This is a genomic window from Micrococcus sp. KRD128, assembly GCF_017168395.1.
GTDB classification, from domain to species: Bacteria; Actinomycetota; Actinomycetes; order Actinomycetales; family Micrococcaceae; genus Micrococcus; species Micrococcus luteus.
On record NZ_JABFAX010000008.1, the window covers coordinates 7314 to 64984 of the forward strand.

Sequence of the window (57671 nt, forward strand, 5' to 3'; positions counted from 1 at the left end):
GTCGGGGATGGGGGTGTCGGGCGTTTCTCGGGGGCCTGGAAGCTTGCGCACAGCCCCGGTTCCGCGCCGGTGATTAGGGTACCGTGGGGCGCGTGGCTCAGTACTGTGGTGTGATCGGAGAGGCGCTCGTCGACGTCGTGGTCTCGGACACCGCGACCCCTCGCGTGCACGTCGGTGGCAGCCCCCTGAACGTGGCCGTGGGCCTGAGCCGGCTGGAGCGGCCCGTCCTGTTCGCCGGCCGCCTCGGCCGCGATGCGCACGGGGACATGATCGCCTCGCACCTGCGGGAGAACGGCGTGCGCTGCCTGCTCGGGCCGGATGCCGCCGCCACCTCCGTGGCCACCGCCCGCCTGGACCCCACGGGCGCCGCCAGCTATGAGTTCGAGCTGGACTGGACGCTGCCGCCCGCCGCCGCGCTCGCCCGGGACTTCGACGACGCCGCCGGCGGCCCCCTGCACCACATGCATGCCGGCTCCATCGCCACCATGCTCGCCCCCGGCGACGCCGAGGTGATGGCCCTGCTCGAGCGGATCTCCGCGGTCACGACCATCAGCTACGACCCCAACGTGCGGCCCACGATCGTGCCGGACCGGGCGTTCGCCCGCGCCCGCGCGGAGGAGTCCGTGCGGCTGGCGGACGTGGTGCACGCCTCGGACGAGGACATCGCGTGGCTGTACCCGGACCGCCCGCTGCGCGAGTCGCTGCAGGCGTGGCAGCAGATGGGCCCGGCGTTCGTGGTGATGACCCGCGGCGCCGAGGACATCGTGGCCGTCAGCGCGCACGGCGTGGTGGAGCGGCCGATCGTGCCCGTGGACGTCGCGGACACCGTGGGCGCCGGTGACTCGTTCACCGCCGCCCTGCTCGCCGCCCTCGACGACCGCTCCCTGCTGGGCGCCGCGAACCGCGGCCGCCTGCACGCGATGGACCCGGCCGACGTCGAGTCGGTGCTGATCTACGCCTCCCGCGCGTCGGCGATCACGGCCTCCCGCCCGGGCGCGGACCCGCCCACGCGGGCCGAGTTGGCGGACTGATCCCACGCTCGCCCGTCCCCGCACGAATCTGTTGCGCATCTGACCCTTCCGGCGGGTGGGGACGCCCCCAGAAGGGTCGGAAACGCAGAAGATCCCGGCCGCCTCAGAGCAGGCCCAGCCCTCGCACGGCGTCGCGCTCGGCCTCCAGCTCGGCGACGGTCGCGGCCAGCCGCCCGCCCTCACCCGGCAGCACGGACTCGTCCGGCTCCAGCCCCGGCACGATCCGCCACGCGGTGCCGCCGTCGGAGGTCACGGGGAACGAGCTGATCAGCCCCTTCGGCACCCCGTAGGAGCCGTCCGAGACCACCGCCGCGGACGTCCAGCGGGACGCGCCGTCCGCGTCCACGCCGGTGCCCAGAGTCCAGTCGCGCATGTGGTCGATCGCCGCGGACGCCGCCGACGCCGCCGAGCTCGCCCCGCGCACCTCGATGATCTCCGCGCCCCGCTTCGCCACGCGCGGCACGAACTCCTCGCCCGCCCACACCGGGTCCACCACCTCGAGCGCCGGCCGCCACGTCCCCTCCACCCGCACGCGGGCGTGGGTGAGGTCCGGGAACTGGGTGGCGGAGTGGTTGCCCCAGATCGTCACACCGGCCACGTCCGTCACCGCGACGCCGGCCCGCGCCGCCAGCTGCGCCACGGCCCGGTTGTGGTCCAGCCGGGTCAGCGCCGTGAAGCGCTCGGCCGGCACGTCCGGGGCGTGCGCGGCGGCGATCAGCGCGTTGGTGTTGGCCGGGTTCCCGACGACGACGACCCGCACGTCCTGCGCCGCGTGGTCGTTGATCGCCCGGCCCTGCGGCCCGAAGATCCCGCCGTTCGCCTCGAGCAGGTCGCCGCGCTCCATGCCCTTCGTGCGCGGCCGCGCGCCGACGAGCAGCGCGTGCTGGACCCCGTCGAAGGCCCGGGCCGGGTCGTCCGTGACCTCCACGTCGGCCAGCAGCGGGAAGGCCGCGTCAGCGAGCTCCATGGCGGTGCCCTCCGCGGCGCCCCGGGCGGCCGGGATCTCGAGCAGGCGCAGCCGGACCGGGGTGTCCGGGCCGAGCATCCCGCCGGCGGCGATGCGGAAGAGCAGCGCGTAGCCGATGTTGCCTGCGGCGCCGGTGACAGTGACCGTGCGGGGCGTCGTGGACGCGGGGTCCGGGGCGGTGTCCTGTGCGGTGGTCTGCTGTGCGGTGTCCACGCCCCCATCGTGCCCCTGCTCGCCCGCGGAGGACACCCCGGCCCGCCGCACGGCCCCGGCCTAGACTGGGCGCATGCCCGCCCTGCCCCTGCCCTCGCGTCGTCCGCGGATGATCGCGACGGACCTGGACGGCACCATCATCGGGTACCGGCACACGCGGTCGGGGCGCCTGAGCCCGCGCACCATCACGGCGCTGCGGGACGCCCACGACGCCGGCGTCGAGGTGGTGTTCGTGACCGGCCGCCCCCTGCGCTGGCTCGGCCCGCTGAGCGCGCAGCTCGGTCCCGTCGGCCCGGTGATCTGCTCCAACGGCGCCGTCGTCGTGGACACCGCCACGGACGACGTCCTGATCGCCCACCCCATGCCCGTCGAGGCCGTGTGGACCGCCACGGACCGGCTGCGCGCCCTGGACCGCACCGTGTCCTTCGGCGCCGAGACCCTCGAGGGCTTCTTCTGGGAGCACGCGTTCTCCGAGCGCGCCGAGTTCCGGGCCGAGGTCCACGCGGCGGCCACGCTCGAGGCCGCGCTGCCGGGTCGGCTGGGCGTGGTGAAGCTGCTGGCCCGCTCGGACACCCTGGCCCCGGACGCCTTCCTCGCCGCGGCCCGCGCCGAGCTGGACGAGCTCGTGAGCGCCACGCACTCCGCGCCCGGCATCGCGCTCGTGGAGATGTCCGCGCCGGGCGTGCACAAGGCCGCGACCCTCGCCGAGTTCGCCGCGAGCAAGGGGGTCGCGCCGGCCGACGTCGTCGCGTTCGGGGACATGCCCAACGACCTGGAGATGCTCCAGTGGGCCGGTCTCGGCCTGGCCGTGGCCTCGGGCCACCCGTCGCTGCTGGCCGCGGCGGACGGCGTGGTCGGGGCGTGCGACGACGACGGGGTGGCCGCCACCGTCGAACGCCTGCTGGAGCTGCCCGCGGACTGAGCCGCGGGCCGCCCCCGGCGGTCAGAGGAACTCATCTCCTACGACGCGACTTCTTGGCGATGAGCCACCGGACGGTCGGGCCGCGTTCCGGGCCCGCAGGATCCTTCATGACGACACCGGCATCGCGCAGGTCCGCGAGCAGTTGGCGGGCCTGCTGGACGTCCAGATCGAACATGTTTCGGATGGTCTTGTTTGTGATCCAGCCGTATTCGTCCAAGTGCGCCTCGACCCGTCGCCGCGCCTGGTCTGCCTTGGTCCTGTGTGTCACCGCCGTCCCCAAGCCGGCTGCGGTGAGAGGGAGGAGCCGCCATGCGGCCTTCCGACTCGATGGTGAGGAAGAGCGTTCGAACAGCGCGTGCGGCGCCGTCGAGAGTGTATCAACGCGATGAGAGGCCTCGTCGACGGGAACCTGCAGAATGCGCGCCGCTTCGTCGGCGGAGAGAGAAGGCCGTCGGCACAAGTGATCGAGGAGGAGGATGGCATCGACATTCTCGCGTAGCTCAGGCGGCAGGGTGGCCAGAAAACGGGCGAATGCGCGGTTCGGCGCGCCGGTGCTGAACCGCACGGTCACGGAATAGTCATCCGGCTCGATGACCGGCTGCGTTTGCCCCACTCGGATTTGCTCCCGAAACATCCGATCGATGCCTCGTGAGGTGCGCTCTGCGAGTCCGAGCTGTTGGAGGAGGGACATCAACTGCGGGTTCCGCGGCGTCGACACGGTGCTGAGGAGACGGTCCGGATCCACGCCGTAGGGGAGCGAGCCTGGAGAGTGCACCGTCAAGGTGGTGGCACTGTGGTCGATGACAACGCGGTCCCGCACTCCGTAGTCACGGTGGACCAGCGCGTTCGTGACCGCTTCCTCGACGGCGAGGGGCGAGAAGTCGGGGAGCGCCAGTTCCTGACCCGTCGGCAAGGGGATCGAGGTCACTTCCGGATTGATGGCGGTGTTGATGAGCCCCATGACGGTGGTGAGTGCCTGGGCCACGGGGAGTCGCAGCCGGCGTGTCGAAGGCTCGGCTCCGGGTGCAGGGCGGGTCAAGAAGTCCACGGTGTCATGATCTGGTGGGCAGAAGACGAGCTCTCCCGCCACGAGTAGGTTTCCTTGGCCGTCGACCGCCCCCAGACTGCGGAGAAGGTCGTCATCGTGCAGATCCGCGAGCTGGCGTCGAAGGTCCGGGAGTCGGCGCAACAGATCTCGCACATGGTCAAGGGCATCGCTGCTGACGTCCTTGGGGCCCCGTTCGGAGCGGCGCGCAGTGAAGTCCGGATTCCGACGGGTGTAGCCGAGGTGGCGTCGAGCCGCTTCCGACATGGGATGGCAGTCGGTCCCCCGGCGTTGATGCGCGACGCCTTTGGAATTCGTCACGAGGTCGAGGCCTTCGACGACGCGGATCACGAGGATCCGATGCTCGTGACGGTGCTCCTCACGGATGTCCACCGTCACGGGCGGTGTGGTGTTGTGGTGCAATCTCGCGCGTAAATCGTTGCGGTCGGCCGAGGTGCCCGTGAAGGCTTCCGGGCCGCTCGACTTGTCGTCGACTCCCAGTACGATGTGACCACCGTCTGCGTTGGCGAAGCAGATGACGGCTGTCGTCAATTCGTCGATGAGCTGGGCGCGCGGGTTGCCGCGGAATTCCGCCACGGTGGCCGGGTCACGTTTGAAGTCGAGGGTCTGACTTTCCAGGTCGGCGGCGGTGGCCCCCCGCTCCAGGGCATCGAGGGCGCGGGCCACTTCGTCGAGTTTAGTCACGAGTTTATCGTAAGGGCAGAACTATCTCCGCGTCTATAAACTCGCGAGGAGCCGCGGGCCGCCCCCGGCGGGTCAGAGGAACTCGTACGGGTCGAACGCCTCGACGTCGATCACGCGCAGGCGCGGCAGGGACGAGTCGAACGCGCCCACCGCGTGCTCGAGGTCGAAGAACTCGACCCCGGGGATGCGGCGCAGCTCGTGGGAGAGGAACTCCTCGAAGCCCATGATCCCGGTGCGCCGGCCCGGCGTGGCCGCGAGGTCGGTGAGCTGGGGGGCGAAGTCGGCGTCGTGGCTGACGAGGACGACGTCGTCCTCCCGGCCCAGCAGCGCCTCCGCGGTGCGCTGGATGCCGATGTCCACGACCTTGCCCTCGCCGCGTAGCATGATCGGCTGGAAGCCGAGGGCGGTGAGCGCCTGGACGAACGGGATGGGGATCTCGCCGTCGATGGCGAGGAAGAACAGGCCCTTGACCGGCTGGTCCCAGCGGTCCTCGAGGTAGCCGAGCAGGCGCTTCCAGCGCGGCCGCTCGTCGGGCTGGGGGCGCCGCTGCAGGATGGACGTGCCGAGGGTGGCGTCGATGTTCTCGCCGTCGATCAGCAGGTAGGTGGTTCGCTCGCTCACGCTCTCGAGGCTACCCGCTGGGGTGGACGTCGGTCAGCGCGCGCGGTCGAACGGGGCCGTCAGCAGGCGGACGACGCCCTCCAGCGGCCCCGCGCGGAACGGGCCGATACGCACGACGGCCCGCCACAGCAGCGGCAGCAGCAGCGCGCCGGCCACCAGCACGGCCAGGTTGAACCACGTGTCGTCCGTGCCCGTGGCGCTGCGCCACGGCCCGGGTCCGAGCCCCCGCACCCAGCCGAGGTACCACAGGTGCGCCACGTACACGGACAGCGTCATCGCGCCGGGCACGGCCAGCAGCCCGGCCCACCGCGGCGCCAGGGCCGCGCACCCGCCGAGCACGGTCAGCACGAGGCCCGTGTCCAGCAGGGCCTCCGCCGGGGTCGCCGTGTAGGGCACGGGGGCGGCGCCGGTCTGCGTCCGGGACAGGGCCAGCACGACGCCGGCCAGCGCGATCCCCCCGGCCGCCCAGGCGAGCCCCGTGAGCCGTGCGCGCCGGGCCGGGGCCGCCGTCGTCGTGCCGTGGACGGTGGCGACCAGCACCGCCCCCAGCAGCGCCCACGCGAGGAACAGGGGGAGACGGTACGGGCCGTCCGTGAGGAACGCGGAGACCCACGGGGTCAGCGTCGCGCGGCTCAGCCCGAGGGCCTGAGCGAGGGGGACGAGCCGGTCGACGACGTCGGCCGTCGGCGTGGCGGCGAGCAGGAGGCCGCCCCCGCCGCTGAGGAGGGCCAGCACGAGGTGCGCGCCGAGCGGGAGGGCGGCCAGCAGCGCCATGAGCACCGTGAGCACGGCCAGGTGCGCCAGCACGTTCACGACGGCCGCCCCGAAGTGCCCGGTCAGCCACACCGCCCCGAACAGGGCGGCCGCCCGCACGAGCGCGCGGGACACGGCCCGGCCACGGCCCAGCCACTCCGCCTCGAGGCGCGCGCCCACGCCCACGAGCGCCGCGAACAGGGGCGCGGTGAGGTGCTCGGAGAGGTGGAGCACCCCGCCCGGGCCGCCGGTGGGCGCCGTGTGGGCGACCATCATCGAGACCAGGGCCAGACCGCGCGCGACGTCCACCCAGACCAGGCGGCCGCGGGCGGTGGGGGTGACGGCGGGGACGTGGGACGAGCGGGCGGACACGGCGACCTCCGGGGTGGGGGACTCAGTCCAGGACGCGGGTGAGGTCGGCGTCCTCGTAGCGGACCGGCTTCGAGCCGGTGACGAGCTTGTGGCCGAGCCACAGCGCGAGGAACAGGGGCAGGCCGATGTACGCGGTGGCCACGGCCACGAGGTCCACGTCGCCCATGAATGCCTGGTAGTTCTGCCCGAGGATCACGACAGCGCACATGACCAGCGCGACGATCGGGCCCAGGGGGAACAGGAACGCGCGGTAGGGCAGGTCCTTCGGGTCGTGGCCCTGCGCGACGTAGGCCCGCCGGAACCGGTAGTGGCTCCAGGCGATGCCCATCCACACGATGAACCCGGCCAGGCCCGAGGCGGAGACGAGCCACACGTAGGCGGCGCCGTCCCCGATGAACGTGGTCAGGAAGCACGCCGCGCCCACCGCGGTGGTGGCGTAGAGGGCGTTCATGGGCACGCCGCGCCGGTTCACCTTCGCCAGGAAGCGCGGGGCCTTGCCGGAGTCGGCCAGGGCCCAGAGCATGCGGGTGGAGGCGTACAGGCCCGAGTTGCCCGCGGAGAGGATGGCCGTGAGGATCACGGCGTTCATCACGGAGGCGGCGGCGAGCACGCCCGCGTTCTCGAAGACGAGCGTGAACGGGGAGATCGAGATGTCCTCGACGTCGCTGCCCAGCAGGTGGGGGCTGGTGTAGGGGATGAGGAAGCCGACGACGGTGATCGCGCCGACGTAGAAGAGCAGGATGCGCACGAACACGGTGCGGATCGCCTTGGGCACGTTCTTCTCCGGGTCCTCGGCCTCGCCCGCGGCGACGCCGACCAGCTCGGTGCCCTGGAAGGAGAAGCCGGCCACCATGAAGATCGCCAGGATGCCGGCGCCGCCGCCCACGAAGGGGGCCTCGCCGTCGGTCCAGTTGTGGAAGCCGGGGGAGGAGCCGCCGAGGATGCCGACGATCATCAGGACGCCGAGCACCAGGAAGATCACCACCGTGGCGACCTTGATGAGCGAGAACCAGAACTCGCTCTCGCCGTAGGCGCGCGTGGAGAGGGCGTTGAGGCCGAAGAGCAGCGCGAGGAAGATCGCGGACCAGATCCACGAGGGCACGTCCGGGAGCCAGTACCGCATGATCAGGGCCGCCGCGACGAGCTCGGCGGCCACCGTGATCGCCCAGTTGTACCAGTAGTTCCAGCCGATGGCGAAGCCGAACGAGGGGCTCACGAAGCGGGTCGAGTACTCCTCGAACGCGCCGGAGACCGGCAGGTACGTGGACATCTCACCGAGCGACTGCATCAGCAGGAACACCATGAAGCCGATGGCCACGTAGGCCACGAGGGCGCCACCGGGGCCGGCGGTCGCGATGGTGTTGCCCGAGGCCACGAAGAGACCCGTGCCGATGGCGCCGCCCATCGCGATCATCGTCAGATGCCGGGATTTGAGGGTGCGCCGCAGGGAGCCGCCCTCGGGGGTGGCGTGGGCGGCGGAGGCGGGCGGCGTCGACGGGGACGTCCGGGGTGCGCTGGTGTCCACGGTGGCCTTTCGGTGGGAGAGCGGTCGGACGCGCGTCGAACGCCGCGGCATCCCACCCTGCTGCAAGGTGGTAGAAGGGTATCCCGGCCGGGAGCGCCCGTCAGGCGGCGGGGGCGAGTTCGGCGCGCAGTGCGGCCGTGAACGCGTCCACGTCCTCTTCGGTCGTGTCGAAGCCGCACACCCAGCGCACCTCGCGCCGCGCCGCGTCCCAGTCGTAGAACCGGAAGCGGGCGCGCAGCCGGTCGGCCACGCCCTCGGGCAGGACGGCGAACACGGCGTTGGCGTCCGTGGCCTGCGTGAGCTCGACGCCGGCCAGCGAGCCGTCGGCGACCCCCGCCTCGATGCCGGCGCGCAGCCGGGCGGCCATGGCGTTGGCGTGGCGGGCGGAGCGCAGGTACAGGTCGCCGTCGAACAGCGCGAGCAGCTGCGCCGAGACGAAGCGCATCTTCGAGGCCAGCTGCATCTGGTTCTTGCGCAGGTACACGAGGCCGTCCGCGGCGTCCGGGTCGAGCACGACGACGGCCTCGGCCAGCAGCGCCCCGTTCTTGGTGCCGCCGAGGGAGAGCACGTCCACGCCGACGTCGGTGGTGAAGGCGCGCAGCGGCAGGCCCAGGGAGGCCGCGGCGTTGGCGATGCGGGCGCCGTCCATGTAGACGCGCATCCCGTGTTCGTGGGCGTAGTCCGTGATGGCCTTGACCTCGTCCGGGGTGTAGACCGTGCCGAGCTCGGTGGACTGGGTGAGGTAGACGACCAGAGGCTGGGCGCGGTGCTCGTCACCCCAGCCCCAGGCCTCGGCGGCGATCAGCTCGGGGGTGAGCTTGCCGTCGTCGGTGGCCACGGGCAGCAGCTTGATGCCGGCGGACTTCTCGGGCGCGCCGCCCTCGTCCACGTGGATGTGCGCGGTGTCCGCGCAGATCACCGCGCCCCAGCGGGGCAGCATGGCCTGGAGCCCGACGACGTTCGCCCCGGTCCCGTTGAACATCGGCCACGCGGTGGCGTCCTTGCCGAAGTGCTGGGCCACGACCTCCTGGAGACGCGCCGTGTACACGTCCTCGCCGTAGGCGACCTGGTGGCCCCCGTTGGCCTCGGCGAGCGCCGCGAGCACCTCCGGGTGGACGCCGGAATAGTTGTCCGAGGCGAAGCCCCGCTCCTGCGGATCGTGGATCCTCTGCATGTCAGTTACGTTCCCTTCTCCTGGAGCGTGAGGACGGCGTCGTTCAGCGCGCCCGCCTCAGCCTCCCACAGTCGCATGTACTCCTCGGCCAGCCGTTCCTCGAGCCCGGCGAGGGACTTCACGCGGAACACGACGGCCGCCGAGCGCAGCGGGGTCTCCGCGTCCCGGGCGGCCTGGGCCCAGCCCTGCGCCACCGCGCGGGTCCATGCTTCGCTCGCCGCCTTCACCGCGGCGTAGTTCGCGCCGCCGGCGAGCGGCCGGGTCACCGCCGTGGACGAGACGATCGCGAGGCGTCCGGCGGACGAGGCCCGCAGGTCGTCGTCGAGGGCCCGGCTCACGTGCCGCAGCGCCGTGAACGAGGCCTCGAGGGCGCGGTAGTCCTCCTCGGACTGGCCGGCGAGGCCCCCGCCGCCGCGCCAGCCGCCCACCAGGTGGAGCAGGCCGTCGATCCGGGTGCCGCGGGCGTGCAGGTCTTCGACGAGGCCGCGGACGGTGGCCTCGTCCGTGAGGTCCAGGGCCGCGGTCTCGGCGCCGAGACCGGCGAGCGGGGCGAGCTTCGCGGCGTCGCGCCCGGTCGCGACGACGTGCGCGCCGGCGTCGAGGAGCGCGCGGGCGGCGACCCGGCCCGAGACGCTCGTGGCGCCCGCGATCAGGACCACACGGTCGGTCAGGGCGGCCACGGGTCAGGCGTCCGTGCCGCGGATCCCGGCGGTGGACTCGATGACGCCGCTCATCTTCTTCTCGAGGGCCTCGAAGAACATGGACAGCGGGAACTCGTCGTCGAGCACGAGGTCGGTGTAGCCCTTGGGCGGGCCGGCGAGCACCTCGCGCGGCAGGCCCTGCGCCCACACGGAGGCCGGGTGCGGGGTGACCACGGAGGCCACGAGCTCGTAGGCCTGGAGCCAGTGCACGGTCTTGGGGCGGTCGATGGACTCCCAGTAGAGCGTGTCGATGGCGTCGCCCAGCTCGACGACGGCGTCGGCGAGCCGGTCCCAGTCCACGCTGAGGGCGACGTCCCGCCACTGGATCACGTCCTTGCGGTGCAGCCAGGCGAAGAGCAGCTGGCCGCCGAGGCCGTCGTAGTTGCGGACGCGGGAGCCGGTGAGGGCGAAGCGGAAGACGCGGTCGAACAGGACCGCGTGCTGCACGAGCCCGGCGTGGCGGCGGGTCTGCTCCTCGAGCGCGGTGAGCTGCTCGCCCGCGGCGGCGCGCGCCGTGAGGCGGCGCTCGATCGCCACGCACTCGCGGAAGGCGGTCATGTCGCAGCGCATCTCCTCGAGCGTGTAGAGGAAGAACGGCATGCGCTGCTTGATCATGAACGGGTCGAAGGGCAGGTCGCCGCGCATGTGCGTGCGGTCGTGGATGAGGTCCCACATCACGAAGGTGCCCTCGGCGAGCTCCTGGCTGGAGAGGAGCTCGGCGAGCTCGGCCGGGAGCTCGAGCTGGGTGATCTCGGCGGCGGCGGTGACGACCCGGCGGAAGCGGGCGGCCTCGCGGTCCTGGAAGATGGCGCCCCACGTGAAGGTGGGGATCTCGCGCATGGCCACGGTCTCGGGGAAGAGGACCGCCGAGTTCGTGTCGTAGCCGGGCGTGAAGTCGATCAGGCGCAGGGAGAGGAAGAGGCGGTTGCCGTAGTCGCCGGCCTCGAGCTCGGCGATGAACTCGGGCCAGATGGTCTCGACGACGAGGGCCTCCACGTGCCGGTCCGGGGAGCCGTTCTGCGTGTACATCGGGAAGACCACGAGGTGCCGGACGCCGTCGACGCGGTGCTCCTGCGGCTGGAAGGCGACGAGGGAGTCCAGGAAGTCGGGCTCGGCGAAGCCGCCGTCGGCCCAGCGGGCGAAGTCGCGGGGCAGGGCGGCGAGGTAGGCGGCGTCGTGCGGGAAGAGCGGGGCGAGCTCCTCGACGGCGGCGACGATGGTCTCCACGTGCTCGCGCGCGGCCGCGTGGTCCGCCGGGTCCGGGATGGAGCCGTCCTTCACCTGCAGGGGCTGCAGGGCGGTGGCGGCGGCCTTGAGGCGGAGCCAGGCCGGGTGGGTCTCGACGGTGCGCGCGTCGGCCGGGGTCTCCGGGACGACGACGTCGGCCCGGGTGGGCTGCAGAGTGGTGGACATGGAACCCTCCTGAGGTCGAAGCGCCGGAAAATATCCGGTGACGCGGATCACTTGCCGGAAGGTTTCCATGAGCGCACGGGGCTGTCAACCCGGCGGCCGGGGCCGGCTGATAGCGTGCGGCGCATGGACGACCCTGTCGACGTGCGGCTCGCGGCCGCCGTCTCCCATGACCCGCGCGCCACGCTCGCCCAGCTCTCCGAGCGGATCGGCCTCTCGACCTCCGCCGTGCAGGCGCGTCTGCGCCGGCTCGAGAGCACGGGCGTGATCACGGGCTATCGCGCGCTGCTCGACCCCGAGGCCGTGGGCAGGCCGCTCTCCGCGTTCATCGAGATCAGCCCGCTGGACCCGCGCCAGCCCGACGACGCCCCCGAGCTCCTCGAGTCCATCGCGGCGATCGAGGCGTGCCACTCCGTGGCCGGCGACGCCGCGTACATGCTCTTCGTGCGCGTGGGCTCGCCGCGCGAGCTCGAGGCCCTCGTGACCGAGATCCGCCAGACGGCGTCGGTGTCCACCCGGACCACCGTGGTGCTGCAGACCTTCTTCGAGCACCGGCCCATGCTGGAGCTGCCGGCGGAGGACTGAGGGCGGGCGCTTCGGCCCCTCCTCTGGCGTTCCCGGCTGCGGCGGCGGGCGCCCCGCCGCCCGTCCCCGCTACCGTGATCCCGTGCGTCCGACCTCGCCCCCCGCCTACCTCACCGACTCCGTCCCCGCCCGTCGCGGCCACCCGCTGGGGTTCGCGCACCGGGGCGCCGCCGTCGACCGGGAGAACTCCCTCGCCGCGTTCGTGGACGCCCACGCCGCCGGGTTCACCTATCTCGAGCTGGACGTGCGCACCACGGCGGACGGCGAGCTCGTCGTCTTCCACGACGACACCCTGGACCGCGTCAGCACCGGCCGCGGCCGGCTGCGCGACCACACGTGGGAGCGGCTGGCGGACGTCACGGTCGGCGGGGAGCCGCTGCTGCGCTTCACCGAGCTGCTCACGGCGCTCCCCGAGGCACGCCTCAATGTGGACCTCAAGGACCGCGCGGCGGCCCCGGCCCTGGCCCGCATCCTCGCCGAGCACGGAGCCTGGGACCGCGTGCTCGTCGCCTCGTTCCACGACTCGCGGCGCCGCCTCTTCCGACGCGCCCTCGCCCGCCTCGGACACCCCGAGCGGGCGTACGGGCCGGAGCGGGTGGCGACGTCGGGCGGGGCGGCCGCCATCGCGGCGCTCGTGACGCTGGGCCCGCTGGGACTGACCCGCTGGCTGCGCCGGTACGCCCTCGACGTCGACTGCGTGCAGGTGCCCGTCCGGCACGGCCGCGTGCCCGTGGCCACCCCCGACTTCGTGCGCCGCTGCCACGCGGCGGGCCTGCCGGTGCACGTGTGGGTCGTGGACGAGCCCGCGGAGATCGAGCGCCTGCTCGACCTCGGCGTCGACGGCGTCATGACCGACCGTGCCGACGTCCTCGCCGAGGTGTACTCCCGCCGCGGGTTCTGGCCGCAGCGCTGATCCCCGCCCCCTCAGAGCATCTTCGGCAGCAGCGCCCGCTTCATCCGCCCGTACGGCGGGTAGGCGGTCTTGAGCGTGTCCACCTGGTCCGACTTCGTGATGGACGGGCGCAGGTGGGAGAACGTCTCGAACCCGTGGATGCCGTGGTACGCGCCCATCCCGGACGCGCCGATCCCGCCGAACGGCAGCGTCGCGATGCCGGCGTGCAGCAGGCCGACGTCGTAGCCGAGGCCACCGGCCTGCACCTGGTCGTCGAACGCGCGGTGGTAGCTGGGCCGGTCCGTGAAGAGGTAAGCGGCCAGCGGGTGCGGGCGCTCCGCGATGAAGTCCAGGGCGTCCTGGAAGGTGTCCACGGTCAGCACGGGCAGGATCGGGCCGAACAGCTCCTCCTGCATGAGCGCACCGTCCGGCTTGACGCCCGTCACCACGGTCGGCGCCATGTACCGCCCCGCCACGTCCACGTCGCCGCCGACGAGCAGCTCGGCGCCGGCGTCGAGGTCCGCCTGGAGCATCTCCCGCAGCCGCTCCGCGTGCTCGGCGGAGATGAGCCGGCCGTAGTCCCTCGACGCGCGGGGGTCGTCGCCGTAGAACTCGCGCAGGGCTGCGGGGAGCTCGGCGGTCACCTGGCGCAGCGCGGCCTCGCCGACGGCCAGCACGTAGTCCGGGGCCACGCACGTCTGGCCCGCGTTGGTGAACTTCGCCCACGCGATGCGGCGGGCCATCGCGCCCGTGTTCCGCGACGGTGTCACCACCGCCGGCGACTTGCCGCCCAGCTCGAGCGTCACGGGGGAGAGGGTCTTCGCCGCCGCCTCGTAGACGATCCGGCCCACGCGCTCCCCGCCGGTGTAGAGGATGTGGTCCCACGGCTCCGCCAGCAGCGCGGTGTTGCACTCCTTGCCGCCCGCCACCACGGAGACCAGCGCGGAGTCCAGGTACTGCGGCACCAGCTCCCGCAGCGCCGCCGCCGTGGCCGGGGCCTTCTCCGACGGGCTGAGCACCACCGTGTTGCCGGCCGCCAGCGCGCCCACGACCGGGGCGAGCGCGAGCTGCACCGGGTAGTTCCACGCGCCGATGACCAGCACGAGACCCTTGGGCCGCGGCCGGACCTCCGCGCTCGCGGGTCGCAGGGCCAGCGGCAGCTTCACGGGCCGCGGCTCCATCCAGTCGGTCAGGTGCAGCAGCGAGTGGTCCACCTCGGAGCGCACCGAGACGATCTCCGTGATCAGCGCCTCGGTGGCCGGCTTGCCCAGGTCCGTGCCGAGCGCCGCGACGAACCGGTCCTCGTGCTCGGTCAGCATCCGCTTCAGGCCCTTGAGCTGGCGCACCCGCACCGCGCGCGGGTGGGCGGCGCGGGAGCGGGCGGCGGCGCGCAGACGCTCGACGGCGGCCCGCGGCTCCTCGGGTCGGGGCCCGGCCGGCGCGATCGGCAGGGCCTCGGTGGGCAACGGCTCGCGGACGGGATCGTCGTCGGGGGCGTCGGGGGAGTCGGTGGTCAGACCGGGGGGCTGCGTGCTCATGTCGGCCACGCTACCGAGCGGCCCTGTGCGACGGCAGGGCGTGGCGCCGTCGTCGTCCCCGCGCGACCCGCGCACTTTCGTGTGGAAGACGGCGCCCCCAGGGCCTTTTCGTTCGAGAAACGGCCCGCGCCCCGCCGTTTCCCGAACGAAAGCGGTGCGACACGCCGCCGTTTCCCGAACGAAAGCGGGCGGGGGTGGGGGTCAGCCGATGACCGCGTCCACCAGCTGCTGGGCCTCCGCCTGCACCTGCGTCAGGTGCTCGGGGCCGCGGAAGGACTCCGCGTAGATCTTGTAGACGTCCTCGGTGCCGGAGGGCCGCGCCGCGAACCACGCGTGCTGCGTGACCACCTTGAGCCCGCCGATCGGGGCGTCGTTGCCCGGGGCGTTGGTCAGCGTCGCGAGGATGGTCTCACCGGCCAGCTCGGTCACCGGGACGTCGTCGGGGGAGAGGGTCTTCAGCTTCGCCTTCTGCTCGGCGGTCGCGGGGGCGTCGATGCGCGCGTACGCCGGGTCGCCGTGCAGGGCCACGAGGTCGCGGTACCGCTCGGACGGGGACTGGCCCGTCACGGCGATGATCTCCGCGGCCAGCAGGCACAGCAGCAGCCCGTCCTTGTCCGTAGACCACGGGCTGCCGTCGAACTGCACGAAGGACGCGCCCGCGGACTCCTCGCCGCCGAACACGCCGGTGCCCGTCAGCAGGCCCGGCACGAACCACTTGAAGCCCACCGGCACCTCCACGAGCTCGCGGCCCAGGTCCCCGGCCACGCGGTCGATCATCGAGGAGCTCACCAGGGTCTTGCCCACGCCCGCGCTCTGGGGCCACTGGTCGCGGTGGCGGTAGAGGTAGTCGATGGCCACGGCGAGGTAGTGGTTCGGGTTCATCAGCCCGCCGTCGGGGGTGACGATCCCGTGCCGGTCCGCGTCGGCGTCGTTGCCGGTGGCAACGTCGAAGGGCACCTGCCCGTCCGCGTCCGGGGTCATCCGCTCGATCAACGAGGCCATCGCGTTCGGCGACGAGCAGTCCATGCGGATCCTGCCGTCCCAGTCCAGGGTCATGAACCCGAACCGCGGGTCGACCTCGGGGTTCACCACGGTCAGATCCAGCCCGTGGCGGTCGGCGATCTCGCCCCAGTACGCCACGGACGCCCCACCCATGGGGTCGGCGCCGATGCGCACGCCCGCCTCGCGGATCGCCTCCACGTCGATCACCTGCGGCAGATCGGACACGTACCGGTCCAGGAAGTCGAAGCCGCCCAGCTTCGCGTGGCCGGCGACGTCGGCGCCCGCCACCCGGTGCACGCCCGCCAGCCCGCCGGCGAGCAGCTCGTTGGCGCGGTCGGCGATCCACGTGGTCGCCTCGGTGTCCGCGGGGCCGCCGTGGGGCGGGTTGTACTTGAAGCCGCCGTCCGCGGGCGGGTTGTGCGAGGGGGTGATCACGAGGCCGTCCACGAGGCCGGCGTTGTCCCCGTCCACCGCGAAGCCCGACGGCGACAGCTCGCGCCCGGCGTTCAGGTGCAGGATCGCGTGGGACACGGCGGGGGTGGGCGTGTAGCCGCCGCGGGAGTCGACGAGCACCTCGACGTCGTTGCCGAGCAGCACCTCGACGGCGGTGTCCTGCGCGGGCCCGGACAGGGCGTGCGTGTCCTTGCCGACGAGGACCGGCCCCGTGATCCCGTGGTGCGCGCGGTACTCGACCACGGCCTGCGTGATGGCGGCGATGTGGTCGTCGTTGAACGAGGTCGTGAACGCGGAGCCGCGGTGGCCGGAGGTGCCGAACACGACCTTCTGCGCCGGGTCCGTCGGGTCCGGGTGACCGGTGCGGTACGCCTCCAGGAGGGCGTCGACGTCGATCAGGTCCTGCGGCAGGGCGGGGGTGCCGGGACGCTCGGCGGCGGGCAGGGCGGCGGTGTTCTCGGTCATGTGCCACACCTTGGCACGGGCGGGCGGACGGGGGAAGACGCGCGGCCCAGCGGGACGACGCCGACGGTCACTCCCGGCAGCCGGCGCACAGCCCCCAGTAATAGACCTCGGCCTCGTCGACCGCGAAGCCGTGGTCCTCGGGGGCGTCGAGGCACGGGGCGGAGCCGGTGCGGCACGGCACATCCACGACCGTGCCGCAGCCGCGGCACACCAGGTGGTGGTGGTTGTCGCCCGTGCAGATCTCGTAGCGGGCCGGGGAGCCGGCGGGCTGCAGGGAGCGCACGAGCCCGGCCTCGGTGAGCGCGTGGAGGCAGTCGTAGACGGCCTGGTGCGAGGTGCCGGGCAGGGCCCGACGGACGGCGGCCAGCACGGTGGACGCGTCCGCGTGGGGGTGGTCGGCGAGGGCGGTCAGCACCGCCAGGCGGGGCCGGGTCACGCGCAGGCCGACGCCGCGCAGCAGCGTGCGCTCATCCTCGTCCCGCGTCGTGGTCTCCATGCCAGTCGATCCCAGCCGGTTCTCTGGAACATGTCAAGAAAGGGCGGGCCGCTTCGCCCCCGGCGCACCGGCCATTCCCCGCCGTGCCCGTGCTGACTACGGTGAATCCTCGACCCCGGGGCGCACCGGCCCGGGCGCCGTCGACGAGGAGGTCCCCACCCATGGCCCAACCCGAGCCCGTCCGCCTCGTCCCGGGTGGAGCCGTGGACCGCCCGGCCGAGCAGGCCCTCCTCACGGCCGCCGAGGCCTGCGACGGCGACGTCGACGCGATGGTCGAGCTGCTCCGTGCGGCTTCCGGTGCCCCGTCCGGCGAGGACGCCGCACCGCTCGACCTGCCGCTGACCGGCGCGGGGCGCACCCGCGAGCAGTGGGAGCTGCTCGCCTCCGTCGCCGCGCAGGACCTCTCGGCCGCCCGGGTGCTCGAGCCCCATCTGGACGCGCTCTCGATCCTGTCCCAGGCCGGCGTCCCCGCCCCGGCCGGGCTGCTCGGCGTCTACGCCTCCGAGTCCGGCGGCCGCACCCCGGCCCTGCGCCCCGCCTCGGACGGCCCCGACACCGCCTGGCTGCTCGACGGCGAGAAGCCGTGGTGCTCGCTCGCGGACCGGTGCGCGGCCGCCGTCGTGACCGGCCGGGAGGCGGACGGCACCCGCCGTGCCGTGCTCGTGGACCTGTCCCACCCCGGCGTCGCCGAGACCGACTCGGCCTGGCCCGCGCTCGGCCTCGCCCCGATCCGCACGGTGGGCCTGGCCTTCGACGCCGTCCCCGGCAGCGCCGTCGGCGGCGCCGAGTGGTACCTGCGCCGGCCCGGCTTCGCGTGGGGCGGCATCGGCGTGGCGGCGGTGTGGTTCGGCGGCGCCGTCGGCATCGCCCGCACCCTGCGGAACGCCACCGCGGCCCGCGCGGCCGCCCAGGCCGAGGGCCGCGGACCGGGCCCCGACCAGATCGGCCAGGCCGCGCTGGGCCGCGTCGACCGGCTGCTCCACGCGATGGCCGCCCTGCTCGCCCGTGCCGCCGACGACGTGGACGCCGGCCGCCTGGACCACGGCCGCGGCATGGTCGAGGCCGACCGGATCCGCGGCACCGTGGCGCAGCTGTGCACCGAGGTGATGGACGTCGTCGGGCAGGCCACCGGCCCCGGCCCGCTCACCGGCAGCGCCGCGCACGCCCGCGCCGTCGCCGACCTGCAGGTCTACCTGCGCCAGCACCACGGACACCGCGACGACGCCCGGCTGGGCGCCGCACTCCTGACCGGCGAGACCGACGGCGGCTGGACGTGGTGAGCTTCTCCCACACCGACGACGGCACGTCCGAGGCCGCCTGGGCCGAGGGCGGCGTCGGCGATCTGCCGGAGCTGCGCCTGCCCGTCTGGGACGCGGAGACGCTGCTGCTCGTGGCCGTGGCCCACCCGGACGACGAGACCCTCGCCGCCACCGGCCTGATCCGCTCCGCCCTGCGCGGCGGGGCACGCGTGCACGTGCTGGTCGCCACCGCCGGCGAGGCTTCCCACCCGCATTCGCCCACGCACACGCCCGCGGACCTGGTCCGGCTGCGCCGGGACGAGATGGAGCACGCCCTCGACGCCCTCGCCGCCGGCCTGCCCGCCTCCGCGGGCCCCGGCACCCCGGCGCGGGACCGGCTGACGTGGGCGTCCCTGGCCCTGCCCGACTCCGGCGTGGCCGAGCACGAGGACGCCGTGCGCGACGCCGTCGCCGCGGCCCTCGACGCCCACCCCGGTCCCGCCGTGCTCGCCTCCCACGACCCGGGCGACGGCCACGCGGACCACGAGGCCGTGGGCCGGGCCGTCGGCGCGGTCGCGGGCGAGTGCGACCTGCCGCTCTACGCCTTCCCCATCTGGTTCTGGCACTGGGCCGACCCGGCCGACCTGCCCGCCCGCCGCTACCGACGGCTGCCGCTCACCGAAGACGACCGTGCCGCCCGCCGCGCCGCCCTCGACGCGCACGCCTCCCAGGTCCGGCCCCTCTCCGCCGCGCCCGGCGACGAGGCGATCCTCGGCCCCGCCGTGCTCGCCCACCACGAGCGCCCGTTCGAGGCCCACCGCGTCTCCGGCCCCGACGACGCCGACGCCCACCGGGCCGCCGCCGTCTTCGACCGGCTCTACCGGGCCCAGGAGGACCCGTGGCGCTACCTCAGCTCGCCGTACGAGGCCCGCAAGCGGGCGCTCACCCTCGCCGCCCTGCCCCGGCCCCGCTACGGGACCGTGGTGGAGGCGGGCGCGTCCATCGGCGTGCTCACCGCGGACGTGGCCGCGCGCGCGGACCGCGTGGTCGGCCTCGAAGCCTCCGACATCGCTGTGGATCGCGCCGCCGCCCGGCTGGCCGACGCGCCGCACGCCGAGGTGCGCCGTGCCGTGCTGCCCGCGGACTGGCCGGCCGACGTCGCCGGCGCGGACCTCGTGATCGCCTCCGAGATCGGCTACTTCCTGCAGCCCGAGGAGCTCGACGCGCTGATCGACGACGCCGACGCCGCGCTCGCCCCCGGCGGCGAGCTGCTGCTGTGCCACTGGCGCCACCCCATCGAGGGCTGGCCACTGGACGGGGATGCCGTGCACGCGCGTGTCGCCGCCGACCCGCGCTGGCGGCTGCGCACCGAGCTCGTAGAGGACGACTTCCGGCTCAGCCTCCATGTGCGGGCCGCCGCCGCGACCCACGCCGTCGTCGTGGTGCCCGCCAAGGACGAACAGGAGCGGCTGCCGGCCGCGCTCGCGGCCCTCACCGCCGCCCTGGACCGTTGGGAGGAGCACCACGCGCAGGGCACGGCCGCGGTCGTGGTCGCCGCAGACCGCTGCGACGACGCCACGGTGGCCGCCGCCCTCGAGGCCCGCGCCGCCGACCCGCGCATCCACGTCCTCGAACTGGGGGAGCCGACCGCCGGGCAGGCCGGCGTCGGGCGGGCCCGCGTCGAGGGCGCCCGCCGGGCCCGCGCGCTGTTCCCCGACGTGCCCGCCGAACGCCTCTGGCTCGCCTCCACCGACGCGGACAGCCGCGTCCCCGCCGACTGGCTGCTGGCGCAGACCGTGGCCGCCGGCCGCGACGAGGTGCTCGTGCTGGGCACGGTGGACGTGCGCCAGGGGCCGCTGCGGCAGGCCTGGCTCCGCGGCTACCGGCACGAGGAGGGGCACCCGCACGTGCACGGGGCGAACCTGGGACTGCCGTGGTCGCTGTACGAGGCCGTGGGCGGGTTCCCGCCGGTGGCCGAGCACGAGGACGTCGGCCTGGCCGAGGCCGTGCGGGCCCTGGCGGGGGAGCGCGACGGCGGTGACGGCCGCCGGGTGCGCGTGATCGCCACCGACACCACCCGCGTGCTCACCTCGTCCCGCCTGGAGGGGCGGACCCCCGGCGGGTTCTCCGGGTACCTCAAGGCGGTGGGCCGGCCCGGGTGAGGCCGGCCGTGGAGCAGGGGTGCGGGGCCGGGCCGGGTCTGGGGGGCACCGCCAAGACTCGGCATCGGACCGCGACGCCCCGAACCGGAAGGACCGTCATGACCGACCCCCACGCCTCTCACGACCCGCGCCGCGAGGGCGCCCGGCCGAGCTGGTACGGGTCCGAGGCCGGTGCGGGCTCCTCCGGCACCGGCTCCTCCGCCGCCGGCTGGCCCGGCGACGCCGACCGCACCGCCTGGGACCAGGCCCCCTCGTACGCCGAGCAGGAGGAGCAGACCCGCCCCGCCTACGGGCAGCCGTACGGGTACGGCCAGGACGCGACCACCGTCCCCGCCTACGGCTACGGGCAGGGCGCGCCCGGCTACGGCTTCGGAGCCCCGCTGCAGCCCGGCCAGACCGAGGGAATCGGCCGCTCGGTGGCGTCCATGATCCTCGGCATCATCTCCGTGGTGGGCGGGTTCACGTTCCTCCTCCCGCCGATCGTGGGCGTGGTGCTCGGACACCTGGGCCTCAAGCGCGAGCCCCACGGCCGCGGCATGGCGATCGCCGGCCTCGTGATGAACTACGTGTCCCTCGCGCTGCTGCTGCTCGCCGTCGTGTTCCTCGTGATCCTGGTGATCGCCGGCATGTCCGTGAGCGACTACACCTCGACCTGACCGGCCGGCTCAGCCGGCCAGCAGCAGCTCGAGGTGCGCGGCCAGGGCGAGCAGGGGCGCGGACGTGCCGGGCCGGCCGATGAGCTGGACGGACCAGTTCAGGCCCCGCTCGTCCCGGAGCACGGGCACCGCGACCGCGGGCAGGCCGAGCACGTTGACCATCGAGGTGTAGGGCGTGAACGCGCACTGCGCCTCGTAGTTGGCCTCGGGCTCCATCGCCAGGAAGTGGCCGACCGGCGGGGGCGCGGTGGCCAGCGCCGGGGTCATCACCACGTCGACGGCGGCGAACTGCGCCCGCACCCCGCGTGACCACTCCTCGAGCCGGTGGGCGGCGTCGTCGATCTCGGCGCGCCCTGCGGCCCGGGCCGTGCGCAGGAAGTGCGCGGCCACCGCGCCCACGTGCGCCTCGGCGTCCTCCGGCAGCGGCGCCCGGAGCAGCCCGGCGGTCCACACCGTGCGGAAGTCCCGGTGGTAGTCCTCGCCGTAGTAGGGGGAGAGGTCCTCGACCGCGTGGCCGCCCGCGTCCAGGGCGGCGGCGGCCTTCGTCAGGGCGGTGAGGGCGGGCCGGGCCAGGGAGATCTCCAGGTCGGGGGCGAACGGCGAGGCCGTGGTGACGCCGATCCGGCGGGCGTCGACGGCGTCCCCGGCCCGGGCGGTCTCCACGGTGCGGCGCAGGTCCGGCAGCACCCGGCCGGGCAGGCCCTCGGGGGTGAGCATCACGTCGTAGAGCAGGGCGGCGTCCTCGACCGTGTGGGCCAGCGGGCCCGAGACCGTGAGGTTGCGGACCGTGTCCGCGTGCTCGTCCATCGGCAGCTCCCCGCGACCGGGCTTGAGGCCCACGAGCCCGCACGCCGCGGCGGGGATGCGGATGGACCCGCCCCCGTCCGAGCCCGGGGCGAACGGCAGGATCCCCGCGGCGACGGCGACCGCGGCCCCACCCGAGGAGCCTCCCGCGGTGCGGGTGGGGTCCAGGGGGTTGCGGGCCGGCGCCGTGACGAGGTTCTCCGAGTAGGAGTCCAGGCCGAACTCGGGCACGGTCGTCTTGCCGAGGGTGACCGTGCCGGCCGCGCGCAGGCGGAGCGCGAGCGGGTCGTCCTGCGCGGCCGGCGGCGCGTCGGCCAGCAGGGCGGAGCCGAACCGCGTGGGCATCCCGCGCACGTCGATCAGGTCCTTGTACGCCAGCGGAAGGCCGTGCAGGGAGGCGGGGGCGCCGTCGTCGTCCGGGGCGGGGGAGGTGCGCGGACCGGGCACGGCCCGGGGCGCGACGCGCGGGTGGGCCGCGTCCAGCTCGGCCGCACGGGTCCGGGCCCCCTCGGCGTCGAGGAGGGCGAACGCGCCGAGGTCCGCGTGGGCCTGGGCCGCGGCGAGGGCCGCCTCCGTGACCTCCCGGGCGCTCAGCTCCCCGGCGGCGAGATCCTGCCGCAGGCGCACGGCCGAGCGGTCCAGGAGCCGGGCCGGGCCGGGGGCCGAGGGGGTGCGGTCGTCGTCGGCGGCGGGTGCGGCGTCGGAGGTCTGCATGCGGCCGAGCCTAACGGGCGTGGGCCGGGTCATGGACGGCGGGGCCTTCCTGGGACGTCCGGGCGGGTGGCTACGCTGAAGCCATGAGCGCCTTCGAGACCGTCGATGTGAACGAGATCCCCGCCGATGCAACCATCCTGGACGTCCGCGAGGACGACGAGTGGGCCCTGGGCCGCGCCGCCGGCGCCCAGCACATCCCGCTGGGCCAGCTGCCGGACCGGCTCGAGGAGCTGGACCCGGACACGGACTACTACCTGATCTGCCGCACAGGCGGCCGCTCCGCCCGCGCCGCCGAGTTCATGACCGGCCGCGGCTACTCGGCCATCAACGTGGCCGGCGGCTCCGGCGCGTGGCTCGAGGCCGGCAAGCCGATGGAGGCCGACGGCGACGCCGAGCCCACCGTCAAGTGACGGGGACGGGCTCCGCTGACGCGACACCGTCGCGCCTGCGCTACGCCTTCCTCGGCCCGGCCGGCACCTTCACCGAGGCCGCCCTGCGGAAGGTGGCGGACCCGGCCGAGGCCGAGTTCGTGTCTGCGGGGTCCGTGCTGAGCGCCGTGGCGGCGCTGCGCAGAGGGGAGGTGGACCGCGCCGTCGTCCCCATCGAGAACTCGGTGGAGGGCGGCGTCTCCGCCACCGTGGACGAGATCGCCCTCGGGGAGACGCTGCAGATCCTCGCGGAGGTGCACGTGCCCATCAGCTTCGTGCTCGTGGGCCGGCCCGGCGTCGCGATCGAGGACGTGCGGCGCGTGACCACGCACCCCCACGCCTGGGCGCAGGTGCGCGGCTGGGCCGAGACGGCGCTGCCGGGTGTGGATTTCACGCCCGCCCCGTCGACGGCGGCCGGGGCCGGCCTCGTGGCCCAGGGCGACTTCGACGCCGCCGTGTGCGCCCCGCTCGTGGCCGAGCAGACCGGACTGCCGGTGCTCGCCGAGCGGATCGAGGACGTGCCGGGCGCCGTGACGCGCTTCGTGCTGCTCTCCCGGCCGACGGCCCTGCCCGCGCCGACGGGAGCGGACAAGACCACGCTGGTGGTGCCGCTGCCGGAGGACCGGCCCGGCGCCCTCGGGCAGATCCTGGCCGAGTTCACCACGCGCGGGGTGAACCTCTCCCGCATCGAGTCCCGGCCGACCGGCGAGGGCATCGGGCGATACTTCTTCTCCCTCGACCTCGAGGGGCACCTGGCGGAGGCCCGCGTGGGTGATGCGTTGGCGGCCCTGTACCGGGAGTACCCCGACCTGCGGTTCCTGGGCTCGTACGCGCAGGCCGAGCCCGTGCCCACGAGGGTGCCGGCCGAGTTCACCGACGCCGCGTATCGCTCCGGCCGCGCCTGGGTGGAGTCCCTCCGCTCCCGCTGAGGCCCGGGGCGTCACTTTCGTTCGGGAAACGGCGGCCCCAGGGCCACTTTCGTTCGGGAAACGGCGGGCCCCGAGGGACTTTCGTTGACGAAACGGGAGGCCCTGGGGCCACTTTCGTTGCCGACACGGGACGATCACCACGACGACGACGGGCCGTCGTCGTACTTCCCGCCCGCGCGCCGCCCCGGCGTCCGTTTCGTCAACGAAAGCGGTGGATGAGGCGTCCGTTTCGTCAACGAAAGCGGTGGATGAGGCGTCCGTTTCGTCAACGAAAGCGGTGGGGAAGCCGCCGTTTCCCGAACGAAAGCGGGGACGGGGGATCAGATGTGTGGGGCCGGTTCCGGGACGGGGGCGGCGGCGGAGACCCCGTCGTCGCGGACGGAGGCGTCGTCCTCGGCCACGAGCATCACGACGAGCGAGTCCGGCTGCACGCGGGCGTCGAGGGCGGTGATGACCCCGGTGGCGTCGCCGTCGAGCTGAGAGGGCATCGGCTCGGCGAACTCCACCTTCACGCGCTGCGCCTGCTCCGTGTGCATCACGGGGATGGAGCTGCGGGACCGGGTCACGGTCTTCACGGCGATCCGCGCCCAGTCGAGCGCGTGCCGGGGCGAGAGGACCATGACGTCGAGGAGGCCGTCGTCGAGCTTGGCCTGGGGCAGCAGCTCGACGCCGCCCGTGAGCATCCCGCAGTTGGCCACCATCACGGTGCGCACCTTGAACCGGCGGGGCAGACTGCCGTCGAGGGCCACGGTCACCTCATGCCGCTTGCCGCGCAGGTGCCGCATGCCGGCCTCGCTGTAGGCCAGCCAGCCGGCCAGGTCCTTCAGCTCGTCCTTGGTGTCCCCCATGATGTCCGCGTCGTAGCCGGCGCCGCCGATCACGGTGAAGGTCTGCCGGGTGACGCTCCCGTCCTCGTGCGTGAAGCGGACGTCCACGGTGTCGATGCGTCGCTGCCGGCCCCCCACGGCGATCCGCAGGCACTGCTCGACGTCGTTGATCGGCAGGTCCAGGTTCCGGGCCAGCAGGTTCCCGGTGCCCAGCGGCACCACGCCGAGGGCGACGTCGGTGCCGGCCAGCTGCTCGGCCACGGTGCGGACCGTGCCGTCGCCGCCCGCGGCGATCACGAGCCGGGCGCCGGCGTCGAGGGCCTGCCGTGCCATGGCGGTGCCGGGGTCGTCCTCCTGGGTCTCGAGCACGAGCACCTCGCCGAGGCCCTCCGCCGCCGCGAGCCGCTCGAGCTCGCGCCGCACCTGGCCCGCGTTCGTCTTGATGGGGTTCAGCACCAGCGCGACCTCGTGGCGGCCCGTGCCGATCCCGGGCACCTTCTCCAGCCGGCGCTGCACGCCGCCCACCCGTGCGTCGAGGGCGTCCACCAGGAGACGCGTCCGCTCGTGCTGCACGCCGAGGCGGACCTGGCGCACCGCCAGCACCACCACGACGACGGTCAGCACGGCCAGGAGCACCAGGGCGGCCAGCGCCATCCACCACTCGGGAGTCATGCCCCGAGTCTAGGCGTCGGCCCCGCCCGCTAGGCTGGCGCACGTGATCGACGTCAAGGACCTCATCGAGCAGCCCGAGAAGTACCGCGCCTCCCAGGAGGCCCGCGGGGAGGACGCGTCCCTCGTGGACCGCGTGGTCGAGGCGGACGCGTCCCGCCGCTCGTCCATCGCGGGCTTCGAGCAGCTGCGCGCGGAGCAGAAGGCCTTCGGCAAGCGCGTCGCCCAGGCGAAGGGCGAGGAGAAGCAGGCCCTGCTGGCCGAGGTGAAGGACCTGGCCGCGCGCGTGAAGGAGGCCGAGTCGGCCGCCGGCGCGGCCGAGGCCCGCCTCGCGGAGCTGCAGCGTGCCTTCCCGAACCTGATCGTCGACGGCGTCCCGGCCGGCGGCGAGGACGACTTCGTGGTCCTCAAGGAGGTCGGCACCCCGCGCGACTTCGCCGCCGAGGGCTTCGAGCCGCGCGACCACCTCGAGCTCGGCGAGCTGCTCGGGGCGATCGACATGGAGCGCGGCGCGAAGGTGTCCGGCGCCCGGTTCAGCTTCCTCAAGGGCGTGGGCGCGCGACTCGAGCTCGCCCTGATGCAGCTGGGCCTGGACCTGGCCCTGGAGAACGGCTTCGTGCCGGTCATCCCGCCCACCCTGGTGCGCCCGGAGACCATGCAGGGCACCGGCTTCGACGTCGAGCATGACGACGAGATCTACCGCCTGGAGCGCGACGACCTGTATCTCGTGGGCACCTCCGAGGTGGCCCTGGCCGGCTACCACGCGGACGAGATCATGGACGTGAGCGCCCCCGTCCGGTACGCGGGCTGGTCCACGTGCTACCGGCGTGAGGCGGGCTCGGCGGGCAAGGACACCCGCGGCATCATCCGCGTGCACCAGTTCAACAAGCTGGAGATGTTCATCTACGCCGCACAGGAGGACGCGGAGGCGGAGCACGAGCGCCTGCTCGCGTGGGAGGAGCGGATGCTGGGCGCCATCGAGGTGCCGTACCGCGTGATCGACATCGCCGCCGGCGACCTCGGCCTCTCCGCCGCCCGCAAGTTCGACTGCGAGGCCTGGGTCCCCACGCAGGGCACCTATCGCGAGCTGACGTCCACCTCGAACTGCACCACGTTCCAGGCCCGCCGCCTCAACATCCGCGAGCGGGTCCGCACGGAGGACGGCTCCAAGGGCGGCACCCGCATGGTGGCCACGCTCAACGGCACCCTGGCCACCACCCGCTGGATCGTGGCGATCCTGGAGAACCACCAGAACGCGGACGGCTCGGTCACCGTGCCCGCCGCGCTGCGCCCCTACCTCGGCGGGATGGAGCGCTTCGAGCTGGTCTGAGCGGACGACGTCGTCCCCCGGCGGCGCCGGCCGCCTCGCTCGCCTGCCCCGCGGCGCCCCTGCGGCGCCCCCGCCGTTCACCCGCGCGTCGCCGTCGTGTCCGGGCCGTGTGGTTGGGTGGGGGCCATGACGAAGAAGCTCGTGTGCCTGGACGTGGACGGAACGATCGTGGACCATGACGGCCATCTGCATGAGCCCGTGCGCGCGGCCGTGCGGGCCGTGCTGGACGCCGGGCACCACGTGGTCATCGCGACGGGCCGCTCCCGCGGGGCCACCCTGCCCGTGGCGCGCTCCCTGGGGATCGGTGCCGGCTACATGGTGTGCTCCAACGGCGGCGTCACGCTGCGCCTGGACCCCGAGCTGGAGGAGGGCTACGAGGTCACGGACCTGCGCACCTTCGACCCGCGCTCGGTGCTGACCCAGCTGCGCCACCGCCTGCCCAGCGCCAAGTACGCGCTCGAGCTGCCGGACGGCACCTTCCGCTCCACCGAGCGGTTCCAGGACATGTCCTTCGGCGTGGCCGCGGAGGGCGTCACGTTCGAGGAGCTGATGGACACCACGGCCGTGCGCCTCGTGGTGTTCTCCACGGACTCCTCCGCCGAGGAGTTCGGCCGCGCGGTGGAGGGCATCGGCCTGTCCGGTGTGACCTACTCCGTGGGCTGGACGGCGTGGCTCGACGTCGCCGCGGCGGGCGTGACCAAGGCGTCCGGGCTCGAGGCGCTGCGCACCGTGTTGAAGGTGGCCCCCGAGGACACCGTGGCCGTGGGCGACGGCCGCAACGACATCGAGATGCTCCGCTGGGCCGGCCGCGGCGTGGCCATGGGCCAGGCCGTGGAGGAGGTCGTGGCCGCCGCGGACGAGGTCACCGGGCACGTGGACGAGCACGGGCTCGCCACGGTGCTGCGCTCGCTCCTGGAGGAGCCGGCCGCGGTCTGAGCGGCGCGACCGGCCCGAGCCGCCGAGTCAGCCCCCCGCCAGCGTGAGCAGGCGCGCGGCGGCGGGGCGGCAGGCGTGCTCCTCGTTCCAGTAGGAGCGCTGCACCGCCTGCGAGACGGCCTGCGCCGTGATCCCGAGCGCGGCGGCCGCCGGCTTCTGCTGGCCGCGCACCCCGGGCACCAGCAGGTCCAGCACGGCCCACTCGGCGTCGGTCCGGGACCACACGAGCTGCCCGACGAGTCGCAGCACGGCCTCGGCCTCGGCGGCCGCCTCCTCGTCCCGGCCGCGCACGGCCAACGGGATCCGCGCGGTGGACACGGCCGCCGCCTCCACGGCCCGCCGCGCTGCCGCGAGACCGGGCCCGCCGGCGTCGTGCAGGTCCCCGGAGGCGGGCACGCCCGGCGCACCGTCCGCGTGCGTCACCGTCCCGACGCCGACCCCCACGTTCCAGCGGCGCTGCCGCAGGGCGCGCAGCGCCACGTCCACGGCGACGCGCGGGTCCTCGACGGCGCCGATCAGCTCGTCGCCCACGGCGCGCTGGAACGGGAGCGCGACGGCGTCGCCCAGCCCCGGCACGTCCTGGAGGGCGCGCAGGAACGTGTCCACGCGGTCGCCGGCGTCGAGGGTGTCCCGCTGGTTGATGGTGAGCACGAACATGGTCGTCGATTCTGCCAGCCCGCAGACGACGCCGGCCGCCCACCCCGAGGGGTGAGCGGCCGGCGTCGCGCGCGGGGGCGGTGCGGGGGTCAGCGGCCCTGGGGCTCGTCCGTCTCCTCGCCCTCCTCGGTGGCCGGCTGCGTCTCCTCGGTGTCCACCTCGCGGCCCTGGGGCTCGTCGGTCGGGGACTCCTCGCCCTCGGCGTCGAAGCGCTGGATGGACGCCTCGAGCTCGGCCTCGGCCGCCGCGCGGCCCTCCCAGCCCTCGGCCTTGACCCACTTGCCCGGCTCCAGGTCCTTGTAGCGGGTGAAGAAGTGCTCGATCTCCTGCTTGAGGGACTCCTCCACGTGCTCGAGCTCGGTGATGTGGTCGTAGCGCTTGTCCGCCGGGACGCACAGCAGCTTGGCGTCGCCGCCGCCGTCGTCGGTCATGTTGAACACGCCGACCGGGCGGGCCTCGACGACGCAGCCCGGCACCAGGTCGAAGCCCGGCAGGTACACGAGGGCGTCCAGCGGGTCGCCGTCCTCGCCGAGGGTGTTCTCGAAGTAGCCGTAGTGCGTGGGGTACTGCATGGAGGTGAAGAGCACGCGGTCCAGGCGCAGGCGGCCGGTCTCGTGGTCGAACTCGTACTTCACGCGGGAGCCCGCGGGGATCTCGATGGTGACGTCGTGCGCCATGACTCTCCTTCGCACAGAGGGTGGGGTGTCCGGGCGGCGCGGCGCCGCCCGGCGGTGCTGCCGTCAGCCTACCGGGGGCGTCCGTCATGATGGACGCATGGGACAGGTGGACACGGGGCGCGCTGGGCGTCGGGATCGACGCACGGAACGCCCCCGGAGCCGCTCGGTCCCCGCCGCCCTTCTGGCCGCGCTCGCGGCCGTCCTGGTCGCCTGCGGGCCCGTGACCGCGCCGCCGGCCCCGTCGAGCGCGCCCGCCTCGTCGACGACCGCCGGGCCGACGTCGTCGTCCCCGTCCACCGGCCCCACCGCGGCCGAGGTGGCGGCCGCCGTCGAGCCGGGGCTGGCGGGGTCCCCGGGCACGGTCTCCGCCGAGTTCCGCGACCTGTCCACCGGCGAGGTGCTGTACGCGCGGGACGCGGACGAGCCCGTGGCCCCCGCGTCCTCGCTCAAGGTGCTCGCCGCCGCGGCCATCGTCTCCGCCCTGGGTCCCGAGGCGACCCTGCAGACCACCGTGGTGGCCCAGCCCACCGCGGACGGCGCGGCCACCGAGCTGGTGCTCGTGGGCGGCGGCGACGTGCTGCTGGGCACGGGCGCCTCGGACTCGACGCACGTCTCCGGCCGCGCGGGCCTGCGCACCCTCGCGGAGCGGACCGTGGCCGGGCTGGTCGAGGACGGCGTCACCGGGCAGGTGGTGGTCGGCACGGACCTGCGGCTCTTCGCGGACCGCACGGCCCTGAACCCGCGCTGGACGTCGCACATCCCGGAGAGCGGCAACATCGCGCCGGTGCAGCCGTTGGCCACCTACGGCGGTCGTGAGGCCTCCGGCACCGGGGAGGACCGCATCGAGGACCCGGCGCAGTTCGCCTCGCTCACCTTCCAGGCCGCGCTCGACGACGCGGTGGCCGCCTCCGGCGCCGACCTCGAGGTGGGTCTGCGGGACACGATCCCGGCCACCGAGGTGCCGCGCGCCACGGTCCTCGCCGCCGCCCCCGTCGCGGCCGTGGAGTCCGCGCCCGTGGGGGAGCAGGTCGCGTACCTGCTGGCCCACTCGGAGAACCAGGTGGCCGAGGCCCTGGCCCACACGGCCGCGCCCGCCGCCGAGCTGCCCGCCACCCACGAGGGCGCCACGCAGCTGCTGACGGCCACCGCCGAGGACCTCGGCGTGGACACCGCCGGGATGGCGCTCGTGGACTCCTCCGGACTCTCCCCGGACAACCGGGTCAGCGCGGGCCAGCTGGCCGACGTCGTGGCCGGGGTGGCCCGCACGCCCGCCCTGGCCACCGTGCTGGAGGGCCTGCCGCGGCCCGGCGAGGACTCCACCCTCGGCGATCGGTTCCCGGATGCCCCCGCGCGGCAGGCCGTGGCCGCGAAGACCGGCACGCTCGACCAGACGGTCTCCCTCACCGGCACCGTCACCACGACGTCCGGGCGGGTCCTCGCGTTCAGCATCATCTGCTCGGATCTGCAGTGGAAGCTGGAGCCCGCGCGCGCGGCGGTCGATGAGGCCGTCAGCGCCGTCGCCGGGCTCTGATCCGAGGTCCGGGCCCTGTGATCTGATGGAGCCCATGAGCGACCACCACGCGACCGACCGCCCTCGCGCCGCGGACGCCGAGCCGGGCGCCCCCGCCGAGCCGGCCCCCGCCGTCGCCCACCCGGTGGACTGGGCCTTCGCGGCACGGACCGCACGGTCCCTCGCCGCCGCCGGGCCCCGGTTCACGCCGCGGGAGGCGACGCGCGAGGCGGAGGGCCTGCGCGCCGCCGCGGAGGCCGCCGTGCCGCACGTCCACCGCCTGACCGGGCTCGAGGCGGCACGGGACCTGCGCGACTCGCAGGTGCTCGTGGTGGACCGCCCCACCTGGTCGCGCGCCGCCACCCAGTCCTTCGCCACGCTGCTGGACCCCACGTTCGCGCATCTGCGCGACACCCGGCCCCGCGAGCACGCCGCCGCCACCACCCGCGTCACCCGGCACGCCACCGCCCTGGAGATGGGCGGGATCCTCGCGTGGATGTCCGGGAAGATCCTCGGCCAGTACGACCCGTTCATCGCGCTGCCCGGCCCCGGGGGGACGGCGGCCGGCCCCGCCGGCGGACGCCTGCTGCTCGTGGCCCCGAACGTGGCGCAGGTGCGCGCGGAGATCAACGTGGACCCGGTGGACTTCCGCCTCTGGGTCTGCCTGCACGAGCAGACCCACCGCGTGCAGTTCGCGGCCGCGCCCTGGCTGCGCGAGCACCTGCGGGCCGAGATCACGGCGCTCACCGTCGGCCTGTTCGACAAGGCCGAGTCCCTGCCCGAGCGCCTGCGCACCGCGCTTGCGGCGGCGAACCCGCTGGGCCGGGAGGCCGACGCCGGCCGGACCGGGACGCGGGACGGACACGACGCGCAGGGCGCGGCCCCGGCCCGCCCCGCGCCGGGCCTGCTCGGGGCGATCCAGGACGAGGAGGACCGGGAGCGCCTGTCCCGGCTGACGGCCGTGATGTCCCTGCTCGAGGGGCACGCGAACGTGGTGATGGACGGCGTCGATTCCTCCGTCGTGTCCTCCGTCAAGACCATCCGCCGCCGCTTCGACGAGCGCGGCGACCGTCGCTCGCCCCTGGACCGCATGCTCCGCCGCCTGCTGGGCATGGACGCCAAGATGGCCCAGTACCGCGACGGCCAGAGGTTCGTGGCCGCCGCCGTGGCCGAGCTCGGCATGGCCGGGTTCAACGTGGTCTGGGACGCCCCCGAGCTGCTGCCGAGCGAGGCCGAGCTCCACGCCCCCGAGACGTGGGTGGCGCGCATCCGTGCCCAGGCCTGAGGTGCGGGACCCGGGGCCGACGCCGGCGGGCGGGGCCGGCGGCCTGCCCGCGGTCAGGGCATGGCCGCCGCGCACCCGCTGGCCCGAGCCCCTGCACCGGGCCGTCGCGGCGGTGCGGGAGGCCCTGGTGGGCGACGCCCCGTGGCTCCCGGATGCCGTGCCGGGCCGGGCGGGGAACGGCCCCCGCGGACTCGTCGCCCTCTCCGGCGGCGCCGACTCCCTCGCGCTCGCCGTGGCCTGCGCCGTCCTCGTGGGCACCCGGGAGGGCCCGCGGTTCGGTCCGATCGGCGCGGCCGTGGTGGACCACGGGCTGCAGACGGGCAGCGACGCGGTGGCGGCGGCCGCCGCCGACGTCGCCCGCATCCTCGGTCTGACCCCGGTCACCGTCACGCGGGTCGAGGTGGCCCGCACCGGCGGCGGCCCCGAGGCCGACGCCCGGCGTGCCCGCCGGGAGGCCCTCGCCGCCGCCGCCCGAGACGCGGGGCGGGGGGACGCCGTCCCGGGGGCGGGCGCCGCCGTCGTCCTCACCGCCCACACCGCCGACGACCAGGCCGAACAGGTCCTCCTCGGGCTCGCACGCGGCTCCGGCACGCGGACCCTCGCCGGGATCCCGGCGCGCGGGACGCTGCCGGGCGGGGCCGCCGTCGTCCGCCCCCTGCTGGGCCTGACCCGCGCGGACACCGAGACGATCTGCCGCTGGGCCGGGCTGACCTGGTTCGAGGACCCGCACAACCGCGATCCCGCGCTGCTGCGCTCGCGGGTCCGCACCCGCGTGCTGCCCGCGCTCGAGGACCCCGACGCCGGCCTCGGCCCCGGCGTGCGGGCCGGGCTGGTGCGCACCGCGGCCATCGCGGCCGAGGACGCCGCGGCCCTCGAGGCATGGGCCGGCGACGAGTTCCCCCGGCTGCGCGTCGACCCGCCCGGCCGGGACCCGCGCGTCGTCTCCCTGGACCTGGACGCCCTGGCCGCGCTGCCCGCCGCCGTGCGCCACCGCGTGATCGCGCGCGCCGCCCGCGCCGCGGGAGGGCAGGCCCCGCCCCGCGAACGGATCCTCGCGGTGGACACCCTCGTGACGGGCGCCCGCGCGGGCGGCACGTCGGCCGGTCCGGTGGAGCTGCCCGGCGGGGTGGCCGCGCATCGGGCGTGTGCCAGACTGGACCTCATCCCCCGCCTGCCCGGTCCCTGACTGCGGCCCGGCCCGGCATTCCCGCACGAGCACTCACCAGGAGCGGCGCATGGACGCACAGGATGTCCAGAACGACCTCACCCACGTCCTCATGTCCCGCGAGGACGTGCAGGACACGATCACGGACCTGGCCCGCCAGATCGACCGCGACTACGCGGACAAGGACCTGCTCATCGTCGCCGTGCTCAAGGGCGCCGTGATGGTGGTCGCCGACCTCACCCGCGCCCTGCACTCCCACGTGGAGCTGGACTTCATGGCGGTCTCCTCCTACGGCTCCGGCACCAAGTCCTCCGGCGTGGTGCGCATCCTCAAGGACCTCGACGCGGACCTCACGGGCCGGCACGTCCTGATCGTCGAGGACATCATCGACTCCGGTCTGACCCTGTCCTGGCTCAAGGCCAACCTGGAGTCCCGCGGCCCGGCCTCGGTCGAGATCTGCACCCTGCTGCGCAAGCCGGAGGCCATGAAGGTGGACATCGACGTGAAGTACGTCGGGCGGGACATCCCCAACGAGTTCGTGGTGGGCTACGGCCTGGACTACGCGGAGAAGTACCGCAACCTGGACTTTGTGGGCACGCTCGCCCCGCACGTGTACAGCTGACCGGGGGCCCGGCGTGGCCCGGCGTGGCCGACCTGTCACGTGAGCGGTCGCTCTGAGGTGCCATTCACGCCCCATTCCGACTCCTTGCGTGACAGGTCGCCGGCGTCCCCGAGGTGACGGCGCACCTCCACGATCACGCGCGTGAATCCGCGGCGAGCGTCGGAGGAGGACACGGTGATGTTCCGGTAGCCCCGTCGCTCGAAGGCGGCGTTGCGCTGCACGTCACGGTCGATCTGGCGATCCGCGCCGTGGTGGCCGCCGTCGTAGTGCAGGGCCACTCTCGCCTGCCGATAGCCCAGGTCCGCCGTCGCGGGGTGGTGTAGGGAGAACTCCGGGTCCCAGGCCTCGAGCTGCAGTGCGGGCTCGGGGAGCCCGACGGCCGTCAGCGCGAGCCGGAGCCGCGTCTCCTTCGGCGAGTGCGCCCCCACCCGGACCAGTGTGGCGGCGGTGCGGAGCCGTCGTCGTCGGTTGTGCGCGGACGGGCTCGCTTCGGCCGCCTGGGCCAGGGCCGCCCGGGTCCGCTCGGCGGCGTCCGGGCCGCCGGACAGCTGCGCCCGGCGGACGAGATGGTCGCCGAGGATGACGAGCTCGTCGTCGTCGAGCAGGGCCGCGAGGTCGACCCAGAGACGGGGCGGGGCGGTGACGCACCAGGCCAGGCCGCCGATCCGCACGTGCTCCACGTCCGCGGGCGGGAGCGCCGTCCGGTGGGAGGTGACGCCGGGGAGGGCGAGGCGGCCACGGTCTCGCGGGCGGCTCACGTGGACGTCGTCCTTCGCGTCCAGTCGCTCCGGCAGCCAGATCTCCCGGGCGCGGGCCGCGGTCTGGTGCGACACCACCGTGGTGGCGCGGTGCCGGGCGAGTCGCAGCAGCAGCTTGCGTTGGGTGGCCGAGAGCGGGGTGCTCCACCGGTAGGGGGAGGAGCCGGCCACGGGGGCGCTCGACGGCGGCCGGGGCGGCCTCACGCCGGCGGTAGAGGCCCCGGGCGAGGCGTTCGACGTCGGAGCGACGCAGCCGGTTGCGGTCGATGCCGGCGGCCCTCGCCTGCGCGGCGGTGAAGGGGCCGTCAGGCAAGGCCGCGGGAAGCGGGGCGGGGTGACGCATGGTGCCAGCCTGGCGCGGTGGAGCGGGCGGCGTCCTGAGCCGCCGCCGGCCTGGGGAGGGATGCGGGTGCACGGGGGTCTGTGCAGGCGGGGACGCAGGGGCGCGGTCGCAGCGCCAGCGTTCCTGTCACGCGAGCGGTCGCTCTGAGGTGCGATCCACGCGCCATTCCGACCTCTCGCATTCCCGGTGGGCGTCAGGGCGGTGCTGGCCGACGTCGCCGCCGGCCGACCGCCCGCGCCCTGTCCACCTGACGCGAACAGTCAGCGGACACCCGGGCCGGGCCGGTACCGTGGGGGCTTGACCCGGGCGCGACGTCGGCCCTTCGCCGGCCCCGGCCGCACGGCGGCCGCCCCGGGAAGCCCGGCCCCCGCGGCAGACCAGGAGACACTCGGACCGTGAAGAAGCTGTTCAACAAGCCCTACGTCTGGATCCTGCTGGGCCTGCTGGTCCTCGCCGTCGCGATCCCGCTGACCACGTCGCAGAGCGGCCGCACCATGGTGGACACCAACGTGGGCATGGCCCTGCTGAAGGACGACAAGGCCGCGCAGGCCCGCGTGGTGGACGGGGACCAGCGCGTGGACCTCACCCTGCGTGAGCCCTACAAGCAGGACGACCGGGACCTCGGCAAGGAGGTCTACTTCTACTTCGCCAGCGCGCGCGCCACGGACGTGGTCACCGCGGTGGACGACTCGGCCCTCGACGGCTACACGGACGAGCCGGTGCGGAGCAACTGGTTCCTCTCGCTGCTCGGCTTCATGGTCCCGTTCCTGCTCATCGCACTGCTGTTCTGGTTCCTGATGTCCCGCATGCAGGGCGGCGGCGGCAAGGTGATGCAGTTCGGCAAGTCCCGCGCCAAGCTGATCAACAAGGACAACCCGGACGTGCTGTTCAAGGACGTCGCGGGCGCGGACGAGGCCGTGGAGGAGCTCCAGGAGATCAAGGAGTTCCTCACCGTGCCGGACCGCTTCCGCGCGGTGGGCGCCAAGATCCCCAAGGGCGTGCTGCTCTACGGCCCGCCCGGCACGGGCAAGACCCTCCTGGCCAAGGCCGTGGCCGGTGAGGCCGGCGTGCCGTTCTACTCGATCTCCGGCTCGGACTTCGTGGAGATGTTCGTGGGCGTCGGCGCCTCGCGCGTGCGCGACCTCTTCGAGCAGGCCAAGTCCAACGCCCCCGCCATCATCTTCGTGGACGAGATCGACGCCGTCGGCCGGCACCGCGGCGCAGGCATCGGCGGCGGCAACGACGAGCGCGAGCAGACCCTGAACCAGATGCTCGTGGAGATGGACGGCTTCGACGCCTCCACGAACGTCATCATGATCGCCGCGACCAACCGCCCGGACGTCCTGGACCCGGCGCTGCTGCGCCCGGGCCGCTTCGACCGCCAGATCCCCGTGGACGCCCCGGACCTCGAGGGCCGCGCCAAGATCCTCGAGGTGCACGCGCAGGGCAAGCCGATCGCCCTGGACGTGGACCTGCGCGCCCTGGCCAAGCGCACCCCCGGCTACACGGGTGCGGACCTGGCCAACGTGATCAACGAGGCCGCGCTGCTCACGGCGCGCTCGAACAACAACGTGATCGACAACCACGCCCTGGACGAGGCGGTGGACCGCGTGATGGCCGGCCCGCAGAAGCGCACCCGCCTGATGAACGAGCACGAGCGCAAGGTCACCGCCTACCACGAGGGAGGCCATGCGCTCGTCGCGGCCGGGCTGCGCAACTCCGCCCCGGTCACCAAGATCACGATCCTGCCCCGCGGCCGCGCCCTGGGCTACACGATGGTGGTCCCGGAGGACGACAAGTACTCCGTCACCCGCAACGAGCTCCTGGACCAGCTCGCGTACGCGATGGGCGGGCGCGTGGCGGAGGAGATCGTGTTCAAGGACCCGTCCACGGGCGCCGCGAACGACATCCAGAAGGCCACGGACACGGCCCGCAAGATGGTCACCGAGTACGGCATGTCCGCCAAGGTGGGCGCCGTCAAGCTCGGCGGCGGCAGCTCCGAGCCCTTCGTGGGCGGTGCCCCCGGCGGCTCCTCCCGCGAGTACTCCGAGGAGCTCGCGTACCTGGTGGACGCCGAGGTCCGCACCCTGCTGGACCAGGCCCACGCCGAGGCCCACTGGGTGCTCACGGAGAACCGGGACGTCCTGGACCGGCTGGCCTACGAGCTGCTCGAGAAGGAGACGCTCACCCAGGAGGCCATCGCCGCCATCTTCGCGGACGTGCGCAAGCGGCCCGAGCGCGGCGTGTGGCTGGCCTCGGACGACCGGCTCCCGCAGGACATCCCGCCCGTCCTCTCCCCCTCCGAGCGCCGCTCGCGCCACGACGGCGGGGAGCAGACCCCCGTCGGCGTCGAGGGCACCACGGTGCCGGTGCGTCCGGAGGGTGCGCCGCCGTCGTCGCTGGGCGGGGACGCGACCGGCCCCGGCCTGCCGCCGCACGGCGGTCCGAGCAACACGCCGGGCCCCGGCGAGGGACCGACCTTTTGACCGCGCAGGAGACCCGCATGACAGCCCACACCCCCGACGACGCCGTCCCCGGCACGTTCGACCCGGACTCGACCGCGGTCGACCGGCCGCGCATCGAGGCGGCGGTGCGGGAGATCCTGCTGGCGATCGGTGAGGACCCGGACCGCGAGGGCCTGGCGGACACCCCGGCGCGGGTGGCCAAGGCGTACGCAGAGTTCTTCGCGGGCCTGCACCAGAGCCCGGACCAGGTGCTCGGCACCACGTTCGACATCGCGCACGAGGAGCTCGTGCTGGTGAAGGACATCCCGTTCTACTCGACCTGCGAGCACCACCTGGTGCCGTTCCACGGCACCGCGCACATCGGCTACATACCCTCCGCCGAGGGCCGCGTGACGGGGCTGTCCAAGCTGGCCCGTCTCGTGGAGCTGTACGCGCGGCGTCCGCAGGTGCAGGAGCGGCTGACCACGCAGGTGGTGGAGGCGCTCATGGAGCACCTGGCCCCGCGCGGGGCGATCGTGGTGGTGGAGGCCGAGCACATGTGCATGTCCATGCGCGGCGTGCGCAAGCCGGGCGCGAAGACCGTCACCTCGGCGGTGCGCGGCCAGCTGCGGGATCCGTCCACGCGCTCGGAGGCGATGAGCCTCATCATGCACGGCTGAGGACCACCGACGGCGGAGGAGGACACGTGGACGAGAGCATCGACGCGGCGGCGCGGGAGGCGAACCGCGCCCTGCTGGGGCGGCTGCTCGCGGATCGGACCCTGGTCATGGGCATCCTCAATGTCACCCCTGACTCGTTCTCGGACGGCGGGGAGCACGCCACCGTCCGCGCGGCCGTCGAGCACGCCCGGCGCATGGTCGCGGACGGCGCGGACATCGTGGACGTGGGCGGGGAGTCCACCCGCCCCGGGGCCCGCGCCGTGCCGCCGGCCGAGGAGCAGGAGCGCATCCTGCCCGTGATCGAGGCGCTGCTGGCCGAGGACGTCGTCCTCTCCGTGGACACGCGCCACACCGCCACCGCCCGGGCTGCCCTGGCGCTGGGGCCGGTGATCGTCAACGACGTCTCCGGCCTCGCCCACGAGCCGGATATGCCGGCGCTGATCGCCACGTCGGGCGCGCCGTACATCCTCATGCACAACCGCGGGAACCCGCAGACCATGGACGGGCTGGCCGTCTACGAGGACACCGTCCCGGACGTCGTGTGCGAGCTGCGGGACGTGGCCGGCCGCTTCCTCGCCGCGGGCGTCGAGCCCGCGCAGCTGATCGTCGACCCGGGCCTGGGCTTCGCGAAGGCCGGCGAGCAGAACTGGGAGCTGCTGCGCGGCCTCGAGTGGCTCCGCGCCATGGGCCACCCGGTGCTCGTCGCCGCCTCGCGCAAGCGGTTCCTGGGCACGCTGCTGGCGGACGACGACGGCACCCCGGCCCCGCCCGCCGCGCGCGACGCCGCCACCGCGGCCATCTCCGCCCTCGCCGCCGCCCAGGGCGCGTGGGGCGTGCGCGTGCACGACGTGCGCGCCAGCGCCGACGCCGTCCGCACCGCCGCGGCCTGGGCCGGGGCGCATGCCCCGGGTGAGCCCGTCTCCGAGGACGTGCTGCCGTGAGCGCCCGGGACCGCATCCGCCTGGCCGGGCTGTCCGCCGTCGGGCACCACGGGGTCTTCGACCACGAGCGCCGGAACGGGCAGCCGTTCGTCACGGACGTCGTCCTCCACCTCGACGCCGGCCCCGCCGCGGCCGGCGACGACCTCGCCCGCACCGCCAACTACGCCGAGGTCGCGGACACGGTGGTCCGCCTGGTCACCGGGGAGCCGGTGGACCTGATCGAGACCCTCGCCGACCGGATCGCCCGCGCCGTCCTCGCCGAGCAGCCCGTGGTGACCGCCGTCGAGGTCACCGTGCACAAGCCGCAGGCGCCCATCCCGCACGACTTCGCGGACGCCGCCGTCACCGTGCACCGCACCCGGGAGGACCTCGCGTGAGCACCGTCGACTGGTCGCACCCGGCCGAGGGCCCCGCGCCCGTCCCCGAGCTGGGCGCCCGCCCGGACGCGCCCGTCGCGGCCGTGCTGGCCCTCGGCGCCAACCTGCGCGAGCCGGCGCAGACGCTCGACGCCGCCGTCGCCGCCCTGTCCGCGCTGCCGCACATCACGGACGTCCGGGCCTCGCCCCGGGCCGTCACCGCGCCCGTGGGCGGGCCGCCGGGGCAGCCCGACTACCTCAACCAGGTGGTCACCCTGCGCACGGACCTCGCGCCGTGGGAGCTGCTCGCGGTGGCGCACCGGCTCGAGCAGGACCACCATCGGCGGCGTGAGGTCCGCTGGGGCGCGCGCACCCTGGACGTGGACGTGATCGCCTACGGGGACGTGCGCAGCGACCACCCGGACCTCACCCTGCCGCACCCCCGCGCGGCCGAGCGGGCCTTCGTGCTGCTGCCGTGGCTGTGGCTCGACGCGGACGCCACGCTCGCCGGCACGCCTGTCGCCGACCTCGCCGCCGTCGCCGCGGACGCCCCCGGGGTGCGCCGTCAGGAGCCCGAGCGGCACCGGCTGCTGGCCGGCACCGACGACGTCGTCCCGCTCCGTCCGGCACGCCCGGACGCCCTCGGGAGGGAGGCCACGTGATCGCGCTGCGCTCCGGGTGGACCCTGCTCGTGGTGCTGGTGGCCGCCGTGCTCGGCTGGCTGGCCGGGCTCGCCGCGCCGTCCCTGGGCTGGCCGGCGCCCGTGGTGGGCCGCAGCGGCCTGATCACCGTGGCCGCGGTCTCCGTGCTGTGCCTCGCGCTGGGCTGGCGGGTGCGCCGCGACCGGGAGAAGCCCGCCGCCGCGCGGATGGACCCGCTCGCCGCGGCCCGCACCCTCGTGCTCGGCCAGGCCTCCGGCTTCGCGGGAGCGGCCCTCGGCGGGTGGCACGCCGGGGTGGCGGTGCAGGTGCTGCTGCGGGCCGGCGTGGAGGCACCGACCGTGCGGGAGGCCGCCCTGCAGGCCGTCGGCGGTCTCGTCCTGCTGGTGGTGGGGCTGATCGTCGAACGGTGGTGCCGGATCCCGCCTGAGGAGGATGCGCCCGAGGGCGGTCGTGGGCAGGATGGGTCCCCGGGCCGACCGGCCCGTCCCGAGACGGAAGGAGGGTATGCCCGTGCCCGGCATTGACCTGAGCGGCGTGGCCTTCACGCCGGCCTCGCCGCGGCTGGCGACGGTGAAGCTCATCGCCACGACCATCGGCCACCTGATCTGGCTCGCCGCGTTCTCCGTGCCGCTGATCCTCAAGCTCACCGGCCCGTGGGCGGGGATGGCCGCGTGGGTCGCGTGGGGGCTGCCGGCCGTCGTCGTCGTGTCCTGGATCGTGGACCTGATCCTGATCCCGCGGCGCGTGCGCGCGATGGGCTGGGCCGAGCGCGAGGACGACGTCCTGTGGCGCGAGGGCATCCTGTTCCGCAGCGTGCACGCGGTGCCGTACGGCCGCCTGCAGTACGTGGACGTGTCGGACGGTCCGCTGCTGCGCCGGGTCGGGCTGCAGACCCTCACCCTGAAGACCGCCGCCGCGGGCGGGGACGTCACCCTGGAGGGCGTGCCCCGCGAGAGGGCCGAGGAGCTGCGCGAAGTCCTCATGGCGCGCGGCCAGGCGCGGCTGGCGGGCCTGTGAGCGCGGCCGCCCCGCCCCCCGCCGACGACGCCGGCTGGGTCCGCGTCCACCCCGCCTCGCCCTGGGTGCGGGGCTGGACCTTCCTGCTGCTGATCCTGTTCTTCGCGGGTCGCAACGCGGTGGAGGACTTCGCGGCGGGCCGGCTCAGCGGGGAGGACGTCCCGGGCGGCGGCGACGGCAGCCTGCTCGTGGCCGGCGGCATCCTGCTGGGGGTCACCCTGCTGATCAGCCTCGTGTTCTTCTTCTCCTGGTGGTTCACCCGGTTCCGCTGCGGGGAGGACCGGATCGAGCTGCGCCAGGGCTGGCTCTTCCGCAGTCGCCGGCAGATGCGCTACGACCGCATCCAAGCGGTGGACCTGCAGCACCCGCTCGTGGCCCGGCTGCTCGGGCTGGCCACGGTGAAGGTCGAGGCGGCCGACGGCGGCGAGTCCGCGCTCGAGCTGTCCTTCCTGCGCCGCGCCGAGGCCGAAGCGGTGCGCCGGGAGATCCTGGACCGCGCGTCGGGGGTGCTCGGGGGAGCCGGGGCGGACGCGTCCGCCCCGGAGCGGGCGGCCGAGCCCGGCCTCCCCGACGCCGACGCCGCGGACGCGGACGCCGGCGAACTCCTGCTGCAGGTGCCCGCGGGGCGGCTCCTCGGCTCCGTCCTGCTCTCCGGAGGCGTGCTGGGGGTGCTGGCCGGGTCCCTGATCTGGCTGGGCGGCCTCGCCCTCGTGGTCGCGCTGCTGCCCGAGGCGGTGCTGGACGAGGGGGAGACCCTGACCGGGATCGGCGCGGCCGCGGCCCTGCCCGCCCTGTTCTCCGTGGCCGGCGTCGCGTGGTCCCGGCTGAACGCCGGCTGGGGTTTCCAGGTGCGCCGCTCCACCGACGGGCTGCGACTGCGGCACGGGCTCACCGAGACCACCCACCAGACCGTCCCGCCGGGGCGGGTGCAGGGGGTGACCGTCTCCCAGCCCCTGTTCTGGCGGCCCTTCGGCTGGTATCGGGTGAACATGGCGGTGGCCGGGTACCTGCAGGAGTCCGACGGCGCCCGGGACGTCGCGCTGCCCGTCGGCCCGTGGGAGGACGTGCTCCGCGTCCTCACGGTCGTGGCCCCGGACCCGGGCCTGGACGGCGATCCGCGCGCCGCGCAGGGGCTGACCCCCGCCGGGCTCATGCACCTGGGCGTGCACGGCACCGGCACGGAGGGCGGCTTCCAGCACGTGCCGCGGCGCGGCAGGTGGTGGTTCAACTGGTTCGCCTGGCGGCGGACCGGCTTCACGACGACGCGGTCCCTGCTGGTGGTGCGCAGCGGCTGGTTGAACCGCCGGCTGCAGACCCTCCAGCACGAGCGCATGCAGGCGGCCGAGCTGGCGCAGGGCCCGGTGCAGCGACGCCTGGGTCTGGCCACGGTGCGCGTGTGGGTCGCGGGGGCGAAGGCCGTGGTCCGCGACCTCGACGAGGACGTGGCCGTGGACCTGTACGCCCGGGAGGCACGGCACGCGGCCGTCTCACGTCGCCTCGCCGACCGCGACCAGTGGATGCGCCCGGAGGAGCTGGCCCGCTTCGAGCAGCGCACGCGCGAGGTCGCGGCCACCGAGGTGGGCCGCCGCGAACTGGCGCGGGCCGGCGTCGGCGGCGGCGTCGTCGTCGGGGAGGAGAGCGGGGCAGACGTCCCCGCCGTGCGCGGCGAGGAGGAGCGATGACCGGCGGACTCGACCTGAGCCTGGACCCGCACGACCCGGCGCAGCGGCCCGGGCGGCTGGGCGTCGGCGTGGTGAGCGCGGGTCGAGTGGGGGCCGTGCTGGGCTCGGCGCTGCGGGCTGCGGGCCACACGATCACGGGCGTGCACGCCGTCTCCGAGGCCTCGCGGGACCGCGCGGAGATGCTCCTGCCGGGCGTGCCCGTCCTGGAGATCCCCGAGATCCTGCGCCGCTCCGAGATGGTCGTCTTCGCCGTCCCGGACGACGCACTGGGCGAGCTCGTGGCCGGCCTGGCCGCCGCGGGCCACGTGCAGACCGGCCACCTGCTCGTGCACACCTCCGGCCGCTACGGGGTGGGGGTGATGGAGCCGGTGCGCGCGGACGGGGCGATCCCCCTGGCGATCCACCCGGCCATGACGTTCACGGGGCTGAGCCTCGACGTCGCCCGGCTGCAGGACTGCGTGTTCGGCGTGACCGCGGACCCCGTGGTGCTGCCCGTGGCCCAGGCGCTCGTGGTGGAGATGGGCGGCGAGCCCGTGGTCGTGAAGGAGGCCGACCGGGCGGCCTACCACCTGGCGCTGTCCCACGGGTCGAACCACCTGGTGACGCTGACGGCGCAGGCCCGTCAGATCCTCGAGACGATCGGGGTGGCCGACCCGGAGCGGGTGCTGCGCTCGCTCATGACCGCCGCGCTGGAGAACGCGCTCACCGACGGCGACGGCGCCCTCACCGGCCCCGTGGCCCGCGGCGACGTCGACACGCTGCGGATCCACCGCGAGACCCTCGGCGAGCTCGAGGCCGGGGGGCTGCCGGCGGACGTGCGGGCCGTGTGGGAGACGCTCGCCCGCGCGACGACCGACCGCGCCGAGACCCGCGGCGCCCTGCGCGCGGACACGGCGGCGCGGCTGCGCGAGGTCCTCGACGACTCCGACGACCCCCACGACGACTGACCGACCCCCCCTCCCGCTTTCGTTCGGGAAACGGCGGGTCCCAGACCGCTTTCGTTCGAGAAACGGCGGGTCCCAGACCGTTTTCGTTCGAGAAACGGCCGCTTCCGGCGGCGTTCGCGTGGCGGGGACGGAACCCGGGACCGCGCCCCGGCCGTCAGAGGCGCCCGTCGCGGATCGCGGCGACGACGCCGTCTGCCGCGTCCTCGATCTGCCGGTACATCTCCTCGAACTGCGGCCGCGGATACCCGTACGGATCGGGGACCTCGCGCACCCCGGCGCTGTCCGCATCCGACGCGAACTCGCCCATCAGGTGGATCCGGTCCCGCTGCTCGTCCGTGGTCGCGAGGCGCCGCGCGTCGGCGAGGTTGGCCTCGTCCATCACCAGGATCAGGTCGGCCTCGTCCACGAGGTCGGCGGACAGCTGCACCCCCACCGTAGAGAACTCGTACCCCAGTTCCCCGCCGACCTCGCGGGTGAGGTGATGCGGCCGGGCGCCCACGTGCTCGCCGGACGTGCCGGCGGAGGTGACCTCGACGTCGTGGAGACCGGCCTCCGCGAGCTTGCGGTTCAGCACGGCCTCGGCGGCGGGCGAGCGGCAGATGTTCCCCAGGCAGACGGTCATGATGCGCATGGGGACAGTGTCTCAAGTCCGGGCGGGGGCGGCGGACGACGACGGCCCGCACGCTCGGCTCGTCGCCGGCGGGGCGGCATCGGGTGCTTCCACGAGTGGTCCCGCTGGAGGGTCGGAGGCCTCCGGCGGTGTGTCCCCCCGGTTCCTCGCCGTTTCCCGAACGAAAGCGCTGCGACACGCCGCCGTTTTCCGAACGAAAGCGCTGCGGCACGCCGCCGTTTCTCGAACGAAAGCGCGGCCGCACCGTCTGTTCCGGCGACGGCGGCACCCGGCGCGCCTGGCAGGATGGAGGCCATGACCGACCAGCCCGAGATGAGCCCCCTGACCGAGCCCGAGCGGGAGTGGGTGCGCGTCCGTCGCGACTTCGCCGCGCAGGAGGGCGTGGACCACCTGGACCTGGACGCGGTCGCCGCCTACTACGACGCCGTGCTGGCCCGCTCGCAGGCCGAGGCCGAGGAGCTGGACCCCGAGGAGCTGGCGGTGCTGCTGGACGTCGTCGCGGTGCTGCTCGGCGAGCACCTGGGCGCGCGCCACGGCATGCAGTGGGTGACGGTCGCGGATGAGGAGGGGCCCGCCCTCGCGCTGCGGGACACCCTCTCGGACGCCGTCGTCTTCCCGCAGCCGGTGGTCGGCCAGAGCTGGAACGACCAGGCCACGGGGGAGTGGATGGGCGGGTACGTCGACTGGCTCGGCGAGCAGCTCCAGCAGATCCGGGCCGACGCCGGCACGCTGCCCGGCGCCTGAGGCGCGGCGGGCACCGGGGCGGCCCGCCGTCGAGGCCACCACCCCGCCGCCCTCCGTGTTGCCCGGATCACGTGCGGGCCGATAGAAACGAACGCATGACCTCCACCCCGGACACCCCGGACAACACCCGGACAACACCCCCGACACCCCCTTCCACGACCTCGACGCCTTCACCGCCCTGCCGCGCGTGGCCGGTCTCACCCTCAGCCCGGACGGCGCCCGCCTGGTGACCACCGTCGCCACCCGCGACGCGAAGGGCACCGGCTACGCCACCGCCCTCTGGGAGGTCGACCCCGCGGGCGAGCGCCCCGCCCACCGCCTGACCCGCTCCCGCGAGGGCGAGGCCGGCGCGAAGTTCGCCGCGGACGGCACCCTCTTCTTCACCTCCGCCCGTCCCGACCCCGCCGACGCCGAGGCCGAGAAGCGCAGCGCCCTGTGGGCCCTGCCGGCCCGGGGCGGCGAGGCGCGCGTGGTGCTCTCCCGCCCGGGCGGCGTCACCGCGGTCACGTGCGCCTCCGCGGCGGACCGCGTGGTCGTCACGGCGGACCGGCTGCTCGGTGCGACCACCGAGGCCGAGCACGCGGCCCTCGCGCAGACCCGCAAGGACGCCGGCGTGGACGCCATCCTGCACACCGGCTACCCCATCCGCTTCTGGGACCACGACCTCGGCCCCGCCCGCCCCGAGCTCTTCGTCCTCGAGGCCGGCCCGGACCCGCAGGGTGAGCCCGCCACGGACGCCGACGCCGCCGAGCCCGGCCCCGCCGCCTCCGGCCTGGCTCCCGAGGCCGACGACGTGGCGCACCACCTGCGCCACGTCTCCGGCTTCCCGCGCTCCCACGCATTCGGGATCGGCGCGCAGGTGGCCCCGGACGGCTCGTTCCTGCTCACCACGGCCGCCACCGCCGAGGCCCGCGGCAACGTGCGCGAGGGCACGGTGGTGCGCGTGGACCTGGCCACGGGCGAGCACCGCGTCCTGCACGACGTCCCCGGCGAGGACGTGGCCGTCGGCCCCATGAGCCATGACGGAACGCGCGCCGTCGTCGTCCGCACCCCCGACTCCACCCCGCACTCCGCCGTGCATCCGCGCCTGTACGTGATGGACACGGCCACGGGCCAGACCACGCCCCTGGCCCACGGCTGGGACCGGTGGGCCGACGTCGTGGCGTGGCTGCCGGACGACTCCGCGGTGATCGCGCTCGCGGACTCGGAGGGTCGCCGCCCGGTGTTCCGCATCGAGGTGGCCACCGGCGCCGTCGCGCAGGTGACCCGGGAGGACGAGGCGTGGACCGACGTCGTGCTCTCCCCGGACGGGGCCACGGCCTACGGCGTCCGCTCCTCCTACCTGTTCCCGCCGGAGGTGGCGCGGATCGACCTGGCCACGGGTGAGACCACGCGCCTGCCGAACCCCGTGGAACGCCCCGCGATCCCGGGCACCCTCGAGGACGTAGAGACCGTCGCCGAGGACGGCACACGCGTGCGCGGCTGGCTCGTGCTCCCCGAGGGGGAGGCGCCGGCCGGCGGCCACCCGCTCCTGCTGTGGATCCACGGCGGGCCGCTGGGCTCGTGGAACGCGTGGAGCTGGCGCTGGACGCCGTGGATCATGGCGGCGCGCGGCTACGCGGTGCTGCTGCCGGACCCGGCGCTGTCCACGGGCTACGGCCAGGACTTCATCGAACGCGGCTGGGGCCGCTGGGGCCAGGCGCCCTACACGGACCTGATGGCGCTCACGGACGCCGTCGTGGCACGTGAGGACGTCGACGGCGACCGCACCGCCGCCATGGGCGGCTCGTTCGGCGGCTACATGGCGAACTGGGTGGCCGGGCACACCGATCGGTTCCGGTGCGTGGTCACGCACGCCTCGCTGTGGGCGCTGGACGGCTTCGGCCCGACGACGGACGCCGCGTTCTACTGGGCCCGCGAGATGGACGAGCAGATGCAGCAGGAGAACTCTCCGCACCGGTTCGTGGGGGAGATCGTCTCCCCGATGCTCGTCATCCACGGCGACAAGGACTACCGCGTGCCGATCGGCGAGGGGCTGCGCCTGTGGTCGGACCTGCTGGCGAAGTCCGGGCGGCCGGCCGTCGCGGACGGCACCACCGACCACCGGTTCCTCTACTTCCCCCACGAGAACCACTGGATCCTCGCCCCGCAGCACGCGAAGGTCTGGTACGAGGTCGTCCTCGGCTTCCTGGGCGAGCACGTCCTCGGCGACGGCGCCCCGTCGGCCCCGGAGACGCTGGGACTGACGCGGCCGTCGTCGACGGAGGGCTGAGCCGCCGGGCGTGGCGCCGCGCATCGTGACGGGCGGCTGAACCTCTTGGATCAGCCCCCGTCACCGGCTGTTCACCGGACGGGCCGTCTGCGGCCGGAGGGGGGCCACCCGGTCGACACCCGGCTCTGGCCCACTGGAGCGGTCATCCCCCTCCCGGAAAGGACCGTTCCATGACCTCCGTCCGTCGTCACGCCACCCGCGGCCTCGTGGCCCTCGCCGCCGCCGTCGCCGTCAGCGCCCCGCTGGCCGCCCCGGCCGTCGCCGCCCCCGCCGCAGCGACGACCCCGGCCGCCGCGCAGTCCGTCACGGACAAGCCCGTGGTGCGCCCCGACGTCGTGGGCCACCGCGGCGCCTCCGGCTACCGCCCCGAGCACACCCTGGCCGCCTACGAGCTGGCCGCCGCCCAGGGTGCGGACGTGATCGAGCCGGACCTGGTCTCCACCCAGGACGGCGTGCTCGTGGTCCGCCACGAGAACCTGATCGACGGCACCACGGACGTCGCCCAGCGACCCGAGTTCGCCGACCGCAAGACCACCAAGGTCGTCGACGGCGTGGCCCTCACCGGCTGGTTCACCGAGGACTTCACCCTCGCCGAGCTCAAGACCCTGCGCGCCAAGGAGCGCCTGCCGCAGGTCCGCCCCGAGTCCGCGTCCTACGACGGCCGGTACCAGGTGCCCACCTTCGAGGAGGTGCTCGAGCTGCGCGAGCGCCTCTCGGCCCGGTACGGCCGGCAGATCGGCGTCATCCCCGAGATCAAGCACCCCACCTACTTCGACTCCATCGGCCTGTCCATGGAGGAGCGCGTCGTCGAGCTGCTCGACGAGCACGGCCTGAACAAGCGCAACGCCCCCGCCACCGTGCAGTCCTTCGAGCTCGCCAACCTGCGCGATCTCAACGAGAACCTCGGCCTCAAGGCCGAGACGGTGTTCCTCTCCAGCGTCAACGGCGCGCCCTACGACTCCGTGGCCGCCGGTGATACCGCCCGCGACTACGACTTCTACGAGACCGCCGCGGGCATGCGCGAGGTCCGCGCGGCCGGCGTCGACACGCTCGGCCCGGCCTTCGCGCAGATCATCACCAAGGAGAAGGACGGCTCGATGGGCGAGGAGACCGCGTTCGTCTCCCTCGCCCACCGCGCGGGCCTCGAGGTGGTGCCCTACACCTTCCGCGCCGAGAACCAGTTCCTCTACACGGAGTTCCGCTCCTCCACGGACCGGAACGCGCAGGGCGACATGGTCGGCATGATCCAGCCGTTCCTCGACGCCGGCATCGACGGCTTCTTCACCGACCACCCCGACCTCGGCGTGCAGGCCGTGGACGTCTGGATGCAGGGCAAGAAGGAGCACCCGGGCCGTGGCGTCGGCAAGACCGCCCAGCGGGGCCTGAAGGCGCGCTGACCCCGTCCTGACCGGAGACGACGCCGGCGCGCCGCCCGGCCCGGTGGGGGCGGCGGCACGCGTGTTGCGCCGGCCGATCCCGGCGGCCCCGAGGTCTTCCGGCACGTCCCTCGCGGTGCTTACCTTGGCCCTCAAGACCGGTGGACCCGGTGACGTGGACGGCCAGAAGGGCCGCCATGAGGGGCCGCCGACCCGGACGAAGGAAGGCACAGCATGACGACGAACACGCCGCAGAACGCCCACGGCTCCTCAGCCGAGGGCCGTGACGCCAAGGACCAGGCGAAGGACAAGGCCCAGCAGGCCGCGGGCGAGGCCCAGGGCCAGGCGAAGGCCGTGGCCCACGACGCCAAGGACAAGGCCCAGGACCTCGCGGCCACCGCCAAGCACGAGGCCGGCCAGGTGAAGGACGAGGCCGCTGACCAGGTGCAGTCGCTGGTCGGCTCCGCCCAGGAGCAGGTCGGCGCGCAGGTGCAGACCCAGCAGGAGCGGCTCGCGGGCCAGGTGCGCAGCTACACCGACGACCTGCACCGCGTGGTCTCCGGCGAGCAGCCGCAGACCGACCTGGTGCGCCGGGGCGTCGCCTCGGTGGCGGACCGCGCCGAGGCCCTGACGCAGCGCCTGGAGACCGCCTCCCCGCAGGATCTGCTGCAGGACGTGCGCGGCTTCGCCGCTCGCCGTCCGGGCACGTTCCTGGCCCTCGCCCTGGGCGCCGGGCTGGTGGCCGGTCGACTGACGCGCGGCATCCGCGACGCCGCCCAGCCGGACTCCGCCGCCTCCACCGCGCCGCGCCGTCACGAGACCCGTCCGGAGGCGGTGCACGCGGACGTGACCCCGCACCACCTGGACTCGCAGGCCCCGGCCTACTCGAGCGATTCGCTCTCCCAGGCCGACGGCCGCGTCGCGGACGGTGCCGGGCCCCGCCGCGCGGCCGGCGTCGGGGACATCCCGTACGGCACGCAGGCGCCGGTCCAGCAGGGCCTGACCGCCGAGCGGCCGTTCGACCAGACCCGGCCCGGGGGTGACGCATGAGCACCGCCCACGAACCGTTCCGCGACGCGACGCCGCGCTCCGGCGCGCACACCCCGCCGCCCACGCAGGCGGAGTTCCGCGCCGAGCACGAGAGCCTCGGCGAGATGTTCCAGAGCCTGTCGGCCAAGCTGTCGACGCTGGTCAGCCAGGAGATCGCCCTGGCCAAGGCCGAGGCCACCGAGTCCGCGAAGAAGGCCGGCAAGGGGGCGGGCCTGCTGGCCGGCGCCGCCGTCGGCGGCTTCTTCCTGCTGATGTTCCTGTCCCTGGCCCTGATGCACCTGCTCGACGTGTTCCTGCCGATCGGCTGGGCCGCGTTGATCGTGGCCGTGCTGTGGGGCGTCGTCGCGGCCGTGCTGGCCGTGCAGGGCAAGAAGGACATCGAGAAGATCAAGGGTCTGCCGCAGACCCAGGAGACGCTTCAGGAGATCCCCGAGACCCTGAACCCCGCGAAGGAGACGCGATGACCACGAGCAACAACCCCGACGAGATCCGCGCCGACATCGAGCGCACGCGCCGCGAGCTCGGCCAGGACGTGGACGCCCTCGCCGAGAAGGTGAGCCCCACGAAGGCCGTGTCCCGGCAGACCAACCGCATCAAGGACGGCTTCATCCACGCGAAGGAGAACATCATGGGCTCCCCGGAGCAGCACCGCCACGAGCCCTCGCTGGGCGATCGCGCCCACGGGATGGTCGACGACGCCCGGGCCTCCGCGTACGGCGCGGCCGGCCAGGCCCAGGACCGCCTGGGCGACGCCGGCGACCGCGTGTCCGAGTGGGCCGACGACGCCCAGCACGCCCTGCACCAGGCCCCGGCTCAGCTGCGCGGCCGCACCGCGGGCAACCCGTTGGCCGCCGGGGTGATCGCCTTCGGCGCCGGCCTGCTGCTCAGCTCGCTGATCCCCGCCTCACGCGTGGAGCAGCGCGCCGCGGAGGGCCTCAAGGACCAGGCCGCCCCGCTGGTGGACGAGGCCAAGCAGGCCGTCCAGCAGCTGCGCGAGGACCTCGAGCCCGCCGCCCGCGAAGCCGCCGGGAGCGTGAAGGAGTCGGCCACTGAGGCCGCTTCCCACCTCAAGGACCAGGGCACGGACACGGCGCAGGACCTCAAGGCGCAGTCCCAGGACGCCGCCCGCCAGGTGAAGGACACGGCGAAGAACGCCTGAGCCCGACCCGAGCACGACGCCGGCCGGTCCCGTTGACGGGGCCGGCCGGCGTCGTGCGTGGTGGGGCCGAATCCGGCCCGCAGCTCAGGCCGTCGACCAGATGTGCGTGGTGAGGCGGAAGTCCTCCACGAGGCCCCGTGCCTAGACTCGGAGGGTGACCCCTCTCGACCGCGTCCCCGACCAGCGCCCCGTCCCCGCCGGCACCGGCCTCACCCTCGAGGACGCCTTCCCCGCTCCCGTGACGGCCGAGGCCGACGGCGTCTCCGCGCGCCCGCGTCTGGCCCGGACCGTCGCCGAGATGCGCTCCGCTCTCCGTGAGCTCGTCGCCCACGCCACGGACGACGGCGACGCCGAGCCCGTCACCGTCGGCCTGGTCCCCACGATGGGCGCCCTCCACGGCGGCCACGCGGCCCTGGTGCGGCGGGCCCGCGCCGAGAACGATGTCGTGGCGGTCAGCATCTTCGTGAACCCGCTCCAGTTCGGCGATCCGGCCGACCTGGAGCACTACCCGCGCACCCTGGAGGCGGACCTGGACCTGCTGACGGCGGCGGGCGCCGACGTCGTGTTCGCCCCGGACGTGCAGGAGATGTACCCGGGCTACCCGGACGCGCCGATCGTCACCGTCTCCGCGGGCCGCATGGGGGAAGTGCTCGAGGGCGCCTCCCGCCCGGGCCACTTCGACGGCGTGGCCACCGTCGTGGCGAAGCTGTGGAACATCGTGCGCCCGGCGGTGCCGGCCCTGCGCAGCTACTTCGGCCAGAAGGACGCGCAGCAGCTCACCGTTCTGCGCCGCCTGGCCATGGACCTCGACATCGACGTCGACGTCCGCGCCGTGCCCATCGTCCGCTCGCCCGAGGGCCTCGCGCTCTCCAGCCGCAACACCCGCCTGGACGCCGCGGGCCTGGAGCACGCGCTCGTCCTCAGCCGCGCGCTGCGCTCCCTGGCCGACGCCGCGGCGGCCGGCGAGCCCGTCGACGTCCAGGCCGCTCGCCGGATGGTCGAGGACGAGCCGGACGTCGAGCTGGACCACCTCGTGGTGGTGGATCGGGACACCTTCGTCGAGCTCGGTCCGGAGCTGCTGTGCCAGCCGCTGCGCCGCGAGGCCCTCGCCCTCGTGGCCGCGCACGTGCCGCCCGTCCGGCTGATCGACACCATGGTGCTGCCCGCCGCGGGGCCGCTGCGGTGACCCCGGAGCGTCTCGCTGCCGCCTTCGACGGCCCCTCGCCCGCGCTCGCCGCGACGCTGCTGGGGTGTCGGCTGACCGTCGTCGCCCCGGACGGCGCCGTCACCGTGCGGCTGACCGAGACCGAGGCGTACGGGAACGCGGGCGCAGACCCCGGCGCCCACTCGTTCCGCGGTCGCACCGAGCGCAATGCCGCGCTGTTCGGGCCGCCGCGGCGCACGTACGTGTACCTGAACTACGGCATCCACCGCTGCCTGAACCTGGTGGGCCACCCCGAGGGGGAGGCCGGCGGTGTGCTGCTGCGTGCGGCCGAGGTGCTCGCGGGAGGGGACCTCGCGGTGGCCCGCCGCGGCCGGGACACCGGCCCCAAGCTGCTCTCCGGGCCGGGCAACCTCGGCCAGGGCCTCGGCATCACCCTGGAGATGGGCCACGCGCCCGTGGAGATCGTCGCCGCGCCGCCGGAGGTGTCCGACGACGGCGGCACCCCGGCCCGCCTCGCCGCGCCGGCCGCGCCCGCCCGGTTCCTCCTGGCCCCGCCCGCGCCCCGCGATCCGGCCGGGCCGCCGATCGAGGTCGTGACGGGCCCGCGCGTCGGCGTCTCGGGGGAGGGCGGCTCCGTGCGCTTCCCGTGGCGGTTCAGCGTGGCCGGCCACCGCAGCGTGTCCGCGTTCCGGCGTGGGCGCAACGTGCCGGACTGAGGCTCAGACCTTGTCGGCCGCCCCGGCCCCGTGCCTAGGTTGATCCCATGACCGAGATGAACAAGACCGCCCACGGCGAGACCCAGCAGACCGTCACCCGGACCATCGACGCGTCCGCCAAGGACGTGTTCGACTTCTTGACCCTGCCCGCGAACCACGCGAAGTTCGACGGCTCGGGCATGGTGCAGTCGGACGACAAGACCCAGCGCATCCAGAAGGTCGGCGACGTGTTCACCATGAACATGCATGCGGAGCACATGGGTGGCGACTACCAGACGGACAACCATGTGGTCGCCTACGACCCGAACAAGCTGGTCGGCTGGAAGACCGCCCCCGCCGGCACCGAGCCCAAGGGCTGGCAGTGGGTCTACCGGCTCGAGGACAACGGCTCCGGCAGCACGGACGTGTCCCTCACCTACGACTGGACCGACGTGACCGACCCGGAGCTGCTGGAGAAGAACCTCTTCCCGATGGTCTCCGAGGAGCAGATGGAGGAGTCGCTCGCGAAGCTGGCCGCCGAGGTCGGCTGAGCCCCCGCCTCCCGACGGCGGCCCCCGGGCCGGCCGTCCCCACGACGACGGGCACGCACCCGACCAGGGTGCGTGCCCGTCGTCGTGTCCGGTGTCACGGCTAGAGTGCCGTGCGAGACCGTCCCACCCCCCACGTCCAGGAGGATCCGCCGTGACCGCCACCGCCGAGCCCGAAGTCCCGTCGCCGCGCGAGGACCTGTACCGCCACGTCAACACCGGGTGGTTGGACACCCACGAGATCCCCGCGGACCAGGGCGCCTACGGCGCGTTCCTCGAGCTGCGGGACGCGGCCGAGCTCGCCGTCCGGCACCTGTGCGAGGACGCCGTGCGCGAGGTCGGCGCGGGCTTCGACCCCGCCCAGGCGCGCGTGCAGGCCACGGCCGCGGCCGGCGCGCACCGGGACGCCCCGCTCGCGCCGCTGGATGCGGAGGACACGGAGGGCATGGAGCATCCGGAGCTCAAGCGCCGGATCGCCGCGCTGTACGCCTCCTTCATGGACGACGAGACCGTGGAGGCCCGCGGCCTCGAGCCGATCGCCTCGGACCTGGCGGCGGTGGCCACCGTGACCACCCCTGCGGAGCTGCTCACCCTCTCCGGGCGACTGCAGCGTCAGGGCGTCTCCGGCCTCATCAACACCGGCGCACTCAACGACGCCGGGAACCCGGACCGCATGCTCCTGCACCTGCTCCAGGGCGGCCTGGGCCTGCCGGACGAGTCCTACTACCGGGACGAGGCCTACGCCGAGATCCTCGCGCAGTACACCGAGCACACCGGCCGCCTGCTGACGCTGGCCGGGATCGGCGCGGACCGGGACGAGGCCGCCGCGCTGGGCGTCCGGGTGGTGGAGCTGGAGAAGCGCATCGCCGCCCTGCACTGGGACCTGGTCCGCAGCCGGGACGCCGTGGCCCGCTACAACCCCATGACCCACGACCGCCTGACGGAGCTCTTCCCCCTGGCCGAGGCCTGGCTCGAGGGTGTGGACGCCGCGGGCGAGCGCGCCGCGGAGGTCGTGGTGTGGCAGCCGGACTTCCTCTCCGGTGTGCAGGGGCTGCTCGAGGGACCCGAGGCCGCCGACCTCGAGGACTGGCGTCACTGGCTGATCCTGCAGGTGCTGCGCTCCTTCGCCGGCTTCCTGCCGGACGCGTTCGTGCAGGAGAACTTCTCCTTCTACGGCCGCCGCCTGGCCGGCACCGAGGAGGTCCGCCCCCGCTGGAAGCGCGCGGTCGCGTTCGTCAACGGGGCGGCCGGCGAGGACGTGGCGCAGCTCTACGTGGCCCGCCATTTCCCGCAGGGCCACGTGGCCGCGATGGACGAGCTCGTGGGCCTGCTCCAGGAGGCCTATCGCCGGTCCATCGAGGAGCTCGAGTGGATGGGCGAGGAGACCCGTCAGCGGGCGCTCGAGAAGCTGGCGATGTTCCGCCCCATGGTGGGCTACCCCTCGAAGTGGCTGGACTACTCCGCCCTCGAGGTCCACGCCGGCGACCTGCTGGGCAACGCCCGCTCCTCCTCGGAGCTCGAGTGGGAGCGGGACCTGCGCAAGATCGCGGACGGGCCGGACCCGGAGGAGTGGCACATCACGCCGCAGACGGTGAACGCGTACTACTCCCCGCTCGAGAACGCGATCGTCTTCCCGGCCGCCATTTTGCAGCCCCCGTTCTTCGACCCCGAGGCCTCGATGGCCGCGAACCTGGGGGCGATCGGCGCCGTGATCGGCCACGAGATCGGCCACGGCTTCGACGACCAGGGCTCGCGGTACGACGGCGCCGGTCGGCTCGAGGACTGGTGGACCGAGGAGGACCGCGCGGCGTTCACCGAGCGCACCTCCCGGCTGGTGGCCCAGTACAACGCGCTCTCCCCGGCCGAGGCCCCGGACCACCGCGTCAACGGCGAGTTCACCCTGGGGGAGAACATCGGCGACCTCGGCGGCCTGGGCATCGCCCACCGCGCCTTGGAGATCTGGCGGGACGAGGGCGACGGCGCCTCCCTCGACGCCGCGGCGGGGGACCGCGAGTTCTTCACCGCCTGGGCCACCGTGTGGCGTCAGCTCACGCGACCGGAGGCCATGGTCACCCGCATCGCCTCGGACCCGCACTCGCCCAACGAGTTCCGCTGCAACCAGGTGGTCAAGAACATCGACGCCTTCCACGAGGCGTTCGGCACGCGCGAGGGGGATCCCATGTGGCTGGCCCCGGAGGAGCGCGTCACCATCTGGTGATCCCGCCCGCCGGCCGGGCCCGCGGGTCCGGCCGGCGGCTCACTCGGACTCGGCGGGGTCCTGCATCCGGGTCTGACGCTCGGCGGCCAGCCGGTCCAGCAGGCGCGTCAGCGTCCGGATGTCCTCGCGGTCCCAGCGCGCCAGGTCGTCGCGCAGCCCGCGACCCGCCGGGCCGCCGCGCACCGCGTCGAGGCGGGCGAGCCCCTCGGGGCTGGCGCTCAGGAGGGCGGAGCGGCGGTCCCGCGGGTCCGGCTCTCGGGTGATCAGCCCGGCGGCCTCGAGGTCGCGGACCATGCGGGAGACCTGGGCGCGGTCCACCAGCAGGCCCTCGGCCACGGCCGAGGGCGTCATGGTCCCCTCGTTGGCCAGCATCATGAACGCCTTCATCGCCCCGACGGACAGGGCCGGGCTGAGGGCCGCCGCGTAGCGGACCATCACCTGGCGGTGCTGCAGGACCAGACGCGAGAACGCCTGCTCGAGCCCCTGGACGGCGGCCTCGAAGCCCGCGTCGTCGCCGCCTCTGCCCGGGTCCGGGGCGCCGTCAGCCACGGCGGGCCCGGACCAGCGCGGTGACGACGGCCGCCAGCAGGGCCGTCCCCGCCACGGCCAGCGCCGCGGGGACGACGGGCCGGCCGGCCACCGGCGACGCCGTCGCCGGGCGCTCGGCCGCCACCGCCCGGGACTCCTCCGGGTCCTCGGCGGGATGCTGCCCCTGCGCCGCGGTCACCACGGGGATCGGACCGGTCGCGGGCAGCGTCTGCATGGCCTCGGCCGTGGAGTGGGTGGCCAGGTCGGCGCGGGTGGCGTGGAGGCGCTCGGAGGTGGTCATGCGACCCAGCGGGATGTTCGGCAGGAACAGGATCGCGATCAGCGCGACGATTGCGAGGGGCACGCCCACGAGGAACGCGTGGGAGATGCCGGTGGCGTAGACGTCCTCGAAGATCGAGCGCAGGCCGTCGGGCATCTCTGCCACGCGTGGCAGGGTGCTGGACTGCAGGCTCTCGGACCACTCGGCGGCGTCCGGGCCCAGGCTGCGCAGGGCCGCGGCGAGGTCCGCGCGGCGCTCCTCGATGCGGTCCGGGACCACGTTGGAGACCACGGCGCCCATCACGGCGACACCGATGCTGCCGCCCAGGGTGCGGAAGAAGGTGACGCCGGAGCTGGCGACGCCCATCTGCCGCGGGTCGGTGGTGTTCTGCACCACGAGCACGAGGTTCTGCATGGTCATGCCGACGCCGGCGCCGAGCAGGAACATGTAGAGGGACACCAGCCAGAAGGAGGTGTCGTAGTGCAGGGTGCCGAGCAGGGCGGTGCCGGCGATCAGCAGGACGGCGCCGATCACGAGCCAGCGCTTCCACACGCCGGTGCGGGTGATGAGGCCGCCGATCACCGTGGAGGACACGAGCAGGCCGAGGATCATCGGGATGGTCATGAGGCCGGCCTGGGTCGGCGTCGCGCCGCGGGCCAGCTGCATGTACTGGGCCAGGTAGACGGAGGAGCCGAACATGGCCAGGCCCGTGGCGATCGAGGCGATCGTCGCGAGGGTGAAGGTGCGGTCGCGGAAGAGGGTGAGCGGGATGAGCGGCTCGGCGACGCGCAGCTCGGTCACGACGAACAGGACGGTGGCGACGGCGGCGCCGCCGAGCATCCACGCGGTGGTGGTGCTGGCCCAGTCGAAGTCGCGACCGGCGCTGGTGACCCAGATCAGCAGCAGCGCGGTGGCCGCGGTCAGGAACACGATGCCGAGGTAGTCGATGGACACCTTCTGGCGCTCGCGGTGCGGGAGGTGGAGGGTGCGCTGCACCATCACCAGGGCGACGACGGCGAAGGGCACCGCCACGAAGAAGTTCCAGCGCCAGCCCCACAGGTCGGTGATCACGCCGCCGGCGAGCGGGCCGCCCACCGTGGCCACGGCCATCACGGCGCCGAACAGGCCCATGTAGCGGCCGCGCTCACGCGGGCTGATGATGTCCGCCATGATCACCTGGCTGAGCGCGACGAGGCCGCCGCCGCCCAGGCCCTGCACGGTGCGGCAGACGATCAGGAAGGTCGGATCGTGGGTGAACCCGGCCGCCGCGGAGGCGGCGACGAAGATCGCCAGGGCGACCTGGAAGAGGACCTTGCGGTTGACGAGGTCGGCCAGCTTGCCCCAGATCGGGGTGGCGATGGCCGTGGCGAGCAGGGCCGAGGTGATGACCCAGGTGTAGGCGGTCTGGTCGCCGCCGATGTCGTGGATGATCACCGGCATCGAGGTCGAGACCACCGTGTTGGCGATCATCGAGACGAACATGCCCAGCAGGAGGCCGGTCAGGGCCTGGAGCACGGAGCGGTGGCGCGCGGCGTCGGCGGCGGCGCGCTCGAGCGAGGGGGCGCCGGCCGGCGCGACGGCCTCGGGGGCGGGGGAGGTTGGGGTCATGGGGTCCTTCGGCGGGAGGGGCGGCGCGGTGATTGACATGAGTCAATGATTGACGAGAGTCAATCATAAGGGGCGTCGGCCCGGGCCG

Annotated in this window: 53 protein-coding genes; 34 read left to right on the plus strand and 19 right to left on the minus strand. The window is 74.3% G+C overall.

Translation table 11 applies throughout. The features are described 5' to 3' along the window. Nucleotides 1–110 precede the first annotated feature (110 nt). Nucleotides 111–1031, plus strand: coding sequence for a carbohydrate kinase family protein (locus J1M44_RS03425; RefSeq protein ID WP_144825041.1), 921 nt, complete (start codon nt 111–113; stop codon nt 1029–1031). 103 nt (nt 1032–1134) lie between these two features. Here the strand turns inward: J1M44_RS03425 and J1M44_RS03430 are convergent, their stop codons facing one another. Then, nucleotides 1135–2211 (minus strand): malate dehydrogenase, encoded by a 1077-nt coding sequence (locus tag J1M44_RS03430; RefSeq protein ID WP_144825015.1) that lies wholly within the window; start codon nt 2209–2211, stop codon nt 1135–1137. A gap of 73 nt (nt 2212–2284) precedes the next feature. Between J1M44_RS03430 and J1M44_RS03435 the strand changes: the two genes are divergently transcribed. Then, complete coding sequence (locus J1M44_RS03435; protein ID WP_002858222.1) at nt 2285–3133, plus strand: HAD family hydrolase; 849 nt, start codon at nt 2285–2287, stop codon at nt 3131–3133. A gap of 31 nt (nt 3134–3164) precedes the next feature. Here J1M44_RS03435 and J1M44_RS03440 read toward each other — a convergent pair whose 3' ends face one another. The 7 genes from J1M44_RS03440 to J1M44_RS03470 form a co-directional block, all read right to left on the minus strand. Further along, the gene (locus J1M44_RS03440; RefSeq protein WP_049160718.1) at nt 3165–4883 is read right to left on the minus strand and encodes an RNA-binding domain-containing protein; all 1719 of its coding nucleotides are present in this window, start codon (nt 4881–4883) and stop codon (nt 3165–3167) included. A gap of 72 nt (nt 4884–4955) precedes the next feature. Beyond that, the gene (locus J1M44_RS03445) at nt 4956–5504 is read right to left on the minus strand and encodes an NYN domain-containing protein (protein ID WP_002858225.1); all 549 of its coding nucleotides are present in this window, start codon (nt 5502–5504) and stop codon (nt 4956–4958) included. Nucleotides 5505–5537: 33 nt separating this feature from the next. Then, nucleotides 5538–6629 (minus strand): hypothetical protein, encoded by a 1092-nt coding sequence (locus J1M44_RS03450; protein WP_144824978.1) that lies wholly within the window; start codon nt 6627–6629, stop codon nt 5538–5540. Between the two features lie 22 nt (nt 6630–6651). After that, on the minus strand, nt 6652–8154 hold the full coding sequence (locus tag J1M44_RS03455; RefSeq protein WP_446724871.1) for an amino acid permease: 1503 nt from the start codon (nt 8152–8154) through the stop codon (nt 6652–6654). A gap of 100 nt (nt 8155–8254) precedes the next feature. Then, on the minus strand, nt 8255–9328 hold the full coding sequence (locus tag J1M44_RS03460; RefSeq protein ID WP_002858235.1) for a threonine aldolase family protein: 1074 nt from the start codon (nt 9326–9328) through the stop codon (nt 8255–8257). 5 nt (nt 9329–9333) lie between these two features. Next, nucleotides 9334–10008 (minus strand): SDR family NAD(P)-dependent oxidoreductase, encoded by a 675-nt coding sequence (locus J1M44_RS03465; RefSeq protein ID WP_144824980.1) that lies wholly within the window; start codon nt 10006–10008, stop codon nt 9334–9336. A 3-nt stretch (nt 10009–10011) separates the two neighbouring features. Beyond that, entirely contained in the window at nt 10012–11442 is a 1431-nt protein-coding gene (locus J1M44_RS03470) for a DUF6421 family protein (RefSeq protein ID WP_144824981.1), read from the minus strand. Nucleotides 11443–11565: 123 nt separating this feature from the next. On the opposite strand from J1M44_RS03470, the gene J1M44_RS03475 reads away from it, so the two are divergent. After that, nucleotides 11566–12024, plus strand: coding sequence for an Lrp/AsnC family transcriptional regulator (locus tag J1M44_RS03475; protein WP_144824982.1), 459 nt, complete (start codon nt 11566–11568; stop codon nt 12022–12024). Nucleotides 12025–12106: 82 nt separating this feature from the next. Next, complete coding sequence (locus J1M44_RS03480; RefSeq protein ID WP_206480548.1) at nt 12107–12937, plus strand: glycerophosphodiester phosphodiesterase family protein; 831 nt, start codon at nt 12107–12109, stop codon at nt 12935–12937. A gap of 11 nt (nt 12938–12948) precedes the next feature. Here J1M44_RS03480 and J1M44_RS03485 read toward each other — a convergent pair whose 3' ends face one another. From J1M44_RS03485 to J1M44_RS03495, 3 genes are all read right to left on the minus strand, one after another. After that, entirely contained in the window at nt 12949–14454 is a 1506-nt protein-coding gene (locus J1M44_RS03485; protein WP_144824984.1) for an aldehyde dehydrogenase family protein, read from the minus strand. Nucleotides 14455–14655: 201 nt separating this feature from the next. After that, complete coding sequence (gene pgm / locus J1M44_RS03490) at nt 14656–16374, minus strand: phosphoglucomutase (alpha-D-glucose-1,6-bisphosphate-dependent) (RefSeq protein WP_144824985.1); 1719 nt, start codon at nt 16372–16374, stop codon at nt 14656–14658. Between the two features lie 67 nt (nt 16375–16441). Next, nucleotides 16442–16870 (minus strand): Fur family transcriptional regulator, encoded by a 429-nt coding sequence (locus tag J1M44_RS03495; RefSeq protein ID WP_002858246.1) that lies wholly within the window; start codon nt 16868–16870, stop codon nt 16442–16444. A 161-nt stretch (nt 16871–17031) separates the two neighbouring features. Here J1M44_RS03495 and J1M44_RS03500 point away from each other — a divergent pair, with 161 nt between their 5' ends. From J1M44_RS03500 to J1M44_RS03510, 3 genes are all read left to right on the plus strand, one after another. Further along, nucleotides 17032–18150 (plus strand): acyl-CoA hydrolase, encoded by a 1119-nt coding sequence (locus J1M44_RS03500; protein WP_144824986.1) that lies wholly within the window; start codon nt 17032–17034, stop codon nt 18148–18150. Continuing rightward, nucleotides 18147–20270 carry a PIG-L family deacetylase gene (locus J1M44_RS03505; protein WP_144824987.1) on the plus strand — a complete coding sequence of 708 codons (2124 nt, stop codon included), beginning with the start codon at nt 18147–18149 and terminating at the stop codon, nt 20268–20270. The genes J1M44_RS03500 and J1M44_RS03505 overlap by 4 nt, the downstream gene beginning before the upstream one ends. A gap of 98 nt (nt 20271–20368) precedes the next feature. Continuing rightward, a complete protein-coding gene (locus tag J1M44_RS03510) occupies nt 20369–20926 on the plus strand; it encodes a DUF4190 domain-containing protein (RefSeq protein ID WP_065572774.1) in 558 nt (185 codons plus the stop codon). Nucleotides 20927–20935: 9 nt separating this feature from the next. Here the strand turns inward: J1M44_RS03510 and J1M44_RS03515 are convergent, their stop codons facing one another. Beyond that, nucleotides 20936–22444 (minus strand): amidase, encoded by a 1509-nt coding sequence (locus J1M44_RS03515; protein ID WP_144824988.1) that lies wholly within the window; start codon nt 22442–22444, stop codon nt 20936–20938. Between the two features lie 83 nt (nt 22445–22527). On the opposite strand from J1M44_RS03515, the gene J1M44_RS03520 reads away from it, so the two are divergent. Next, a complete protein-coding gene (locus J1M44_RS03520; RefSeq protein WP_002858251.1) occupies nt 22528–22854 on the plus strand; it encodes a rhodanese-like domain-containing protein in 327 nt (108 codons plus the stop codon). Then, entirely contained in the window at nt 22851–23801 is a 951-nt protein-coding gene (gene pheA / locus J1M44_RS03525) for a prephenate dehydratase (protein WP_010079683.1), read from the plus strand. The genes J1M44_RS03520 and pheA overlap by 4 nt, the downstream gene beginning before the upstream one ends. Before the next feature lie 320 nt (nt 23802–24121). On the opposite strand, the gene J1M44_RS03530 is transcribed toward pheA, so the two are convergent. Beyond that, nucleotides 24122–25300, minus strand: coding sequence for a diacylglycerol/lipid kinase family protein (locus J1M44_RS03530; protein ID WP_098471061.1), 1179 nt, complete (start codon nt 25298–25300; stop codon nt 24122–24124). Nucleotides 25301–25343: 43 nt separating this feature from the next. Here J1M44_RS03530 and serS point away from each other — a divergent pair, with 43 nt between their 5' ends. Both serS and J1M44_RS03540 read left to right on the plus strand, forming a co-directional pair. Next, entirely contained in the window at nt 25344–26627 is a 1284-nt protein-coding gene (serS, locus tag J1M44_RS03535; protein ID WP_044659866.1) for a serine--tRNA ligase, read from the plus strand. A gap of 126 nt (nt 26628–26753) precedes the next feature. Then, nucleotides 26754–27563, plus strand: a complete 810-nt coding sequence (locus J1M44_RS03540; protein ID WP_002858256.1) for an HAD family hydrolase — start codon at nt 26754–26756, stop codon at nt 27561–27563. A gap of 27 nt (nt 27564–27590) precedes the next feature. Here the strand turns inward: J1M44_RS03540 and J1M44_RS03545 are convergent, their stop codons facing one another. Both J1M44_RS03545 and J1M44_RS03550 read right to left on the minus strand, forming a co-directional pair. Beyond that, a complete protein-coding gene (locus J1M44_RS03545; protein ID WP_144824989.1) occupies nt 27591–28220 on the minus strand; it encodes a hypothetical protein in 630 nt (209 codons plus the stop codon). Nucleotides 28221–28309: 89 nt separating this feature from the next. Further along, nucleotides 28310–28897, minus strand: coding sequence for an inorganic diphosphatase (locus J1M44_RS03550; RefSeq protein ID WP_144824990.1), 588 nt, complete (start codon nt 28895–28897; stop codon nt 28310–28312). Between the two features lie 220 nt (nt 28898–29117). Between J1M44_RS03550 and dacB the strand changes: the two genes are divergently transcribed. From dacB to hpt, 4 genes are read left to right on the plus strand one after another with little or no spacing between them, the layout of a single operon-like run. Further along, on the plus strand, nt 29118–30428 hold the full coding sequence (gene dacB, locus J1M44_RS03555; RefSeq protein WP_342356564.1) for a D-alanyl-D-alanine carboxypeptidase/D-alanyl-D-alanine endopeptidase: 1311 nt from the start codon (nt 29118–29120) through the stop codon (nt 30426–30428). A gap of 34 nt (nt 30429–30462) precedes the next feature. Continuing rightward, nucleotides 30463–31692, plus strand: a complete 1230-nt coding sequence (locus J1M44_RS03560; RefSeq protein ID WP_206480551.1) for a zinc-dependent metalloprotease — start codon at nt 30463–30465, stop codon at nt 31690–31692. Then, entirely contained in the window at nt 31679–32878 is a 1200-nt protein-coding gene (gene tilS / locus J1M44_RS03565; RefSeq protein WP_206480552.1) for a tRNA lysidine(34) synthetase TilS, read from the plus strand. Before J1M44_RS03560 ends, tilS begins: the two co-directional genes overlap by 14 nt. 49 nt (nt 32879–32927) lie before the next feature. After that, nucleotides 32928–33479, plus strand: a complete 552-nt coding sequence (gene hpt / locus J1M44_RS03570) for a hypoxanthine phosphoribosyltransferase (protein WP_002858265.1) — start codon at nt 32928–32930, stop codon at nt 33477–33479. 35 nt (nt 33480–33514) lie between these two features. On the opposite strand, the gene J1M44_RS03575 is transcribed toward hpt, so the two are convergent. Further along, nucleotides 33515–34408 (minus strand): hypothetical protein, encoded by an 894-nt coding sequence (locus J1M44_RS03575; RefSeq protein ID WP_241252747.1) that lies wholly within the window; start codon nt 34406–34408, stop codon nt 33515–33517. A 567-nt stretch (nt 34409–34975) separates the two neighbouring features. On the opposite strand from J1M44_RS03575, the gene ftsH reads away from it, so the two are divergent. The 9 genes from ftsH to J1M44_RS03620 are packed head-to-tail and all read left to right on the plus strand — an operon-like array spanning nt 34976 to nt 43309. Further along, nucleotides 34976–37066, plus strand: coding sequence for an ATP-dependent zinc metalloprotease FtsH (gene ftsH, locus J1M44_RS03580; protein ID WP_206480553.1), 2091 nt, complete (start codon nt 34976–34978; stop codon nt 37064–37066). Nucleotides 37067–37083: 17 nt separating this feature from the next. Beyond that, the gene (folE, locus tag J1M44_RS03585; RefSeq protein WP_020625291.1) at nt 37084–37704 is read left to right on the plus strand and encodes a GTP cyclohydrolase I FolE; all 621 of its coding nucleotides are present in this window, start codon (nt 37084–37086) and stop codon (nt 37702–37704) included. Between the two features lie 26 nt (nt 37705–37730). Continuing rightward, the gene (gene folP, locus J1M44_RS03590) at nt 37731–38645 is read left to right on the plus strand and encodes a dihydropteroate synthase (protein ID WP_206480554.1); all 915 of its coding nucleotides are present in this window, start codon (nt 37731–37733) and stop codon (nt 38643–38645) included. After that, nucleotides 38642–39022: a dihydroneopterin aldolase gene (gene folB / locus J1M44_RS03595; RefSeq protein ID WP_206480555.1), complete on the plus strand. Its 381-nt coding sequence runs from the start codon at nt 38642–38644 to the stop codon at nt 39020–39022. Before folP ends, folB begins: the two co-directional genes overlap by 4 nt. After that, nucleotides 39019–39663 (plus strand): 2-amino-4-hydroxy-6-hydroxymethyldihydropteridine diphosphokinase, encoded by a 645-nt coding sequence (folK, locus tag J1M44_RS03600; RefSeq protein ID WP_206480556.1) that lies wholly within the window; start codon nt 39019–39021, stop codon nt 39661–39663. The genes folB and folK overlap by 4 nt, the downstream gene beginning before the upstream one ends. After that, nucleotides 39660–40187, plus strand: a complete 528-nt coding sequence (locus tag J1M44_RS03605; RefSeq protein WP_036337195.1) for a DUF3180 domain-containing protein — start codon at nt 39660–39662, stop codon at nt 40185–40187. The genes folK and J1M44_RS03605 overlap by 4 nt, the downstream gene beginning before the upstream one ends. Next, complete coding sequence (locus tag J1M44_RS03610; protein WP_020625296.1) at nt 40168–40680, plus strand: PH domain-containing protein; 513 nt, start codon at nt 40168–40170, stop codon at nt 40678–40680. The genes J1M44_RS03605 and J1M44_RS03610 overlap by 20 nt, the downstream gene beginning before the upstream one ends. Further along, a complete protein-coding gene (locus tag J1M44_RS03615) occupies nt 40677–42362 on the plus strand; it encodes a PH domain-containing protein (RefSeq protein WP_206480558.1) in 1686 nt (561 codons plus the stop codon). Before J1M44_RS03610 ends, J1M44_RS03615 begins: the two co-directional genes overlap by 4 nt. Continuing rightward, nucleotides 42359–43309: a Rossmann-like and DUF2520 domain-containing protein gene (locus J1M44_RS03620; protein ID WP_206480560.1), complete on the plus strand. Its 951-nt coding sequence runs from the start codon at nt 42359–42361 to the stop codon at nt 43307–43309. The genes J1M44_RS03615 and J1M44_RS03620 overlap by 4 nt, the downstream gene beginning before the upstream one ends. A 154-nt stretch (nt 43310–43463) precedes the next feature. On the opposite strand, the gene J1M44_RS03625 is transcribed toward J1M44_RS03620, so the two are convergent. Further along, nucleotides 43464–43940: a low molecular weight protein-tyrosine-phosphatase gene (locus J1M44_RS03625; protein ID WP_206480561.1), complete on the minus strand. Its 477-nt coding sequence runs from the start codon at nt 43938–43940 to the stop codon at nt 43464–43466. 294 nt (nt 43941–44234) lie between these two features. Here J1M44_RS03625 and J1M44_RS03630 point away from each other — a divergent pair, with 294 nt between their 5' ends. The 10 genes from J1M44_RS03630 to J1M44_RS03675 all read left to right on the plus strand — a co-directional run bounded on the left by J1M44_RS03630 (nt 44235) and on the right by J1M44_RS03675 (nt 55167). Next, nucleotides 44235–44684 carry a DUF3806 domain-containing protein gene (locus tag J1M44_RS03630; protein WP_115165548.1) on the plus strand — a complete coding sequence of 150 codons (450 nt, stop codon included), beginning with the start codon at nt 44235–44237 and terminating at the stop codon, nt 44682–44684. 187 nt (nt 44685–44871) lie between these two features. After that, nucleotides 44872–46956 (plus strand): alpha/beta fold hydrolase, encoded by a 2085-nt coding sequence (locus J1M44_RS03635; RefSeq protein WP_342356565.1) that lies wholly within the window; start codon nt 44872–44874, stop codon nt 46954–46956. 170 nt (nt 46957–47126) lie between these two features. Further along, a complete protein-coding gene (locus tag J1M44_RS03640; RefSeq protein WP_206480563.1) occupies nt 47127–48353 on the plus strand; it encodes a glycerophosphodiester phosphodiesterase in 1227 nt (408 codons plus the stop codon). 213 nt (nt 48354–48566) lie between these two features. Beyond that, nucleotides 48567–49382, plus strand: coding sequence for a hypothetical protein (locus tag J1M44_RS03645; RefSeq protein ID WP_049158878.1), 816 nt, complete (start codon nt 48567–48569; stop codon nt 49380–49382). Then, nucleotides 49379–49846, plus strand: a complete 468-nt coding sequence (locus J1M44_RS03650) for a phage holin family protein (RefSeq protein WP_002856039.1) — start codon at nt 49379–49381, stop codon at nt 49844–49846. The genes J1M44_RS03645 and J1M44_RS03650 overlap by 4 nt, the downstream gene beginning before the upstream one ends. Continuing rightward, nucleotides 49843–50541: a DUF3618 domain-containing protein gene (locus J1M44_RS03655; RefSeq protein ID WP_206480565.1), complete on the plus strand. Its 699-nt coding sequence runs from the start codon at nt 49843–49845 to the stop codon at nt 50539–50541. The genes J1M44_RS03650 and J1M44_RS03655 overlap by 4 nt, the downstream gene beginning before the upstream one ends. A gap of 154 nt (nt 50542–50695) precedes the next feature. Further along, on the plus strand, nt 50696–51727 hold the full coding sequence (gene panC / locus J1M44_RS03660; protein WP_206480567.1) for a pantoate--beta-alanine ligase: 1032 nt from the start codon (nt 50696–50698) through the stop codon (nt 51725–51727). Further along, nucleotides 51724–52422, plus strand: a complete 699-nt coding sequence (locus tag J1M44_RS03665; protein ID WP_144825006.1) for a DNA-3-methyladenine glycosylase — start codon at nt 51724–51726, stop codon at nt 52420–52422. Before panC ends, J1M44_RS03665 begins: the two co-directional genes overlap by 4 nt. A 47-nt stretch (nt 52423–52469) precedes the next feature. Then, nucleotides 52470–52952 (plus strand): SRPBCC family protein, encoded by a 483-nt coding sequence (locus J1M44_RS03670; protein ID WP_036314813.1) that lies wholly within the window; start codon nt 52470–52472, stop codon nt 52950–52952. 151 nt (nt 52953–53103) lie between these two features. Then, nucleotides 53104–55167, plus strand: coding sequence for a M13 family metallopeptidase (locus tag J1M44_RS03675; RefSeq protein WP_144825007.1), 2064 nt, complete (start codon nt 53104–53106; stop codon nt 55165–55167). 39 nt (nt 55168–55206) lie between these two features. Here J1M44_RS03675 and J1M44_RS11615 read toward each other — a convergent pair whose 3' ends face one another. Further along, on the minus strand, nt 55207–55716 hold the full coding sequence (locus J1M44_RS11615) for a MarR family winged helix-turn-helix transcriptional regulator (protein WP_036314817.1): 510 nt from the start codon (nt 55714–55716) through the stop codon (nt 55207–55209). After that, entirely contained in the window at nt 55709–57583 is a 1875-nt protein-coding gene (locus J1M44_RS03685; RefSeq protein WP_044658624.1) for an MDR family MFS transporter, read from the minus strand. The genes J1M44_RS11615 and J1M44_RS03685 overlap by 8 nt, the downstream gene beginning before the upstream one ends. Nucleotides 57584–57671: the final 88 nt, after the last annotated feature.

Coding starts and splice junctions, on each gene's coding strand:
- J1M44_RS03560 (WP_206480551.1), top strand. CDS start 30,463: ATGAGCGACCACCACGCGACCGACCGCCCTCGCGCCGCGGACGCCGAG.
- pgm (WP_144824985.1), bottom strand. CDS start 16,374: ATGACCGAGAACACCGCCGCCCTGCCCGCCGCCGAGCGTCCCGGCACC.
- J1M44_RS03545 (WP_144824989.1), bottom strand. CDS start 28,220: ATGTTCGTGCTCACCATCAACCAGCGGGACACCCTCGACGCCGGCGAC.
- J1M44_RS03630 (WP_115165548.1), top strand. CDS start 44,235: ATGACCGACCAGCCCGAGATGAGCCCCCTGACCGAGCCCGAGCGGGAG.
- J1M44_RS03645 (WP_049158878.1), top strand. CDS start 48,567: ATGACGACGAACACGCCGCAGAACGCCCACGGCTCCTCAGCCGAGGGC.
- J1M44_RS03500 (WP_144824986.1), top strand. CDS start 17,032: ATGGCCCAACCCGAGCCCGTCCGCCTCGTCCCGGGTGGAGCCGTGGAC.
- J1M44_RS03625 (WP_206480561.1), bottom strand. CDS start 43,940: ATGCGCATCATGACCGTCTGCCTGGGGAACATCTGCCGCTCGCCCGCC.
- J1M44_RS03685 (WP_044658624.1), bottom strand. CDS start 57,583: ATGACCCCAACCTCCCCCGCCCCCGAGGCCGTCGCGCCGGCCGGCGCC.
- J1M44_RS03620 (WP_206480560.1), top strand. CDS start 42,359: ATGACCGGCGGACTCGACCTGAGCCTGGACCCGCACGACCCGGCGCAG.
- J1M44_RS03610 (WP_020625296.1), top strand. CDS start 40,168: ATGCCCGTGCCCGGCATTGACCTGAGCGGCGTGGCCTTCACGCCGGCC.
- J1M44_RS03495 (WP_002858246.1), bottom strand. CDS start 16,870: ATGGAGACCACGACGCGGGACGAGGATGAGCGCACGCTGCTGCGCGGC.
- J1M44_RS03655 (WP_206480565.1), top strand. CDS start 49,843: ATGACCACGAGCAACAACCCCGACGAGATCCGCGCCGACATCGAGCGC.
- J1M44_RS03515 (WP_144824988.1), bottom strand. CDS start 22,444: ATGCAGACCTCCGACGCCGCACCCGCCGCCGACGACGACCGCACCCCC.
- J1M44_RS03640 (WP_206480563.1), top strand. CDS start 47,127: ATGACCTCCGTCCGTCGTCACGCCACCCGCGGCCTCGTGGCCCTCGCC.
- J1M44_RS03470 (WP_144824981.1), bottom strand. CDS start 11,442: ATGTCCACCACTCTGCAGCCCACCCGGGCCGACGTCGTCGTCCCGGAG.
- J1M44_RS03485 (WP_144824984.1), bottom strand. CDS start 14,454: ATGAGCACGCAGCCCCCCGGTCTGACCACCGACTCCCCCGACGCCCCC.
- J1M44_RS03510 (WP_065572774.1), top strand. CDS start 20,369: ATGACCGACCCCCACGCCTCTCACGACCCGCGCCGCGAGGGCGCCCGG.
- J1M44_RS03475 (WP_144824982.1), top strand. CDS start 11,566: ATGGACGACCCTGTCGACGTGCGGCTCGCGGCCGCCGTCTCCCATGAC.
- J1M44_RS03530 (WP_098471061.1), bottom strand. CDS start 25,300: ATGACTCCCGAGTGGTGGATGGCGCTGGCCGCCCTGGTGCTCCTGGCC.
- folE (WP_020625291.1), top strand. CDS start 37,084: ATGACAGCCCACACCCCCGACGACGCCGTCCCCGGCACGTTCGACCCG.
- hpt (WP_002858265.1), top strand. CDS start 32,928: ATGGACGCACAGGATGTCCAGAACGACCTCACCCACGTCCTCATGTCC.
- J1M44_RS03520 (WP_002858251.1), top strand. CDS start 22,528: ATGAGCGCCTTCGAGACCGTCGATGTGAACGAGATCCCCGCCGATGCA.
- J1M44_RS03460 (WP_002858235.1), bottom strand. CDS start 9,328: ATGCAGAGGATCCACGATCCGCAGGAGCGGGGCTTCGCCTCGGACAAC.
- J1M44_RS03650 (WP_002856039.1), top strand. CDS start 49,379: ATGAGCACCGCCCACGAACCGTTCCGCGACGCGACGCCGCGCTCCGGC.
- J1M44_RS03540 (WP_002858256.1), top strand. CDS start 26,754: ATGACGAAGAAGCTCGTGTGCCTGGACGTGGACGGAACGATCGTGGAC.
- J1M44_RS03670 (WP_036314813.1), top strand. CDS start 52,470: ATGACCGAGATGAACAAGACCGCCCACGGCGAGACCCAGCAGACCGTC.
- J1M44_RS03550 (WP_144824990.1), bottom strand. CDS start 28,897: ATGGCGCACGACGTCACCATCGAGATCCCCGCGGGCTCCCGCGTGAAG.
- J1M44_RS03435 (WP_002858222.1), top strand. CDS start 2,285: ATGCCCGCCCTGCCCCTGCCCTCGCGTCGTCCGCGGATGATCGCGACG.